Annotated in this window: 47 protein-coding genes, 4 tRNA genes and 1 pseudogene (1 of these 52 only partly in view); 37 read left to right on the top strand and 15 right to left on the bottom strand. The window is 44.5% G+C overall.

The genetic code is table 11. The annotated features are described in order from the left end of the window. The 3 genes from emrA to ilvY all read right to left on the bottom strand — a co-directional run. Nucleotides 1-1,040: the 5' portion of a multidrug efflux MFS transporter periplasmic adaptor subunit EmrA gene (gene emrA / locus Xmir_RS01780; RefSeq protein WP_422646011.1), read on the bottom strand. The gene continues 121 nt to the left of window position 1, outside the view; only the first 1,040 of its 1,161 coding nucleotides appear in the window; the start codon lies at nucleotides 1,038-1,040; its stop codon lies beyond the left edge, outside the window. Between the two features lie 139 nt (nucleotides 1,041-1,179). Then, on the bottom strand, nucleotides 1,180-1,983 hold the full coding sequence (locus Xmir_RS01775; RefSeq protein WP_099112753.1) for an AraC family transcriptional regulator: 804 nt from the start codon (nucleotides 1,981-1,983) through the stop codon (nucleotides 1,180-1,182). A gap of 38 nt (nucleotides 1,984-2,021) precedes the next feature. Further along, complete coding sequence (gene ilvY / locus Xmir_RS01770) at nucleotides 2,022-2,903, bottom strand: HTH-type transcriptional activator IlvY (RefSeq protein ID WP_099112752.1); 882 nt, start codon at nucleotides 2,901-2,903, stop codon at nucleotides 2,022-2,024. A gap of 156 nt (nucleotides 2,904-3,059) precedes the next feature. On the opposite strand from ilvY, the gene ilvC reads away from it, so the two are divergent. Continuing rightward, nucleotides 3,060-4,538 (top strand): ketol-acid reductoisomerase, encoded by a 1,479-nt coding sequence (ilvC, locus tag Xmir_RS01765; RefSeq protein ID WP_099112751.1) that lies wholly within the window; start codon nucleotides 3,060-3,062, stop codon nucleotides 4,536-4,538. Nucleotides 4,539-4,649: 111 nt separating this feature from the next. Here the strand turns inward: ilvC and Xmir_RS01760 are convergent, their stop codons facing one another. After that, the gene (locus Xmir_RS01760) at nucleotides 4,650-5,765 is read right to left on the bottom strand and encodes a class II histone deacetylase (protein ID WP_099112784.1); all 1,116 of its coding nucleotides are present in this window, start codon (nucleotides 5,763-5,765) and stop codon (nucleotides 4,650-4,652) included. Between the two features lie 561 nt (nucleotides 5,766-6,326). On the opposite strand from Xmir_RS01760, the gene rep reads away from it, so the two are divergent. Beyond that, nucleotides 6,327-8,357 (top strand): DNA helicase Rep, encoded by a 2,031-nt coding sequence (gene rep / locus Xmir_RS01755; RefSeq protein WP_099112750.1) that lies wholly within the window; start codon nucleotides 6,327-6,329, stop codon nucleotides 8,355-8,357. A gap of 55 nt (nucleotides 8,358-8,412) precedes the next feature. Here the strand turns inward: rep and gppA are convergent, their stop codons facing one another. Together gppA and rhlB are read right to left on the bottom strand one after the other, a co-directional pair. Further along, complete coding sequence (gene gppA / locus Xmir_RS01750; RefSeq protein ID WP_099112749.1) at nucleotides 8,413-9,924, bottom strand: guanosine-5'-triphosphate,3'-diphosphate diphosphatase; 1,512 nt, start codon at nucleotides 9,922-9,924, stop codon at nucleotides 8,413-8,415. A gap of 58 nt (nucleotides 9,925-9,982) precedes the next feature. After that, nucleotides 9,983-11,266: an ATP-dependent RNA helicase RhlB gene (gene rhlB, locus Xmir_RS01745; protein WP_099112748.1), complete on the bottom strand. Its 1,284-nt coding sequence runs from the start codon at nucleotides 11,264-11,266 to the stop codon at nucleotides 9,983-9,985. 120 nt (nucleotides 11,267-11,386) lie between these two features. Here rhlB and trxA point away from each other — a divergent pair, with 120 nt between their 5' ends. The 19 genes from trxA to Xmir_RS01645 all read left to right on the top strand — a co-directional run bounded on the left by trxA (nucleotide 11,387) and on the right by Xmir_RS01645 (nucleotide 29,351). Continuing rightward, on the top strand, nucleotides 11,387-11,713 hold the full coding sequence (gene trxA, locus Xmir_RS01740) for a thioredoxin TrxA (protein WP_047962840.1): 327 nt from the start codon (nucleotides 11,387-11,389) through the stop codon (nucleotides 11,711-11,713). A gap of 674 nt (nucleotides 11,714-12,387) precedes the next feature. Continuing rightward, nucleotides 12,388-13,647 (top strand): transcription termination factor Rho, encoded by a 1,260-nt coding sequence (gene rho / locus Xmir_RS01730; RefSeq protein ID WP_074020680.1) that lies wholly within the window; start codon nucleotides 12,388-12,390, stop codon nucleotides 13,645-13,647. Nucleotides 13,648-14,002: 355 nt separating this feature from the next. Continuing rightward, nucleotides 14,003-15,091: a UDP-N-acetylglucosamine--undecaprenyl-phosphate N-acetylglucosaminephosphotransferase gene (gene wecA, locus Xmir_RS01725; RefSeq protein ID WP_099112747.1), complete on the top strand. Its 1,089-nt coding sequence runs from the start codon at nucleotides 14,003-14,005 to the stop codon at nucleotides 15,089-15,091. Nucleotides 15,092-15,121: 30 nt separating this feature from the next. Beyond that, entirely contained in the window at nucleotides 15,122-16,201 is a 1,080-nt protein-coding gene (wzzE, locus tag Xmir_RS01720; protein WP_099112746.1) for an ECA polysaccharide chain length modulation protein, read from the top strand. Between the two features lie 146 nt (nucleotides 16,202-16,347). After that, nucleotides 16,348-17,478: a non-hydrolyzing UDP-N-acetylglucosamine 2-epimerase gene (gene wecB, locus Xmir_RS01715; RefSeq protein WP_099112745.1), complete on the top strand. Its 1,131-nt coding sequence runs from the start codon at nucleotides 16,348-16,350 to the stop codon at nucleotides 17,476-17,478. Further along, the gene (wecC, locus tag Xmir_RS01710) at nucleotides 17,475-18,737 is read left to right on the top strand and encodes a UDP-N-acetyl-D-mannosamine dehydrogenase (protein WP_099112744.1); all 1,263 of its coding nucleotides are present in this window, start codon (nucleotides 17,475-17,477) and stop codon (nucleotides 18,735-18,737) included. Before wecB ends, wecC begins: the two co-directional genes overlap by 4 nt. Beyond that, nucleotides 18,734-19,804, top strand: a complete 1,071-nt coding sequence (gene rffG, locus Xmir_RS01705; RefSeq protein WP_099112743.1) for a dTDP-glucose 4,6-dehydratase — start codon at nucleotides 18,734-18,736, stop codon at nucleotides 19,802-19,804. Before wecC ends, rffG begins: the two co-directional genes overlap by 4 nt. An 18-nt stretch (nucleotides 19,805-19,822) precedes the next feature. Then, entirely contained in the window at nucleotides 19,823-20,704 is an 882-nt protein-coding gene (rfbA, locus tag Xmir_RS01700; protein ID WP_099112742.1) for a glucose-1-phosphate thymidylyltransferase RfbA, read from the top strand. Next, nucleotides 20,682-21,395: a dTDP-4-amino-4,6-dideoxy-D-galactose acyltransferase gene (gene rffC / locus Xmir_RS01695; RefSeq protein ID WP_099112741.1), complete on the top strand. Its 714-nt coding sequence runs from the start codon at nucleotides 20,682-20,684 to the stop codon at nucleotides 21,393-21,395. Before rfbA ends, rffC begins: the two co-directional genes overlap by 23 nt. A 1-nt stretch (nucleotide 21,396) precedes the next feature. Continuing rightward, nucleotides 21,397-22,527 carry a dTDP-4-amino-4,6-dideoxygalactose transaminase gene (gene rffA, locus Xmir_RS01690; RefSeq protein WP_099112740.1) on the top strand — a complete coding sequence of 377 codons (1,131 nt, stop codon included), beginning with the start codon at nucleotides 21,397-21,399 and terminating at the stop codon, nucleotides 22,525-22,527. A gap of 1 nt (nucleotide 22,528) precedes the next feature. Continuing rightward, nucleotides 22,529-23,779 (top strand): lipid III flippase WzxE, encoded by a 1,251-nt coding sequence (gene wzxE, locus Xmir_RS01685; protein ID WP_099112739.1) that lies wholly within the window; start codon nucleotides 22,529-22,531, stop codon nucleotides 23,777-23,779. Then, nucleotides 23,776-24,876 (top strand): TDP-N-acetylfucosamine:lipid II N-acetylfucosaminyltransferase, encoded by a 1,101-nt coding sequence (locus Xmir_RS01680; protein WP_099112738.1) that lies wholly within the window; start codon nucleotides 23,776-23,778, stop codon nucleotides 24,874-24,876. Before wzxE ends, Xmir_RS01680 begins: the two co-directional genes overlap by 4 nt. Further along, complete coding sequence (wzyE, locus tag Xmir_RS01675; protein ID WP_099112737.1) at nucleotides 24,873-26,297, top strand: ECA oligosaccharide polymerase; 1,425 nt, start codon at nucleotides 24,873-24,875, stop codon at nucleotides 26,295-26,297. Before Xmir_RS01680 ends, wzyE begins: the two co-directional genes overlap by 4 nt. Continuing rightward, nucleotides 26,284-27,021 carry a lipopolysaccharide N-acetylmannosaminouronosyltransferase gene (gene wecG, locus Xmir_RS01670; RefSeq protein ID WP_099112736.1) on the top strand — a complete coding sequence of 246 codons (738 nt, stop codon included), beginning with the start codon at nucleotides 26,284-26,286 and terminating at the stop codon, nucleotides 27,019-27,021. Before wzyE ends, wecG begins: the two co-directional genes overlap by 14 nt. Before the next feature lie 332 nt (nucleotides 27,022-27,353). Then, nucleotides 27,354-28,730, top strand: a complete 1,377-nt coding sequence (thrP, locus tag Xmir_RS01665) for a bifunctional threonine/serine APC transporter ThrP (protein WP_099112735.1) — start codon at nucleotides 27,354-27,356, stop codon at nucleotides 28,728-28,730. A gap of 161 nt (nucleotides 28,731-28,891) precedes the next feature. After that, nucleotides 28,892-28,968: transfer RNA gene (locus tag Xmir_RS01660), tRNA-Arg, on the top strand. A 105-nt stretch (nucleotides 28,969-29,073) separates the two neighbouring features. Next, nucleotides 29,074-29,149: transfer RNA gene (locus Xmir_RS01655), tRNA-His, on the top strand. 15 nt (nucleotides 29,150-29,164) lie between these two features. Beyond that, nucleotides 29,165-29,251, top strand: a tRNA-Leu gene (locus Xmir_RS01650). A 23-nt stretch (nucleotides 29,252-29,274) separates the two neighbouring features. Further along, nucleotides 29,275-29,351, top strand: a tRNA-Pro gene (locus tag Xmir_RS01645). Between the two features lie 759 nt (nucleotides 29,352-30,110). Here the strand turns inward: Xmir_RS01645 and hemY are convergent. The 4 genes from hemY to hemC are packed head-to-tail and all read right to left on the bottom strand — an operon-like array spanning nucleotide 30,111 to nucleotide 34,232. Then, entirely contained in the window at nucleotides 30,111-31,316 is a 1,206-nt protein-coding gene (gene hemY / locus Xmir_RS01640; protein ID WP_099112734.1) for a protoheme IX biogenesis protein HemY, read from the bottom strand. A gap of 2 nt (nucleotides 31,317-31,318) precedes the next feature. Further along, nucleotides 31,319-32,533: a uroporphyrinogen-III C-methyltransferase gene (hemX, locus tag Xmir_RS01635; RefSeq protein ID WP_099112733.1), complete on the bottom strand. Its 1,215-nt coding sequence runs from the start codon at nucleotides 32,531-32,533 to the stop codon at nucleotides 31,319-31,321. A 20-nt stretch (nucleotides 32,534-32,553) separates the two neighbouring features. Continuing rightward, the gene (gene hemD / locus Xmir_RS01630) at nucleotides 32,554-33,294 is read right to left on the bottom strand and encodes a uroporphyrinogen-III synthase (protein WP_099112732.1); all 741 of its coding nucleotides are present in this window, start codon (nucleotides 33,292-33,294) and stop codon (nucleotides 32,554-32,556) included. Continuing rightward, complete coding sequence (gene hemC, locus Xmir_RS01625; protein ID WP_099112731.1) at nucleotides 33,291-34,232, bottom strand: hydroxymethylbilane synthase; 942 nt, start codon at nucleotides 34,230-34,232, stop codon at nucleotides 33,291-33,293. The genes hemD and hemC overlap by 4 nt, the downstream gene beginning before the upstream one ends. A gap of 630 nt (nucleotides 34,233-34,862) precedes the next feature. Between hemC and Xmir_RS01620 the strand changes: the two genes are divergently transcribed. Next, nucleotides 34,863-37,460 carry a class I adenylate cyclase gene (locus Xmir_RS01620; RefSeq protein ID WP_244170831.1) on the top strand — a complete coding sequence of 866 codons (2,598 nt, stop codon included), beginning with the start codon at nucleotides 34,863-34,865 and terminating at the stop codon, nucleotides 37,458-37,460. Nucleotides 37,461-37,547: 87 nt separating this feature from the next. Here the strand turns inward: Xmir_RS01620 and cyaY are convergent, their stop codons facing one another. Beyond that, nucleotides 37,548-37,868, bottom strand: coding sequence for an iron donor protein CyaY (gene cyaY / locus Xmir_RS01615; RefSeq protein ID WP_099112730.1), 321 nt, complete (start codon nucleotides 37,866-37,868; stop codon nucleotides 37,548-37,550). A 75-nt stretch (nucleotides 37,869-37,943) separates the two neighbouring features. On the opposite strand from cyaY, the gene lptM reads away from it, so the two are divergent. From lptM to Xmir_RS01570, 9 genes are all read left to right on the top strand, one after another. After that, nucleotides 37,944-38,135: an LPS translocon maturation chaperone LptM gene (gene lptM, locus Xmir_RS01610; protein ID WP_422824046.1), complete on the top strand. Its 192-nt coding sequence runs from the start codon at nucleotides 37,944-37,946 to the stop codon at nucleotides 38,133-38,135. A 31-nt stretch (nucleotides 38,136-38,166) separates the two neighbouring features. Further along, a complete protein-coding gene (gene dapF, locus Xmir_RS01605) occupies nucleotides 38,167-38,991 on the top strand; it encodes a diaminopimelate epimerase (RefSeq protein WP_099112729.1) in 825 nt (274 codons plus the stop codon). 48 nt (nucleotides 38,992-39,039) lie between these two features. Next, complete coding sequence (locus tag Xmir_RS01600) at nucleotides 39,040-39,744, top strand: DUF484 domain-containing protein (RefSeq protein ID WP_167385923.1); 705 nt, start codon at nucleotides 39,040-39,042, stop codon at nucleotides 39,742-39,744. Then, complete coding sequence (gene xerC / locus Xmir_RS01595) at nucleotides 39,741-40,655, top strand: tyrosine recombinase XerC (protein WP_099112727.1); 915 nt, start codon at nucleotides 39,741-39,743, stop codon at nucleotides 40,653-40,655. The genes Xmir_RS01600 and xerC overlap by 4 nt, the downstream gene beginning before the upstream one ends. Further along, nucleotides 40,655-41,371: a 5-amino-6-(5-phospho-D-ribitylamino)uracil phosphatase YigB gene (gene yigB / locus Xmir_RS01590; RefSeq protein ID WP_099112726.1), complete on the top strand. Its 717-nt coding sequence runs from the start codon at nucleotides 40,655-40,657 to the stop codon at nucleotides 41,369-41,371. The genes xerC and yigB overlap by 1 nt, the downstream gene beginning before the upstream one ends. A gap of 65 nt (nucleotides 41,372-41,436) precedes the next feature. Then, nucleotides 41,437-43,602 (top strand): DNA helicase II, encoded by a 2,166-nt coding sequence (gene uvrD, locus Xmir_RS01585; RefSeq protein ID WP_479688410.1) that lies wholly within the window; start codon nucleotides 41,437-41,439, stop codon nucleotides 43,600-43,602. A gap of 88 nt (nucleotides 43,603-43,690) precedes the next feature. Next, complete coding sequence (gene corA, locus Xmir_RS01580) at nucleotides 43,691-44,641, top strand: magnesium/cobalt transporter CorA (RefSeq protein WP_099112724.1); 951 nt, start codon at nucleotides 43,691-43,693, stop codon at nucleotides 44,639-44,641. A gap of 207 nt (nucleotides 44,642-44,848) precedes the next feature. Next, a complete protein-coding gene (gene vapB, locus Xmir_RS01575) occupies nucleotides 44,849-45,076 on the top strand; it encodes a type II toxin-antitoxin system VapB family antitoxin (RefSeq protein ID WP_099112723.1) in 228 nt (75 codons plus the stop codon). After that, nucleotides 45,073-45,498 (top strand): type II toxin-antitoxin system VapC family toxin, encoded by a 426-nt coding sequence (locus Xmir_RS01570; protein ID WP_099112722.1) that lies wholly within the window; start codon nucleotides 45,073-45,075, stop codon nucleotides 45,496-45,498. The genes vapB and Xmir_RS01570 overlap by 4 nt, the downstream gene beginning before the upstream one ends. A gap of 83 nt (nucleotides 45,499-45,581) precedes the next feature. Here the strand turns inward: Xmir_RS01570 and rarD are convergent, their stop codons facing one another. The 4 genes and pseudogenes from rarD to Xmir_RS01545 form a co-directional block, all read right to left on the bottom strand. Continuing rightward, nucleotides 45,582-46,472, bottom strand: a complete 891-nt coding sequence (gene rarD, locus Xmir_RS01565) for an EamA family transporter RarD (RefSeq protein WP_099112721.1) — start codon at nucleotides 46,470-46,472, stop codon at nucleotides 45,582-45,584. 361 nt (nucleotides 46,473-46,833) lie between these two features. Then, on the bottom strand, nucleotides 46,834-47,652 hold the full coding sequence (locus Xmir_RS01560) for a hypothetical protein (RefSeq protein WP_099112720.1): 819 nt from the start codon (nucleotides 47,650-47,652) through the stop codon (nucleotides 46,834-46,836). A gap of 929 nt (nucleotides 47,653-48,581) precedes the next feature. After that, nucleotides 48,582-48,704 (bottom strand): annotated as a pseudogene (locus tag Xmir_RS26095) (IS5/IS1182 family transposase); the annotation flags it as partial. 103 nt (nucleotides 48,705-48,807) lie between these two features. Beyond that, entirely contained in the window at nucleotides 48,808-49,311 is a 504-nt protein-coding gene (locus Xmir_RS01545) for a thioesterase family protein (RefSeq protein ID WP_099112718.1), read from the bottom strand. Between the two features lie 221 nt (nucleotides 49,312-49,532). Here Xmir_RS01545 and pldA point away from each other — a divergent pair, with 221 nt between their 5' ends. The 6 genes from pldA to Xmir_RS01515 all read left to right on the top strand — a co-directional run bounded on the left by pldA (nucleotide 49,533) and on the right by Xmir_RS01515 (nucleotide 57,146). Continuing rightward, nucleotides 49,533-50,393 (top strand): phospholipase A, encoded by an 861-nt coding sequence (gene pldA, locus Xmir_RS01540; RefSeq protein WP_099112717.1) that lies wholly within the window; start codon nucleotides 49,533-49,535, stop codon nucleotides 50,391-50,393. A gap of 114 nt (nucleotides 50,394-50,507) precedes the next feature. Next, entirely contained in the window at nucleotides 50,508-52,334 is a 1,827-nt protein-coding gene (gene recQ, locus Xmir_RS01535; RefSeq protein WP_099112716.1) for an ATP-dependent DNA helicase RecQ, read from the top strand. Nucleotides 52,335-52,362: 28 nt separating this feature from the next. Beyond that, entirely contained in the window at nucleotides 52,363-53,361 is a 999-nt protein-coding gene (pldB, locus tag Xmir_RS01530; RefSeq protein WP_099112715.1) for a lysophospholipase L2, read from the top strand. A gap of 21 nt (nucleotides 53,362-53,382) precedes the next feature. Beyond that, the gene (yigL, locus tag Xmir_RS01525) at nucleotides 53,383-54,183 is read left to right on the top strand and encodes a sugar/pyridoxal phosphate phosphatase YigL (RefSeq protein ID WP_099112714.1); all 801 of its coding nucleotides are present in this window, start codon (nucleotides 53,383-53,385) and stop codon (nucleotides 54,181-54,183) included. Nucleotides 54,184-54,709: 526 nt separating this feature from the next. Beyond that, nucleotides 54,710-56,104, top strand: a complete 1,395-nt coding sequence (locus tag Xmir_RS01520; RefSeq protein ID WP_099112713.1) for an MFS transporter — start codon at nucleotides 54,710-54,712, stop codon at nucleotides 56,102-56,104. Nucleotides 56,105-56,135: 31 nt separating this feature from the next. After that, on the top strand, nucleotides 56,136-57,146 hold the full coding sequence (locus tag Xmir_RS01515) for a LacI family DNA-binding transcriptional regulator (RefSeq protein ID WP_099112712.1): 1,011 nt from the start codon (nucleotides 56,136-56,138) through the stop codon (nucleotides 57,144-57,146). Nucleotides 57,147-57,671 lie beyond the last annotated feature (525 nt).

Raw genomic sequence — 57,671 nt, 5'->3', positions numbered from 1 at the left:
ACGCCGTCTTGATTTCTGGTATCAATAGAGGCGTGCATAGATAACCCGATGCGCAATGGGTAATCAATGAGTTGTTGTGATTCCAGAGTAATTCGGACAGGCAGTCGTTGGACAACTTTTACCCAGTTCCCAGTGGCATTTTGAGCCGGCAATAAAGAAAAGGCACTGCCCGTCCCCATATCCAAACCGACAACTTTACCTGTATAAGAAACGTCACTACCGTAAAAATCGCTGGTTAGCGTTACAGGTTGACCGATGCGAACATGGGTAAGCTGGACTTCTTTGAAGTTTGCTTCCACCCAAAGCTGGTCAGCAGGAACGATAACCATGAAAGGAGCCCCATTTTTAATTTGTGATCCTACTTGTACATTGCGACGAGATACATAACCTGTGACGGGGGCGACAATACGGGTGCGCTGTAAGGTTAACCAAGCATCACGGAGCCGGGTTGCCGCCAGTTTAACAGAGGGCTGATGTTTCAGCGGGGTGTCGATAACCATTGCCTTGTTGGCATGATATTGTTGCTGCGCAAAACGCAGTTCAGACTTTGCCATCTGGACATTATTACGAGTATGGATCAGGCTTTCTTTCGCGATGGCACCCGTTACCCCTAAATGTTCACGTCGTTTTAGATCATCTATTGCCTGCTGCAATTTTGTCTGTTTCAGATCGATATTGGCTTGCAATTTCTCATTATCAATCATGACCTGATGAGTTTGCCGGACACTATTGGCAAGTACATTTTTTGCCCGCTCAAAAGCGTGCTCAGCATCAATGGCATTCAAGCTCACCAAAATGTCGCCCTGACGGACAAAATCAGTATTGTCAGCATGAATACTTGTTACGCTGCCTGAAATCTGTGCCATTACCTGCACTTGATTGCCAACAACATAAGCATCTTCGGTTATTTGATAATGGCGCAGCACAGTAAACCAATAAGCGAGATAACCTAAGCCAGCAGAGACAAATAGCAGGGTTGCAAGGAGCAGAGCCAGTTTACGTTTTGATTTTTTGTCTGTAATTACTGACGATTTTGGCATTATTTTTTCCACCATTTTTTATCATCACAATGCGAAAATAGCGTTATTTATGTTTACCTGGTGTTGGCTTTTAAAATGAGCTTAATGGAGAGGTAGATTAGTGGTGGGGGAAATTTTTTAATTGAATAAACTGGCTATCTTATCTTTTTTTCGAAGAAATCTTTCTGAGGCAAATATCAGAAAAAGCCATGCTGGCGTTTTTCAATTCAGAAGGGCTGAATCCATATAACATCATACCTGTTCGGCTAAAATGCGCACTGTCAGAAAATCCGCTATGGGCAGCCAATAGCGTCAATGAATCTGGTGAGTTTATTTTTTCAAGTGCGTGATGGAAGCGTTTCCACAATAAATAACCACGGAAATTTGTTCCCATTTCCTGCCGGAATAAATGCAAAAATCGGCTTTCTGAAAGAAAGAGATGACCTGATAATTTACTGGAAGAGATGCTTTTAACGGGTAATTCAGTAATAAGCGTCGTCGCTTTTATAATTCGGGTATCCTGAGAGCAATGACAATCATCAATATCATTCAAATAATTGTTTAGGGCAAGAATGTTTGGTGGTACGTCTGATTGTAAGCAATGGATGAAATAATCTGCTATTAAACGGGCGGAGTCTGGTTTGAGATAGATAATGTCGGCATTTTTCATTTGATGTAACAGCAAATGATATAAGGAATGAGCGGGATCTATCAGGAAATGGAAACAGGATTTATTTTCAGAATGTAATCTATGTTTAATATTGCCGGCGATAATAAAACCATAGGCTTGCTGTGATCCTTGTTCAGTATCAATTTTCATTTGTGAATAATCATATGAAACACTCAATTGGATACAAGGATGGCGATGCCACTCTGTTTTCATATTATGAGAAAGCACTAGGTATTGTTTGTGATACTCATATAACCTGACTGCTTCAAGATGCCTGTCTATTTTGCGTCTCATATCGAATGACCTATTCCCAGATTACAGCCGTTCGCAGATTACAACAGCTTCCAAAACGCCTTAACTAAAGGGTCGCTTAAACGCTTGCTCAGCGCGCAAACACCCAATTCAAACGGTTCAACCAGAGAAATATTTTCCAGCAGAGAGATGCGGTTACGTACCGTTTCAGAACTATTTTCGACGACAACCGCAGGGATTAATGCAATCCCACAACCTAATGCCACCATAGAAACAATGGCTTCATGACCGGAAACTGTTGCATAAATGACGGGATGCAGGATCTTGTGCCGACGGAACCAAAGCTCAATGCGTTTACGGGAAGGGCCATGCTCAGGCAGGATAAAAGGAATGTTATCCCAATCGGGGGAGGCCTGTGTCGCCAAGGTTCTCACGGTACAAGGAAGGGAGGGCGCAATCAGTACCAACGGTATTTCACCTATTTTAGTAAAACTAACATTATCAGGTAGCTTCTCTGGCTTGCCCGCAATACCCAAATCAGCAGCATCAGATTGGACTTTATCCACGGCATCAGCAGCATCCCCAGTTGTCAGTTTTATTTCCACCAAAGGGTGTTCAGCCCGGAATTTATCTAATACTTGTGGCAAATGGCTATATGCAGCAGTCACTGAACAGAACAGGCGTAACTCTCCTGTTAGTGATGAACTTTGATGGTTTAACGAATGCTGTAGTTGTTTATATTGCAGGAGTGTTTGTTGAGCAAATTGCTTTAACTGTTCGCCGGCTGTGGTCAGTTTTACCGTTCGGTTATCGCGTAGAAAAAGTGGATGCCCCAATAATTCTTCAAGGCGCTGGATCTGGCGTGAAAGCGTGGATGGGCTGACGTGCATAGCCTTGGCAGAGCGTCCAAAGTGACAACTTTCTGCAAGGTGTAAAAACAGTTTTAAATCACGTAGATCCATTGTTTCGCGCCCTTTGCCTAAAGACTTTTTAGTGTAGAGATCACTATTGCATAAATTGCAATATAGTCTTGTTAATATATCAATTTAAGCAATGGCTTTCATGTCATATATTGGCACTATGCAAACAACATCACACCTAATTATAACGGAGTCACCATGGCTAATTATTTTGATACGTTGAACTTGCGCCAGCAATTGGCACAGTTAGGCAAATGTCGTTTTATGGCACGGGAAGAGTTTGCTGACGAGACAGGGTATTTAAAAGACAAGAAAGTGGTGATCGTCGGCTGTGGTGCACAAGGGCTAAACCAAGGTCTTAACATGCGTGATTCGGGTTTGGATATCTCTTATGCTTTGCGTAAAGAAGCCATTGATGAAAAACGTGCGTCATGGCGTAAAGCAACCGAAAATGGCTTCAGGGTTGGCACTTATGAAGAATTAATTCCACAAGCCGATTTGGTTATTAACCTGACACCAGATAAACAACACTCAGCGGTGGTTCAGGCTGTTCAGCCCTTGATGAAAGAAGGAGCAGCACTGGGTTATTCCCACGGTTTTAATATCGTTGAAGTGGGTGAGCAGGTACGCAAGGATATCACGGTTGTGATGGTTGCTCCTAAGTGCCCGGGAACGGAAGTTCGCGAAGAATATAAGCGTGGATTTGGTGTTCCTACCCTGATTGCCGTGCACCCAGAAAATGATGCAAAAGGCGAGGGGATGGCGATTGCGAAAGCGTGGGCAGCCGCAACAGGTGGGCATCGCGCAGGTGTTCTGGAATCTTCGTTCGTAGCAGAAGTTAAATCTGACTTGATGGGTGAACAAACCATTCTGTGTGGCATGTTACAGGTAGGTTCTCTGCTGTGTTATGACCACCTGATTGCTGATGGTGCCGAACCAGGCTATGCAGGTAAATTAATTCAGTTTGGCTGGGAAACCATTACAGAAGCCCTGAAACAAGGGGGGATTACACTGATGATGGATCGCCTTTCCAATCCGGCGAAACTGCGTGCCTATGCCCTTTCTGAGCAGTTAAAAACTATTCTGGCTCCGTTGTTCCAAAAACATATGGATGACATCATTTCTGGTGAATTCTCTTCCACAATGATGGCTGATTGGGCGAATGATGATAAAAACCTGCTGACTTGGCGTGAAGAAACTGGCAAAACGCCATTTGAAAATTACCCTGATTACAATGGCAACATCAGTGAGCAGGAATACTTTGATCATGGTGTGTTGATGATCGCGATGGTCAAGGCTGGCGTAGAGCTGGCATTTGAAACGATGGTTGATTCCGGCATTATTGCAGAATCAGCTTATTACGAATCCCTGCATGAACTGCCGTTAATTGCGAACACCATTGCCCGCAAGCGCCTGTATGAAATGAACGTAGTCATTTCCGATACGGCAGAATATGGCAATTACCTGTTCTCTTACGTTGCGGTTCCGTTGCTGAAAGAAAAATTCATGGCAACTCTGCAAGCGGGAGATTTAGGGAAGGCAGTCGCAGATCGTGGTATCGACAATACCCAACTGCGTGATGTGAATGAAGCGATCCGTAACCATCCGATTGAAACTATCGGTCGTACCCTGCGTGGTTATATGACTGATATGAAACGTATTGCGGTTGGCGGATAATATCAGTCGGCGAAGAAAATAATATATTCCCTGCCCGACGTTATTTCATCGGGCAGGTTGTTCTTTCCATCTTCAGGCAATCATTTGAAATCTACTGGTTATAGGTAATTCTTACAGATTGAATTGCCGTTTCAGCTCATCAATGGCCTGACGCTGAAATGCTTCAAATCGCTCTTTAGGTTGCTGCAATTGAATAGTGTTCAGTGAAGGATCAATGACATCGGTACGAATGCCACTGAGTTCCTCTATGACAGCTAATCCACAGAAAGGGACATAGGCTTCTGAATAACCACCTTCGTGCACCATAACTAATTTGCCATGACACAATTCATCCGCTGCTTGTTGTACCTTGCGGGTCATTTCACGGAAACTGTCACTGTGCAGCTGCATCCGTGCGAGAGGATCAAAGGCATTGGCGTCATAGCCGCAGGCAACGATAATCAGCTCTGGTTGGTAGCGTCGCAGGGCAGGAAGCACAATTTGATCCATGGCATAGAGATAACTATTATGTCCAGCGCCGGCCATCAATGGAATATTGATATTGAAGCCTTCTCCCTTGCCTGCACCGATATCTTCTTCACCACTGTAGCCTTCTGGATAACAACCATCCTGATGCAGTGAAATAGTCAAAACGTCATCACGCTCCCAGAAGATATGTTGTGTGCCATTGCCGTGGTGAACATCCCAGTCAATAACGGCTACCCGGCCTACGCCAAGCTGTTCTTTGGCATGTTCAATGGCAAGGGCGATATTGGCAAGGAAACAGAAGCCCATCGCTTTATCCGGCAGGCAGTGATGTCCGGGAGGGCGGGACAGGCTGTAGGCATTATCTAATTCGCCTTGTAACACGGCTTTTACTGCCGCATAGGTGAGTCCGGCGGACAATTTAGCGATTTCATAGCTGCCTTGTCCTATTGTGGCTTCAGATCCTAACACTCCTCCGCCATTATCACTTACGGATTTAAGACATTGTAAATAATCCTCGGTGTGAACCAGTCTTAACGTTGCGTCATCAAGAGGTTCAGCACTCCGTAATCGCAATGAGTTACTTAAACCCGAAACATCCATCAGGCTTTTCATTCTGCGTTTGGTTTCTGGTGATTCAGCATGTCCCGCACTGCTGGGGGGCTGTACCCATCCACCAACGGGGAGTACGACAACATGTTGTAACCCAGAATTATGCCAGAAACAGTATTCGTCAAAGAAAAAGCCTGTCTTACGTAGCACCATATTATCTCCCTTTTATTGACTTCATGTTAATAACGTAATAATTGTTATAGCACTAATGAAAGTAAACAAATGTTATGTATTTCAATTAATAGAAAATCACCATTTATTCAGATGAATTAATTGAAATCCGCAGTGAAAAATAATCGGGTTAATTTTACCTTACTAATAATCAATTAATACTCATGTAAAAAGGTTTATGATGATATTGATAACGGCTATCCAGCAAGGTAATGAATAATAATGATTTGCCCATCTGCTTCCCTGATATGTCTGGATATAAGTTAAAAATGGATAAATAACAGAGGGATAAGAATAATTTCGGCTAAGGTTATCGGTTGGTGTTTATTCTTGATTTTTCTGTTTTTTATTAATCCATTGAAAAATAAAATGATCGAGAACCTTAATATGAATTGAAAACTTAAAAATGGAATATATTGGCACTTCTTACTCTTTTATCTTGCAATAATTTACTTACGTAAAGAAAACCGCCTCTGAGACTTACTTTCTGCTACAATTCTGTTTCCTGATCTTTCATCCAGATATAATCTTCGAAACAGTATGCGATTAAATCCAAACCAACAACAAGCGGTTGAATTTGTCACAGGGCCTTGTCTGGTTCTGGCAGGTGCAGGTTCCGGTAAAACCCGGGTGATCACCAATAAAATAGCCCATCTGATCCGTACCTGTGGTTATCAAGCGCGCCAGATTGCCGCGGTGACTTTCACCAATAAGGCGGCACGTGAGATGAAAGAGCGTGTCGCGCAGACTTTAGGCCGCAAGGAAACGAAAGGGCTGACGATCTCAACTTTTCATACTTTGGGCTTAGAAATCGTCAAGCGCGAATACAAGGCGCTGGGCATGAAAAGTAATTTTTCACTGTTTGATGATCAAGATCAGATGGCATTGCTGAGAGATCTTACCGCGGATCTGCTGGAAGAAGATAAAGATCTGTTACAAAAACTTATCTCCTGCATTTCCAACTGGAAGAATGACTTAATGTCGCCAGAGCAGGTGATCAGGACAGCCCGTTCGGCACAAGAACATCAATTTGCAGAGTGTTATCGCCGTTATGATTTGCATCTGAACAGTTGTAACGTCCTTGATTTTGATGATCTGATCACCAAACCGACACTGCTGCTCATGCGTGATGAAGAAGTCAGGGAACGTTGGCAGAATAAAATTCGCTATTTGCTGGTGGATGAATACCAAGATACCAATACGAGCCAGTATCAATTGGTGAGGCTATTGGTTGGTAACCGTGCACGTTTTACGGTGGTTGGTGATGATGATCAATCCATTTATTCGTGGCGCGGCGCTCGTCCACAAAATTTGATCCTGCTGAAAGAGGACTTTCCGCAGTTGAATGTCATTAAGCTGGAACAAAATTACCGTTCATCGGGACGGATATTGAAAGCGGCGAACATCCTGATTGCCAACAACCCTCATGTATTTGAGAAAAAACTCTTTTCAGAGTTGAATTATGGTGACCCGCTCAGGGTGATAGAAGCGAATAATGAAGATCATGAAGCTGAGCGTGTGGTAGGAGAATTGATCGCTCATCACTTTATCAATAAAACGGAATATAAAGATTACGCGATCCTTTATCGTGGTAATCACCAGTCCCGGATCTTCGAAAAAATGTTGATGCAAAACCGTATTCCTTATCGCATTTCGGGAGGAACGTCGTTCTTTTCCCGACCTGAAATCAAGGACTTGCTCTCTTACCTGCGTGTTTTAACCAATCCTGAAGATGATAGTGCGTTTCTGCGCATCGTTAATACACCACGGCGAGAAATTGGTGCGGTAACGATCCAGAAATTGGGAGAGTGGGCAAATCAACGTAACAAGAGTCTGTATCAGGCCAGTTTTGACCTTGGCTTGGAACAACATCTGAGCGGGCGTGGTCTGGCTGCATTACAGCGTTTCACTCATTGGATGGATGAAATATCCCGTCAGGCGGAGCATGAGCCATTGCTGGCAGTGAGAGACTTACTTCGTGGTATGGATTACGAAAGCTGGTTATATGAGACTTCGCCCAGCCCAAAAGCGGCTGAAATGAGAATGAAAAACGTCAACCAACTCTTCACCTGGATGAGTGAAATGCTTGAAGGCGATGATTTGAATGATCCCATGACGCTTTCTCAAGTCGTCGCTCGTTTTACATTGCGAGATATGCTGGAACGGGGAGAGGAAGATGAAGAGCTGGATCAGGTTCAGCTAATGACGTTACATGCTTCTAAGGGATTAGAATTTCCTTATGTGTTTCTGGTGGGAATGGAAGAAGGCTTGTTACCGCATCAAAGCAGCATTGATGAAAATAATATAGAGGAAGAGCGCCGTCTGGCTTATGTCGGCATTACCCGTGCGCAGAGAGAGCTTTTTTTCACACTGAGTAAAGAACGTCGCCAGTATGGTGAACTCATTCGTCCTGAACCAAGCAGATTCTTGCTGGAATTGCCACAAGATGACTTGCATTGGCCGCGGGGGAAGCGGGTGATAAGTGCGGAAGAACGAATGAAACAGGGGCAATCACGCCTTGCGGATATTAAATCGCGTTTGGGGCTTGGACAGAAAAATATTGGCAGGTAAGCCACTTGATGAAAACCCTGTATCCGGCATGAATACAGGGTATGGAAATACAGGATCAGCTAGGTCGGGAGTTATTCTGTTCTTCAAGAAGCAGCGGCCATTGGACATAACTTTGCCATTTCATTTCCTGCTGCAATGCTTCAGCCCTGAGTGAGTGTTCCATCTGCCATTGGTAGGGAAGGGTGATCATGAGAGTTTCATTTTCTTCTACCCGTAACCGCAAAGCCGGTAGAGAGTCATCTCGCCGACGGCTGGCGAAAATAATTGCGAGGCGCAATAAACGACATAGCCGTTGTGCCTGCAATGATGGCAGGGCATTCTGCTGGCTGAGTGATGCTAAGTCCACAGGGCCACTTTGATTTTTTAACAGGGTAGCCAGCAAGCGTTTTTGCGCAGGTGTATAACCGGGCAGATCTAAGTGGCTAACCAGATAAGCGGAGTGCGCGGATCCCTGACGAAAATCAATGAACAGGCCGATTTCATAGAGTAAACATGCACTGCTCAATAATTCGCGGCAGCGTTCATTCAACTCCCAGGGCTTGGCGATTTGCTGGCAAAAGTGTTCTGCCAGCTGCCTGACACGTTGTGCTTGTTCTATATCCAGTTGAAAGCGATGCTGCATATTACGCAGGGTTTTTGCGCGAATATCTTGCTCAATTGGCAAATCCAGCATCCCGTAAACCAAACCTTCACGCAATGCGCCACCTGCCAGTGTCATGCTCTCGATTTTCAATGCCTGAAAAATAGCAATTAAGATTGCCAAACCGCTGGGAAAAACCAATGCCCGTTCTAGTGTCAGTCCATCAATTTCCAGTTCTTCCAGCTTGCCGCACTCAATTGCCTGATGTTTAAGTTGCTGAAGCTTAGGCAGGGTAATCAACTCATCCATGCCCTGAGCGATCATGATTTCCTGCAAAGCCTGTACTGTACCGGAAGCGCCCACGCAAATGTGCCATCCCTGCTCAAGCAGAGTTGTGGTGACAGAACTTAGAATGACATGGGCAGCCGATTCCGCTCTTGCGAAATTTTCTTCTGTCAGGCTGCGATCATTGAAATAACGTTCCAGCCAAGTGACGCAGCCCATTTCAAGACTGAATAGCTGACTGGCCTTAGCCCCGGTGCCTGTTACGAGTTCTGTACTGGCACCTCCAATATCCACGACAAGCCGTTGTTCAGGCCCACCTGTGGTGTGGGCAACGCCTTGATAAATCAGGCAAGCCTCTTCTTCACCACTGATGACATTGACAGGACTACTCAATATTGCTGAAGCTTTTCTCACAAACTCATCCGAATTTGCTGCAAGACGCAAGGTCGCTGTAGCAACAACGCGGATCTGCGTGGCAGGAATATCCTGCAAGTATTCGGAAAAAAGGCGGAGGCACTGCCATCCCCGTTCCATTGCCTGCTGTGATAAATGGTTATTTTTATCCAACCCGGCAGCCAGCCTGACTTTGCGCTTGATGCGGGTGACCACTTGAATACTACCGGATATTTCACGGACCACCAGCATGTGGAAACTGTTTGAGCCTAAATCGATAGCGGCATAGAGCGAAGAAGAACTCAGCATAGTATTTTATTCCGGCATGTATTATTTCAGCATAATATTATTTCATCATTGCGTCATTTTAGCTTGGGTGCTTGCGACTGCGCGTTGGGTTGCCACGGCGCGGCATATTGGTGCGGCGTGGGTGTCCCCCTGAACGGGCGCGGTTACGGCGCTTGGGTACGGGTAAATCTTTCAGCAACGCATCGCTGTTGTATTTGCTGACAGGTATCTGGTGCTGAATATACTCTTCAATAGCAGGCAGATTCAGCGCGTACTCTTCACAGGCCAGGCTGATGGAATGACCACTTTCTCCGGCACGACCGGTCCGGCCAATTCGATGGACATAATCTTCACAGTCATCCGGCAGGTCATAGTTAAAGACATGCGTTACTGAGGGGATATGCAGCCCACGGGCGGCAACATCGGTGGCGACCAGAATATCCAGATTGCCCTGACTGAATTCTTCGAGGATCCGCAGGCGCTTTTTCTGTGCAACATCACCTGTCAGCAAACCAACACGATGACCGTCAGCAGCCAAATGAGCCCAGACATCTTCACAACGATGTTTGGTGTTGGCAAAAATGATGCAGCGATCAGGCCACTCTTCTTCCAGCAAGGTCTGTAGCAGACGCATTTTTTCTTCATTGGAAGGATAAAACAGCTCTTCCTGAATGCGATGCCCTGTTTTCTGCAAGGGTTCTACTTCCACATATTCAGGATTATTCATTTGTTCGAAAGCCAGTTCACGCACCCGGTAAGACAGCGTTGCAGAAAACAGCAAATTCATTCTTTCAGTCGCTGCCGGGATCCGGCGGAACAACCAACGGATGTCTTTGATAAAGCCTAAGTCATACATGCGATCAGCTTCATCAAGCACGACAACTTGAATGGCGCCAAGCTGGATATGCCCCTGTTTTGTGTAATCGATCAGGCGACCGGTTGTGCCAATGACGATATCGACGCCAGATTCTAACACTTTAAGTTGCTTATCATAGCCATCGCCACCATAAGCAAGACCCATTTTTAAGCCGGTGACTTCTGCCAGTTCTTCTGCATCAGAATAAATCTGGACAGCCAGTTCGCGGGTAGGAGCCATAATCAGCGCCCTTGGCTGATTGATTTTACGCTCCTTAGCAGCAGGGTTAGTCAGTAAATAGTTGAACGTAGACGTCAGGAATGCCAGCGTCTTGCCTGTTCCGGTTTGTGCTTGTCCCGCAACATCTCGGCCTTCGACAGTAAAAGGCAATGTTAGCGCCTGTATTGGCGTACAGTTTGAAAACCCTTTTTTATCAAGAGCTTCTAAGATTTTGGGGTGCAATGCGAAGTCGGAAAACTTCTTTTCTGTCAAATGTGTTTTGCTCATAGAGTGGTAGAATATCAGTTAACTATTGCTTTAAGAAAGTGTATCCGCTGAAATAAAGACACCCGTATGTTGGTTAATGTACAGTGATACTGTAAAAGATTTTATTTTTGGAGTAAAAAAATGAGTGCGAATATTACCCATCTGACCGATGCTGGTTTTGAAAACGATGTACTGAAAGCAGAAGGTCTGATCCTCGTTGATTTTTGGGCTGAGTGGTGTGGTCCTTGCAAAATGATTGCCCCTATTCTGGATGAAATTTCTGAAGAATATGCAGGCAAACTGACCATCGCCAAGTTGAACGTTGATGATAACCCAAATACAGCACCAAAATACGGTATTCGCGGAATTCCTACACTGATTTTGTTTAAGAATGGCGAAGTCGCGGCGACAAAAGTGGGCGCTTTGTCAAAAACTCAGTTGAAAGAGTTTTTGGAGCAGTACCTCTAATTTAGAGTCTGGTCACAGTAATTACGGGCGTTTAGCGTATAGAGTGATTTATCCTATTGACCGCTAGACGTCCGCTACGAAGCGTGGTAAGTTAGCGGCCACGTGCTTGTATGAAACATGACTTGTATGAAACCTTGCATGAGTGAATTCTTTATTCGATATAAAGGTTTATTGATGTAAAGAGTTGACATTAAGCCTGTTGCATACTAAACAATCTGTAGTGTCTGATAAATCTGTTATTTCTGGATCACCTGAAGTATCTGATAGTATATCGCATTGAGTAAAGTTTCTGAGTCTATATACGGAGCATTCGGTATATAGCTTGGTACGCTGATAGCGTCCTGATGCTGAACATCTTTAAACGGGATGTTTTTATAGTTATAAAAGGGTGTTTTCATAGTTATAAACAGTGCTCACACCGAGATAATGCTTACGCTGAGACAGTTCCGATATTGAAGTTAACCACGTTTCGTTATTATCTCAGTCGTGTTTTGACAGTTTGTCAGCCTTATTTTGAAATCAATCAGAGTACTTCAAACTATTGCCTTGTAATATAATTTAATATGTTAGAAGGATTTATTCGTTTCTGGTACAAATAAACAGGCACCGATAACGCTGCCATACCATTCACGTTCATAGTTCGAGATATACCCCGAGTTAAAGAACCCACCATTATGAATCTTACCGAATTAAAGAATACGCCGGTATCTGAGTTGATTACTCTCGGCGAAAATATGGGGCTGGAAAATCTGGCTCGTATGCGTAAGCAAGACATCATTTTCTCTATTCTCAAACAGCATGCGAAAAGCGGAGAGGATATTTTCGGAGATGGTGTGCTGGAGATATTACAGGATGGATTTGGTTTCCTCCGCTCCGCAGACAGTTCTTACCTTGCAGGTCCTGATGATATCTACGTTTCTCCTAGTCAAATCCGCCGTTTTAACCTCCGTACCGGTGACACCATTTCAGGGAAAATCCGCCCGCCAAAAGAAGGTGAACGTTATTTTGCCTTGCTGAAAGTTAATGAAGTTAACTTTGACAAACCTGAAAACGCCCGCAGTAAAATCTTGTTTGAAAACCTGACACCACTTCATGCCAACAACCGTTTGCGCATGGAACGTGGTAATGGTTCTACTGAGGATTTGACTGCCCGTGTTCTGGATTTGGCAGCGCCGATTGGCCGTGGTCAGCGTGGCCTGATTGTTGCTCCGCCAAAAGCAGGTAAAACCATGCTGCTGCAAAATATTGCAGCTAACATCGCCCACAACTACCCAGACTGTGTTCTGATGGTTCTTCTGATTGATGAACGTCCAGAAGAAGTGACCGAAATGCAACGTCTGGTAAAAGGTGAAGTGATTGCTTCAACCTTTGATGAACCGGCTTCCCGCCACGTGCAAGTGGCTGAAATGGTTATCGAAAAAGCCAAACGTTTGGTTGAGCATAAAAAAGACGTTATTATTCTGCTGGACTCCATTACTCGTCTGGCTCGTGCCTATAACACCGTGGTTCCTGCTTCCGGTAAGGTATTGACCGGTGGTGTGGATGCGAATGCGCTGCATCGTCCAAAACGTTTCTTTGGTGCAGCACGTAATGTTGAAGAAGGTGGTAGTCTGACCATCATCGCAACAGCGCTGGTTGATACCGGTTCTAAGATGGATGAGGTCATTTACGAAGAATTTAAAGGTACAGGTAACATGGAGCTGCACCTGTCCCGTAAGATTGCTGAAAAACGTGTTTTCCCTGCCATTGATTACAACCGTTCTGGAACACGTAAAGAAGAGTTGCTCACTGCACAGGATGAACTACAGAAGATGTGGATCCTACGTAAGATCATTCACCCGATGGGTGAAATCGATGCAATGGAATTCCTTATCAACAAACTGGCTATGACAAAAACAAACGAAGAGTTCTTCGACTTTATGAAACGTTCATAGTTCTGAAATAGTTTTGAATAAAGAAAAGCAGCCATTACACCAAAGCGCCACATTCCTGTGGCGTTTTTTTTATCAGTGACTTACTCTATTGCCCTGAAATGGTACATTTTTTGCATGTTTTTCGAATGATTAAATGAGTATTTCTGAACTTGCGTTTTATAGTGCTTTATAGATAGTTGCTCCGTAGATGATTATCAGTCACGTTCTACTATTTGCATGATCCATTTAATAATTTTTATAAGTTAGTACGCCTTGTTTTGTTGACAGGGAATTTATGGGTTTGGGGTTGAATGGGACATCCATAATTGAATGAAAAATAGATGCCCCATCATTATTTTTACAGAGAGTTGTTATTGTGAATATTCCTAGCATGAGTGCCGAAATTTTTTGCGTATTTATATTCTCATTCGCATTTTTGTTTGTGTCTCGCAAGATAGCAAAAAAGATTGGTCTGGTTGATAAACCAAATTACCGTAAGCGCCACCAAGGCTTAGTTCCTTTGGTTGGTGGGATATCTGTTTTTTTTAGTGTTTGTTTTGCATTCGTTATCACGAAAGAGTTCATTCCTCATAAGTGGCTATACTTGGCTTGTGCAGGAATATTAGTTTTTATCGGTGCATTAGATGACCGTTTTGATATCAGCGTAAAGATTCGGGCAACCATCCAGGCGCTCGTTGGTATCGGCATGATGCATTTTGCCGGCCTTAAGCTTGAAAGCTTGGGTAATACCTTCGGGCCATGGGAAATGACACTAGGCCCATTCAGCTATGTTGTGACTTTATTCGCTGTTTGGGCTGCTATCAACGCTTTCAATATGGTGGATGGTATTGATGGCTTGTTGGGCGGACTCTCTTGTGTCTCGTTCGGCGCATTGGGAATTCTGTTGTATGAAAATGGCAATACCGCACTGGCATTTTGGTGTTTTACGTTTATTGCAGGGGTCTTGCCTTATATATTTCTCAATTTAGGATTAGTCGGAAAACGTTTCAAAGTATTCATGGGGGATGCAGGAAGTACCCTGATTGGTTTTACTATTATTTGGTTACTGACTACAGCGACTCAAGGAGAAAGCGCTTCTATTCGTCCTGTGACAGCACTATGGATCATCGCGATTCCATTGATGGACATGGTTGCGATTATGTACCGTCGATTGCGTAAGGGAATGAGCCCGTTTTCTCCGGATCGCCAACATATCCACCATTTGATCATGCGTGCCGGATTTACTTCTCGTCAGGCATTCATCTTGATTACTTTAGCCGCAGTTTTGTTGGCATCGGTTGGAATTATTGGAGAATGGTTAAGTTTTGTTCCTGAATGGGTGATGTTGGCATTATTTTTGCTTGCTTTTGTGCTATATGGCTATTGCATCAAACGAGCATGGCGGGTAGCCCGTTTTATCAAACGGTGTAAACGTCGTATGCACCGGACAGCAAGTCATCATTAATACATTGACTTATCAAAGAGGTTTTGTGCAGTGATAAACTCAGAAACGCAACCTAAACAGGATCAACAGGCTATAGAGCACGAGCTGGATATTCGTGCGCTGTGTTATGCTCTGTGGCGTGGAAAGATATGGATTATCGCACTGGCAATCATTTTCGCTGCCGTCGCTCTGGGTGCATCTTTTTTGATGCAGCAAAAGTGGAGCGCAACCGCTGTTGTGGATTTACCGACGACCAATAATCTGGGTAGCTATTACTCGCAACAACAATTTTTGCGTAATTTAGATACCCATATCAATGCCTCACCAGAAGCACAATTGCCGACTATTCCCGATGGTGCATACAAAGAATTCATGATACAGGTTGAGGCGTATGATACCCGTCGTGAATTTTGGCTTGATTCTGATTATTACAAACAGCGCAGGAAAGGGACGGCCAAAGCGGATGCTGTGTTGCTGGATGAGTTGATCAACAATATTCAAATCACGCGGAGTGATGACCGAAAAGTACCCAATGACAATATCAAGTTAACAGCAGAAACAGCAGTTGATGCGAACCAACTGCTGCGCAGATATATTGCATTTGCCAATCAACGGGCGAGTACCCATCTGAACAACGAAATTAAAGGTGCGTGGGCGACACGAACCCAGTCAATGAAGGCATTGGTTAAACGTCAGGAGATGGTAGCCAAGGCAATGTACAATCGTGAACTGAATGTCTTGCAGCAGTCACTGAAAGTGGCTGAGAAACAAGGTATTCATCGTAATGAAACAAACATTCCTATCGATGAACTACCTGAATCCAAAATGTTTATGTTGGGTATGCCATTGTTGCAAGCCCAGATTGAAACGTTGGAAGCGACGGGTCCGAATTACAGCATCGATTATGATCAAAACATGGCGATGCTGGCTACATTGAATGTCGGACCAACTTTACAGGATACTTTCCAGACTTACCGTTATCTCAGGACACCCGAGGAACCTGTCAACCGAGACAGCCCTCGCCGTGCTTTCATGATGATTATGTGGGGTGCCGTTGGCATGTTGGTTGGTGCTGGCGTTGCTTTGGCAAGGCGCTCACGCTCCGTCAGTTCATATAATAACTTCATGTAAATAACTCATCAGTTTTTCAGGGTTAATGACTGTTCTCGGTAGCTTGTATCTGCGTGCATCTTGCTCGGAAGTAGGAATGGAAATGGTAATTAACCCTCTGCTTTTGTGGAACCATTTGCAATGATTGACAAAATAAGAGAGCCACTGTGAAAGTGTTGACTGTGTTTGGTACCCGACCGGAAGCCATCAAAATGGCACCGTTGGTACACGCATTGGCCAGGGATACTGCCTTTGACGCAAAAGTGTGTGTCACTGCCCAGCATAGAGAGATGTTGGATCAGGTGTTGCACTTGTTCGGAATAACGCCAGATTTTGATCTCAATATCATGCAAAAAGGGCAGGACCTCACGGATATTACCTGCCGGATCCTGCAAGGTATAAAGCCTGTATTGGAAGAATTTAAACCGGATGTGGTGCTGGTGCATGGCGATACGACTACGACTATGGCGACCAGTCTGGCCGCATTCTATCAGCATATTCCTGTGGGCCATGTCGAAGCAGGGCTGAGAACCGGAGATCTTTATTCTCCCTGGCCGGAAGAAGCCAACCGTAAAATTGCCGGGCACTTGGCGATGTACCACTTTGCGCCAACGGAAAACGCCAGAAATAATCTCTTAAAAGAGTCTGTTGCAGAAGATCGTATTTTTGTTACAGGTAATACGGTTATCGATGCGCTGCTGTCGGTACGTGACCATATCATGAATGACGAAGCCATATATGGTCAGCTTGCTGAACTTTATTCCTTCATTGATCCGAATAAAAAAATGATTCTGGTGACAGGCCATCGTCGTGAGAGCTTTGGTAAGGGATTTGAGCGCATATGTGAAGCGTTAGCCCAGATTGCCAGAGCGCATCCTGAAGTTCAGGTGGTTTATCCGGTTCATTTGAACCCAAATGTCAGTGAGCCCGTTAAGCGTATTTTGCATGACATTGATAACGTTATCCTTATCAAACCTCAGGATTACCTGCCATTCGTCTATTTGATGAATCATGCCTACATGATTCTGACCGATTCAGGGGGCATTCAGGAAGAAGCCCCCTCTTTGGGAAAACCGGTTCTGGTTATGCGCAGCACCACCGAACGACCTGAAGCGATTGGTGCGGGAACGGTGCGATTGGTAGGGACTGATACACAAGCTATTGTTGCAGAAGTGACGCGCTTATTGACGGATGACATTGCTTACCAACAGATGAGCCATGCCCATAACCCTTACGGTGATGGTAAGGCTTGCCAGCGAATTCTTGAAGCATTAAAGAAAAATCAGGTGACATTATGAGTTTTGAAACAATTTCTGTGATCGGGCTTGGTTATATTGGCTTACCCACCGCAGCAGCATTTGCCTCCCGCAAAAAAACCGTCATTGGTGTGGATGTCAATCAACATGCGGTAGAGACGATTAACCGTGGCGCAATTCATATCGTTGAACCTGATTTAGATAAAGTAGTGAAAGTTGCCGTTGAAGGCGGTTATTTGAAAGCCGTAACAGTTCCACAAACTGCGGATGCTTTCTTGATTGCTGTGCCTACGCCTTTCAAAGGCGATCACGAACCGGACATGGCTTATGTGCGCTCTGCTGCGGAATCAATAGCGCCAGTCCTGAAGAAAGGAGACTTGATCATTCTGGAATCTACTTCGCCGGTTGGTGCAACAGAACAGATGGCAGAGTGGTTGGCTGCGGCACGCCCTGATCTTTCATTTCCCCAACAATCGGGTGAAGATTCAGACATTGATATCGCCTATTGTCCAGAACGCGTACTGCCGGGCCAGGTTATGGTGGAATTGATCAAAAACGATCGCGTGGTGGGGGGGATGACAGCCAAATCATCCTCCAGAGCAAGCGAGCTGTACAAAATTTTCCTTGAAGGCGAATGTGTTATCACTAATGCCAAAACGGCAGAAATGTGCAAACTGACGGAAAACAGTTTCCGCGATGTTAATATCGCGTTTGCCAATGAACTTTCTTTGATCTGTGCTGAACAAGGCATTAATGTTTGGGAGCTGATTAGTCTGGCAAATCGTCATCCTCGCGTAAATATCTTGCAGCCCGGCCCGGGTGTTGGCGGGCACTGTATCGCGGTCGATCCGTGGTTTATCGTATCCCAAAATCCTGAACAATCTCGCCTGATTCATACCGCACGCTTAGTTAATGATGGAAAACCGCTTTGGGTGGTTGATCAAGTGAAAGCGGCAGTGGCAAATTGTCTGGCAGAAAGCGGCAAACGGGCAAGTGAAGTTAAAATTGCCTGTTTTGGGCTGGCTTTTAAACCGAACATTGATGATTTGCGCGAAAGCCCGGCGGTTCATATCACTGAAATGGTTGCACAGTGGCATGTAGGGAAAACCGTGGCTGTTGAGCCCAATGTACATGGACTGCCAAAATCATTGAAAGGTTTGGTTGAGTTGATGGACGTGAACCAGGCATTGGAAGAGGCCGACGTTGTATTGATGCTGGTGGATCACTGTCAGTTTAAAGCCATTCATGGCGATGAAATAAAACAAAAATGGGTTGTTGATACAAAAGGAGTTTGGCGTTGAAACGTATTCTCATTACAGGTGGTGCAGGCTTCATCGGCTCTGCGGTTGTTCGCCACATTATCAGCCAGACAGAAGACAGCGTCGTCATCGTCGATAGCCTGACTTATGCCGGTAATCTTGAATCATTGGCTCCGGTGGCTAATCATCCTCGCTACGCGTTTGAACAAGTGGATATCTGCCAGCGTGATGCCTTGGATCGTGTATTCCAGCAATACCAGCCGGATGCGGTTATGCATCTGGCGGCAGAAAGTCATGTTGACCGTTCCATTGATGGGCCAGCCGCCTTTATCGAAACCAACATCATTGGTACTTATACTTTACTGGAAGCGGCGCGGGCGTTTTGGCAGCAATTGGATCAGGAAAAACAGGCCAAATTCCGTTTCCACCATATCTCAACAGATGAGGTTTATGGTGACTTGCACGGTGAAGACGGTTTCTTTACTGAAACAACGCCTTATGCACCGAGCAGCCCATACTCTGCATCTAAGGCTTCCAGCGACCATCTGGTCAGGGCGTGGCGTCGTACTTATGGTTTACCGACAGTGATCACCAATTGTTCCAATAACTATGGCCCTTATCACTTTCCTGAAAAACTGATCCCATTGATGATCCTGAATGCGTTGGCGGGTAAGTCACTGCCGGTTTATGGCAAAGGTGAGCAAATCCGTGACTGGCTGTATGTGGAAGATCATGCACGCGCATTGCATTTGGTGGTGTCCAAGGCACAACCCGGTGAAACCTATAACATCGGTGGACATAATGAGCGCAGAAATATCGATGTGGTGGAAACGATTTGTTCCTTGCTGGAAGAATTCCGCCCCGAAAAACCTGCGGGGGTAGAGCATTATCGTGATCTGATTACCCATGTGACGGATCGTCCGGGGCATGATATGCGTTATGCGATTGATGCAGCGAAAATTGAGCGCGAACTGGGCTGGACGCCACAAGAAACCTTTGAGTCTGGCATCCGCAAAACCGTGCAGTGGTATTTGGCGAATGAAAATTGGTGGCGTAGGGTTCAGGATGGATCTTATGCAGGGGAACGTCTTGGGCTGGGAAACGAATAAGCCCGTCTGGGGGATAGCATGAAAGGAATTATACTGGCGGGGGGGTCTGGCACCCGTTTGTATCCAATAACACGTGGCGTATCAAAACAATTATTGCCTATTTATGACAAGCCGATGATTTATTATCCGCTGTCAGTTTTAATGCTGGCGGGAATACGCGACATCCTGCTTATTTCTACACCCGATGACTTACCCGCTTTTAGGCGACTATTGGGCAATGGTGAGCAATTTGGCATTCGTCTGAGCTATGCTGAACAGCCCTCTCCCGATGGACTGGCTCAAGCGTTTTTGATTGGCGAAGAGTTTATTGGCAATGATACTTGTTGTCTGGTGCTTGGCGATAATATCTTTTTTGGTCAGGCATTTAGCCCAAAACTGCAAAACGTGGTGGCGCGTGAAACAGGGGCTACCGTATTTGGTTATCAAGTGATGGATCCAGATAGATTTGGCGTCGTGGAATTTGATGAGCAATATCGGGTACTTTCCATTGAAGAAAAACCCGTACAGCCTAAATCCAACTGGGCGGTGACAGGACTCTATTTTTACGACAACAAAGTGGTTGATTTTGCTAAACAAGTGAAGCCTTCCGCCCGCGGTGAATTAGAGATTACCAGCATCAACCAAATGTATCTGGAATGCGGCGAATTGAATGTTGAATTACTAGGGCGTGGCTTTGCCTGGCTGGATACGGGCACCCATGACAGTTTAATTGAAGCGAGCACCTTTGTTCAGACCGTTGAAAAACGGCAAGGCTTCAAAATTGCCTGTCTGGAAGAGATAGCATGGCGTAATGGTTGGCTGAGCGTTGAGCAATTAAAAGAGGCTGCGGCGGAGCTGGCTAAAACGGGTTACGGCAAATATCTGATGGATTTGCTCAATGTTTATTCACGCCAACCTTGAACCTTTGATTTGGGATAGCCAATTCTTTGGGTTATCCACTGCGCGTCTGAATTTTTCACCAGAAGCCGCAGCACTAACGACGGCTCAGTTGGATGAGTATGCAGTGGTACAGGCAAAAGTTCCTGCACAGCAAACATCCATTATTGACGGGCTGTCCGCTTTGGGATTTTCTTTGGTGGAAGGCGAGGTGGATTTACTGTTATCGATTGGTGTCGGGGATAATGCTGATATTCATACGGGACAAGAACTCATTTCTGCAAAACGACGAGATATACCCGAATTAACATCAGTAGCGTCTCGTGTGTTTACGGATAGCCGTTTCCGTAAGCCGTGGTATCAGCCGGGTGACAGTAGTCGATTCTATGCGACTTGGGTCGAAAAAGCCGTTTTGGGAACGTTTGACCACGAATGTCTGCTTATCAATGATGAACACGGTAGAATGATGGGATTTGTCACCCTGAGAGATATTGGAAACCATGAAGCACGTATTGGCTTATTGGCGGCTGCACCGGGGAATCATCATCAAGGAATTGGAAAAAAATTAATGTCGGCGGCGCAGCAATGGTGCCAAAACCACCAGATACAACGGCTGAGAGTGGCAACACAAATCAGCAACATCACTGCCTTGCGTCTTTATACACGTCGCGGTGCCATTATTGAGAGCACTGCATATTGGTTATACAGAGGATGAAATGATTCCATTTAACAAACCCCCGGTAGTCGGCACTGAATTGGAATACATGAAACAAGCGATGGCCAGTGGTAAATTGTGCGGCGATGGCGAGTTCACCAAACGTTGTGAAGCCTGGATAGAGCAGCGCTTTGGTTGTCCAAAGGTGTTGTTGACACCATCTTGTACGGCTTCACTGGAAATGGCGGCTATTTTGCTGGATATCCAGCCGGGTGATGAAGTCATCATGCCGAGTTATACCTTTGTTTCTACCTCCAATGCTTTTGTTCTGCGTGGAGCAACCATCGTGTTCGTAGATATTCACCCTGATACTATGAATATTGATGAAACCCAGATTGAAGCGGCCATTACAGAGAAAACCCGCGCCATCGTGCCAGTGCATTATGCGGGTGTTGCTTGTGAAATGGATACCATCATGGCACTGGCAGAAAAATATAACCTGTATGTAGTGGAAGATGCGGCACAGGGGGTCATGTCCACATATAAAGGTCGTGCATTGGGCACAATTGGACATATTGGTTGTTACAGCTTTCATGAAACCAAAAATTATTCGGCGGGTGGTGAGGGTGGTGCGACATTAATCAATGATAAGTCCATGATCGCCCGTGCCGAAATCATTCGTGAGAAAGGCACTAACCGTAGCCAATTTTTCCGTGGGCAAGTAGATAAATATACCTGGCGTGATATTGGTTCCAGTTATCTGTTATCTGATCTGCAAGCCGCTTATCTGTGGGGACAATTAGAGCTTGCTGAAGAAATTAACCAGCGTCGTCTGGCCTTGTGGGACAACTATTATCAGGCCCTGAAGCCATTGGCCGATGCGGGACACTTGACCTTGCCAATCATCCCGGAAGGCATAGAACACAACGCCCATATGTTCTATATCAAGCTGAAAGATGTGGAAGAACGGAGTGAATTCAACCGTTACATGAAAGAGAACAGTATTCTGAGCGTATTTCACTACGTGGCATTGCACACCAGTCCTGCGGGTGAAAAATGTGGCCGTTTCCACGGAGAAGATCGTTTTACGACCCGTGAAAGTGACCGTTTAGTGCGTTTGCCGATGTTTTACAATATCACTGACAAAGAACAGCAAGTTGTTATAAACCGTATCAAGGAATTTTTCGCCTGATATGTCACTTGCTAAAGCTTCTGTTTGGACGGCTGGCTCCACACTGATCAAAATTGGTGCGGGGCTGCTGATTATTAAATTGCTGGCGGTCTCTTTTGGCCCAACAGGTGTGGGGCTGGCCGGTAACTTTCGTCAACTCATTACCGTATTAGGCGTGTTGTCTGGTGCGGGGATTTTTAATGGCGTCACTAAATACGTGGCGGAACATCATCAGCAACCGGAAAAACTCAGGGCCATACTGGGAACCTCATCCTCGATTATTCTCGGTTTTTCGACCCTGCTGGCGGTGATTTTCCTCTTGTTCAGTGATGTCATCAGTATTGGTTTATTTGGTCACAATCATTACAAATCTGTTGTGCAGGCGCTCGCATTTATTCAAATGGGCATCGCTTACGCCAACTATTTTCTGGCTATCTTGAAAGGATTCAGGGATGCTCAGGGAAACTCGCTGGCAATTATTCTGGGCAGTTTGGCGGGCGTGATTGCCTATGGCCTCTGTTATTGGCTGGGTGGCTATGAAGGTGCGTTGGCTGGTTTGGCCTTAGTTCCTGCGTTGGTGGTTTTTCCCGCAGGGTTGATGATCTTGCACCGCAAAGTCATTGAATTTTCCGCCTTGAAACCGATGTGGGATCGGGCGATTGCCAGTCATTTGGGTAAATTTACCCTTATGGCATTGCTGACCTCCATAACGTTGCCCGTTGCTTATGTCATGATGCGAAATTTAATGGCGGCACGTTATAGCTGGGAAGAGGTTGGAATTTGGCAGGGAGTGAGCAGCATTTCTGATGCCTATTTACAATTTATTACGGCTTCTTTCACGGTCTATCTGCTGCCGACTCTTTCTCGTTTAGAGAGTAAGCAGGATATTACCAGCGAAATAGTGAAGGCACTGAAATTTGTTTTACCTGCTGTGGCTGCTGCCAGCTTTTCAGTCTGGTTGTTGCGTGATTTTGTTATTTGGTTGCTGTTTTCAGATAAATTCACCGCGATGCGGGAGTTATTCGCATGGCAGTTAGTGGGTGATGTGTTGAAAGTTGGCGCTTATGTTTTTGGTTATCTGGTGATAGCAAAAGCTGCACTGCGTTTTTATGTTCTGGCTGAGGTCAGCCAGTTCCTTTTGCTGAGCGGTTTCTCTCATTGGCTAATACCGAAAAATGGGGCATTGGGTGCAGCTCAGTCATATATGGCAACTTACATTGTTTATTTCATTCTTTGTTGTAGCGTATTTATCATTTATCGCAGGCGAGCATGACAACCCTAATTCACGTTTTGGGATCGGATATCCCACATCACAATCAAACGTTGCTGCGTTTCTTTAATGACGTCCTGGCTCGAGAAATACCTTTTTCGGCCAAACCGTGTTTTATGGTGGTGTCCAAAGACCACACATGGCTATCGAATTCTAATTATTCTGGTTTGACTATCTCTGTTTATGAGAATAAAGCCGCTCTTTCACAGGCGGTGATTGAAAAGGCAAAGGCAGATAGAGCAACCCGTTTTTTCTTCCACGGGCAGTTTAACGCTGCTTTGTGGTTGGCTTTATTAGTGGGCAAAATTAAACGACATCAATTTTGGTGGCATGCGTGGGGAGCTGATTTATATGAAGAATCCCGTCAACTGAAATTTCGCTTATTCTATCTGCTCCGTCGCTTGGCACAGAAACGAGTAGGGCATATTTTTGCCACGCGCGGTGATCTCCGGTATTTTCTCCGGCACACAGGTCAATCCAAAACGCGAGTGCCATCATCATTGCTCTATTTCCCAACCCGGATGGACCCTACTCTTACGGTAACGGAAAAAACATTTTCACCGGAAGGGATCACCATTCTGCTGGGAAATTCAGGAGATCAATCCAACCTTCATATAGAAGCATTGTATAAGATCCACCATCAATTTGGGGATGAGGCACGGGTGATTATTCCGATGGGTTACCCTGATAATAACCAACCCTATATCCAGCGCGTAAAACAAACTGCATTGTCGCTGTTTCCAGCGCAAAACGTCCGTGTCTTGCAGGATAAAATGGCGTTTGACGAATATTTGTCGCTGCTGCGTCAATGCGATTTGGGCTATTTCATTTTCAATCGCCAACAGGGTATTGGAACACTCTGTTTGCTGATTCAATTTGGTATTCCGTTTGTTTTGAGCCGCCAGAATCCATTCTGGCATGATTTGACGGAGCAGCAGGTGCCTGTTCTGTTTGATGGTGATGAATTGAATAAACACTGGGTGCAGGAAGCACAGCGTCAGATGCTGTCCCTTGATAAAAAGGCGATTGCCTTTTTTGATCCCAATTTTATTGATGGGTGGAAACGCGCCCTATTGGCGGCATCTGGAGAATATCAATGACCTTGACACAATTCGGTGGGCTGTTTGTCGTTTACGTGAGTTCATTGGTCTTTATCCTGACCTTGACGTATCAAGAATTTCGGCGTGTCCGCTTTAATTTTAATGTTTTTTTCTCATTACTGTATCTGCTGACGTTCTATTTTGGCTTCCCGCTGACCAGCATGTTAGTGTTCCAGTTTGATGTACAGGTTGTTCCGGTAGATTCGTTGCTGCATGCAATGTTGGCGTCAGGCTGTTTTTACGCTATTTACTATGTAGCGTATAAAACGCGCCTTAGCTATAAGACACGCAGAAATAATAGGGAACCTGAAACACCATGGGTTGCTTCTGCGCGAAAGCCCTTATTCAATATGAATCGGGTGGAAACTAATCTCACATGGCTGCTGCTTGCTGGCATTGCTGTCGTTACGGTGGGATCGTTCTTTATGCAGAACGGTTTTTTGTTATTTAAGTTACAGTCCTATAGCCAGATATTTTCCAGCCAAGTTTCCGGTGTCGCACTCAAGCGTTTCTTCTATTTCTTCATTCCTGCCATGTTGGTGGTGTTTTTTCTGAATCCGACCAAAATGCGTTGGGTGTGTTTTTTGGTAGGAACTGTCGGATTTGGCATTCTGACTTATGTGATTGTTGGAGGAACACGGGCTAATATTATTATTGCGTTTGCACTGTTCCTGTTTATTGGCATTGTCCGTGGTTGGATCACGTTATGGATGCTATTTGCTGCGGGCATATTTGGAATTATTGGCATGTTTTGGCTGGCGTTAAAGCGTTATGGCCTGGATGTGAGTGGTGCGGAAGCCTTTTATACGTTTCTGTATCTCACGCGGGATACCTTCTCGCCGTGGGAAAATCTGGCTCTGCTGCTGGATAACTACAGCAAAATAGATTTTCAGGGTTTGGCTCCGATCATCCGTGATTTTTATGTCTTTATTCCCAGTTGGCTGTGGCCGGATAGACCCAATCTGGTCTGGAATACAGCCAATTACTTTACATGGGACGTGCTGAATAACCACTCTGGCCTTGCGATTTCACCAACGCTGATTGGTTCGCTCGTGGTAATGGGAGGCGTGTTCTTTATCCCTCTGGGCGCGATTGTTGTCGGTTTGCTTATCAAATGGTTTGATTGGATTTATGAAGCAGGGAAGCAAGAAACTAATCGCTATAAGGCAGCGATTTTGCAAGCTTTCTGTTTTGGTGCCATTTTTAATATGATTGTACTTGCCCGTGAAGGTGTAGATTCTTTTGTTTCTCGGGTCGTGTTCTTCTGCATTGTTTTTGGCCTATGCCTGATCGCGGCGAAATTACTGTACTGGCTGTTTGAAAGTGCAGGGCTGGTTAGAAAGTTTGTAGTCAGTAACTTAGCTACCTCGCGAAAAACATCTGTGATTTTGGATGTAAGGAAGAAAAATGGTGTTGAATAACGTTCCTAAATACCGTATTCGTGGCCTCAATATCTGGGGATTTCGTGGTATGTCGCATTTTCTTGATCATCTTTTCCAGAATGGACAAGTAAAAACCGGTACGCTGGTTGCGATTAATGCAGAGAAAATCCTCACTGCGGAAAAAGATAATGCACTGAACCTGTTGCTGAATGAGGCTGAATATTTATATGCCGATGGCATTAGCATAGTGCGGGCCATTCGTCGTAAATACCCTGATGCAGATGTATCCCGGATTGCGGGAGCTGATTTGTGGGAAGCCTTGATGGAACGGGCCGGCAGTGAAGGAACCCCCGTCTTTTTGGTAGGTGGAAAGCCTGACGTTCTGGCACAGACAGAAAGTAAATTGCGTACCCAATGGAACGTTAATATCGTGGGCAGCCAGGATGGTTATTTTACACCAGAAACGCGTGATGCGGTGTTTGAGCGGATTCATGCCAGCGGTGCAGCGATTATTACTGTCGCAATGGGATCGCCGAAACAGGAGATCTTTATGCGTGACTGCCGAAAAATACATCCAGATGCACTATATATGGGAATTGGCGGAACTTATGATGTTTTTACGGGGCATGTCAAACGAGCACCGAAAATTTGGCAGAATTTAGGCTTGGAATGGCTGTATCGCCTGCTATCTCAGCCAAGCCGCATCCGTAGGCAATTCAAGCTATTGAGGTTCCTTGGCTATTATTACGGGGGCAAGCTCTAACCCGGCAATTCTTTGTTTTAAGCCTGCCACGTGGAAAGTGTGTTGTTCATATGTGGCAGGTTTCCGCTTTGTCTCTCATCTCCGTCCCTTCGCGCTTAGCAAGAACGTGAAATAACTACCTTGTTGTGTGATTAGATAGTAGCCATTGTTGATGCTGTTCTCCCCAACTGCGATGCCAAACAAGATTGGTATTGGTGTAATTTTATAATTTTTTATTTCACTGATTGGCAAAACGTGTTTTGATCCCTGCCTTTTTTACAACGATTGATTATCAATTCCTGTATTTTTTCTGTTTGCAAATATAGACATCATAAAAGTGGATAGGGAGTTTTATGAGTGATTCAAAACAGAGCCTGCAAAGGGGACTTGAGGCACGTCATATTGAACTGATTGCGCTAGGTGGCACAATCGGCGTAGGGCTGTTCATGGGGTCGGCCAGTACTTTGAAATGGGCTGGCCCTTCCGTTTTGCTGGCTTACATTATTGCTGGACTTTTTGTCTTTTTCATCATGCGTTCAATGGGCGAAATGTTGTTCCTTGAACCTGTCACCGGCTCATTCGCGTCTTTTGGGCATAAGTACCTTAGTCCTTATTGGGGCTGTTTGACGGCATGGGGCTATTGGTTCATGTGGGTTTCTGTGGGCATTTCAGAAATCACTGCCATCGGCGTATATGCCGAATTCTGGTTCCCGGAATTGCCTCAGTGGGTTTCTGCGCTGGTAGCGGTCGGGTTAGTGGCTTTGGCGAATTTGGCGGCTGTACGGCTGTATGGTGAACTGGAGTTCTGGTTTGCCATGATCAAAGTCACAACGATTATTGTGATGATTTTGATTGGCATTGGTTTGATTTTTTTTGGTTTAGGCAATGACTGGCAACCTATAGGATTAGATAACCTAACCTCACATGATGGTTTTTTCTCCGGTGGCTGGAAAGGCTTTTTATTTGCTCTGTGTATTGTTGTTGCTTCCTATCAGGGAGTTGAACTGGTTGGTATCACTGCGGGTGAAGCGAAAAATCCACAAGTTACACTTAAGAAAGCGATCAACAATATTCTGTGGCGTATCCTGATCTTCTATGTTGGTGCTATTTTTATTGTTGTGACGCTGTTCCCGTGGACAGAAGTTGGCACGCATGGCAGCCCATTCGTGATGACCTTTGCTAAAGTAGGTATTGCTTCTGCGGCCGCAGTGATTAACTTTGTCGTACTGACCGCGGCACTTTCAGGGTGTAACAGCGGCATGTACAGCGGTGGCAGGATGTTGTATGCCCTGGCTCAAAACCGTCAATTGCCTGCTTCGCTGCTGAAATTGTCGAAGAATGGTGTGCCGGTGAAATGTATCGCCATCACCATTGGTTGTTTGATTGCCGGTTCCAGCCTGAATTACCTGATTCCAAATCCACAGTCGGTATTTGTTTACGTTTATAGTGCTAGTGTATTGCCCGGTATGGTGCCGTGGTTTGTGATTCTGGTAAGCCAACTGCGTTTCCGCAAACATCACGAAGAAGCGCTGAAACAGCATCGGTTTAAATCGATCCTGTTCCCTTATGTCAATTACCTGACCTTGATTTTCCTGAGCTGTGTATTAGTCGGAATGGCGGTTAACCCGGATACGCGTTTCTCACTGATGGTAGGTGGGGCATTTTTGCTGATTGTGTCATGTATTTATTTCTTGGTTAATAGAATTTATTCGCAGAAAAAATCACACTAGTTTGGCAGGTTGATTCTTATACAATAAGACCCCTCGCGGTGGAAAAGTGTTGTCTTTATCAACTAAATGAGTAAAGCGTAAGCAAACGAATCATTTCTTTTAAAAAAGCACTGGACAGTACGACATTAAATCCGTACTATCCTCCACCGCAACGGCGTTAAGCGCCCGTAGCTCAGCTGGATAGAGCGCTGCCCTCCGGAGGCAGAGGTCTCAGGTTCGAATCCTGTCGGGCGCGCCATTTTAAGCGTGCAAGAGCAGTGACAATGAGTTATCGTGGTCGATAGCGCTTCGTTGTAGCAGTAATTTTAAGTAGTAAAACAGTATATAAAAGATAGCTGTTATGGTGGCTATAGCTCAGTTGGTAGAGCCCTGGATTGTGATTCCAGTCGTCGCGAGTTCGAGTCTCGTTAGCCACCCCATCTTTTTTATGACACGCGAGGGTGGCGGAATTGGTAGACGCGCTAGCTTCAGGTGTTAGTGTCCTTACGGACGTGGGGGTTCAAGTCCCCCCCTTCGCACCATAAAAAAGAGAAAAAATATATTTCGGCGAGTAGCGCAGCTTGGTAGCGCAACTGGTTTGGGACCAGTGGGTCGGAGGTTCGAATCCTCTCTCGCCGACCAGATTCTGAGAAATCCCCGCAATAGCGGGGATTTTTCTTTGTATTGCCTTGCCAATCAAAAACTTTCCTACCAATAAAAAACTCTCCCTTGCGGATAAAAACACTTATTTTTTCCCTTTTATTTCTTTTTAATTTCTTTGTCGATTCCCTTGGTGTGGCATTGAATATCATGGTTTTTCTTAACGCATCAACTGATTGTTTTAAAAGTTATTTTTAGATTGATGTTGTATTTCAACGACAAACCATACCATCGGGTGTCTCAGAATAACGACATTTAACTCATTGATTTTTATTGTCTAAATGTGAACGCCTTGAAGCGCGTCTCAAATGGGAGACGGTATTTTTGATTGTTTTTAGCAAAAATCAGGATATCTAATATAGAAAGTCAGTCAAAGCGTGGGTAAGGAAATCTTATCTTGGTTGAAAAAGTTGGCACGTAAAATGCAAATAAGAAATTGTAGATGCTCATCCCACTCCTTATGACAGCACATGACTTCATAAACTCCGGGATGATGTAGAGCTGATTGTCAGTGCCTATGGTCCACGTTATAGATGAGTAAGCATCCCTGTCTTTTCATCACAAACCGGACACAACGTTGAGTGAGGCACTATCCGTCTGTAGACCTGATTGTATTTATACACCTGTCTTTTTGATAGGTGTTTTTTTTGCCTGTAGAAATACGGCGCACCTCAGTTAATGCCTCAATGGTATCCATATCAGTTGTTAACTGAGGTGTGAAATAGCCGGGTTTATGCTTCGTTATTTTTCAAGGTTGTCATTGCGCTTTAAAGTCAGCATAAAACCTTTGCTACGGATTTGGGCGGCTTCTTCGCGTTTTTGCAATCTGTCAAGTGCATCGGCAAGCCATGCGTAATCATGGGCATCCGGTCGCTGTGCAAGCGCTGCTTTAAAGGCCGTTTCAGCGTTAGCCCATTCACCATTGCGTAAAGCAACCTGTCCTATGGTGCTGTTGAGCAGCGGTGTCGCACCGTGTTGCTTTAATTGATGGGTAAGCGTTTTTTGTATGGCTTCGGGATCGCTGGTTTTAAGATGCGGGATCAAGAGCAGGAGACGTTCGTCGTATTGCTGTTTTAATCCATTCAGAATGATTTGCTGGGCTGTATCGTGATCATTGCACTCAATCAAATGTTCGGACATAGCGACTTGTAGCACGATATCATTGCGAATCTTGCGGCTTTGCTCTTTCCACCATGCCTTCAGACCAGAACTGCCTTTTTCTGCCATAATTTGATTCATTAACCCGACATAGGCTTGCTGACGCAGTTTAAGGATTTCTTCCTCACTATGCAGATCAATTTTCATGATTGAAGGCAAGATATCAATCAATGATTGATAAGCACCTGAAAGAGAATAAGCCTGTTCAGCCAGCCGCAACACTTCAGGGTGGCGAGGGGCATAGTTCAGCAGGTTATCCACACCATTGCGTGCGGCATGAATTTCGCCTTGTGCCAATTGGATACGTACACGGGTAATATCGACAGGGAGTTGATCCTTATCTGCAACTTCTGCGGCACGCTCAATATACTGGTTGGTACGGAAATAGTCACCGCGCTGTTGAGCAGCTTCTGCCGCCAACAAATAGTTCACGACAGGATGCTCTGCATGATCAACATTGCGGGTCATTAGACGCTCAACCTGCTTGAAATCTCCTTCAGCCAGTTTGAGCAGGGCCTGTTTGGTTTGTGAACGTGCCCGGCTGCGTTTATATCCACCAAAGATCCAGCTATGGGTGAACGTGCTGGTACGCTTTAACCGACGATAACACCAACCGATAAAAATCAGCAGGAATTGTAACAAGAGAAACATAATCACCATAGCAGTGATGCTGGTGGTGATATTCTTACTGTCTGTTTGGATCAAAACGTACCCTTGATGCCCGGACATCAAGGGGCCAAGTATGATGCCCACAATAAGAATAATGAACAGCAATAATATATTCAGCATACTTAGCTCTCCTCAGAAGATGTATCTGCCTGACCGGATGCTTCTGCTGCTGGAGCCGGTTTTGATTGCGTTTCTGGTTGAATTTCAGGCTTGGTTCCTGATTCGGTTTCTGGTTGGGATGATATGGAATGCGGTAGATTGTAGATCCGCTTACGCACAAGATCTGCCAATATTGGTTGGCTGCTCAATTGCTCAGGAACATCAATAGAAAGAGGACGCTCTTGCAGTGAATCAACTTTATGTAAAAAATTTTCTGTATCTGGAGCAGAGGTATCAAAATAACTTCTTACCCATTCTCCAACGGAACCCAACGCTTTCTTGTAAATTTCACTCTGATGGCGGGGAACTGCCTGTGCAGCGATCAGCAGCTTGGAACGGATGTTTTCGCGTAGGTAAATATCCTGATTAGGCGCCAATAGTGGTTCTTTGTTGCTATCACGAGGAGTAATAGTAATGAAGTTATCCATAAAGCTGTGCCAACTACTGCTCAGGTTTTTACGCCAGTCGGAAAGTGAGGCCGTGATTTCATCATTGTTAGTTTCCATCGGCGCGGCTTGTTCCACTTTGTCAAACAGGGGCAAGTTATTGACTTGGTTTGATAGTTGGTTCAGAGTCAGAATAATACCATCCAAATCAAGCTGATTGATTTTAGTCAGAGATTCAATATCCTCCCTGATAGCTTGGCGGGCATAGATCAGGCTGGGATCATCCATCTCAGCAAGGTTCTGGTCAGCATCTTTCATCAATGCGATGGCTGTTGTGACATCTTGCTCACTCCATATTTTGCGCCCGGCCATTTTAACGAGAGAACTTGCTTGTGCCAGTCGCCAGTTTTCGATATCCGTATTTGAAAGTTCTGAAACACGGGATTGAAGCTCTGCCAGATGATCATCCAGTTGCTGGTTTCGTGCTTTGAATTCTTGTAAGGAAGAATCGAGTTTTTGGAGTTTGGCATCAACATCTTGTTTATCGGCAGAGTGCTGTTGAGTCAGAGAGGCGATTTCTTGCTGAAGAGCGAGATTTTCGGCGCTTAATGCTGCATTCTGCTGTTTACCATGATAATAAATGTAAAGACCACCAACACCGATTGCCAGCGAAATGGCAATTGAGAGCGTATTGCCTACCCATCCATAACGTTTGGGTTTATGGGGAGCCGTTTCAGGCTGCTGAGGGCGTTTTGTCTCAACCGCATCGGTGGACTGCTTTTGTTCCGTCATAATGGACATCCCATATTGGTTTATTCCAGCGCCTGGATTAAGGCGTCATTATCTGCACTCTTGGCTACTTTTATTGTTTGCCAGCCCAATGTTTGGGCAATATTAGCAAGGCGTTCGCTGACTACAACCAGACAGCAACTCAATAACCACGCTTTTCCATCGCTATCAGTTACTAAGTTATATAACAGTTGCAGCATTTCGCCACTTGTAACAACAATGGTTTTTATACCATATTGTTGCCAGTGATAACTGAAATCGGCTGCATGATATTTAACTGGCTGTCGTGAATAACATTCACAGTAATCCACTATTCCTTCCCGCATTCTTAACGTGGAAGCAATGACCTCACGGCCGCCATTACCTCGGAGCAATAAAATCTTTTTATTACTCGTTTTCTGTAGAGCGGGAAGTTTCAGTAGATCTTCACTGGTTTCACCTTGTCTGGACCAAGCGATTTCTAACCCGGTTTGTTGATGAAACATCAGGGAAGTCGATTTACCGATGCCATAGTAAGAGAGCTTATCAGGCCATGACAGGCTCTCTTGAACAAGCTGCTGATTGGCATAATGAACGGCGTTTTTTGATAACAGGAAAACCAGATCCCCCGCAGATAACCATTGCAGTTTTTGTGACAGCAATGGCAAATCGGCTCCCGGACAAATTTCGATGAGTGGTGCACTGAAGGCTATTTTTCCGATAGCCCGCAATCGCCTGACCAATTCCTCTCCTGCGGGAGCAGGGCGGGTGATCAAAATGCTCATTCAGGTGGATTCCTCTGGTATACGCTGGCCAAAATTTGGCGGGCGCCTTTTTCCAATAACTCCTCCGCCAATGCTACTCCAGCCTGACGGGCCTCTTCTGGTAATACTCTTCTTTCGCCGCGTACAATCACTTTCCCATCAGGCGCGCCAACCAGAGCACGTAGCCAGATCTTGTCTTCTTGCCAGATGGCATAACTGCCAATCGGTACCTGGCAACCCCCTTCAAGGCGGGTATTCATAGCTCGTTCAGCAAGAACGCAAGTTTCTGTTCTGGCATGGTTCAAGGGCGCCAGCAGTTCACGGGTCTGCTGATCATCAAGCCGGCACTCAATCCCCACAGCACCTTGACCGACGGCTGGCAGCAGTAACTCTGGTGCCAATGGCGTGCGAATGCGTTCTTCGAGCCCTAGTCTTTTTAGCCCTGCCGTTGCAAGGATAATGGCATCATAGTCGCCATTATCAAGTTTGCTCAGGCGGGTGCCGACATTACCGCGTAAATCACGGACGACAAAATCAGGGTGTAGCTGGCGAATTTGGCACTGACGGCGTAAGCTGGATGTCCCAACAATACTGCCTGCTGGCAAATCATCAAGCGAAGCGTATTTTACTGAAACAAAAGCATCCCGTGGATCATCCCGTTCGCAGATTGTGACCAACCCCAAACCGTCGGGAAATTCGACAGGGACATCTTTCATGGAATGGACAGCAATATCAGCGCGTTTTTCAAGCAATGCCAGTTCTAATTCTTTCACGAACAGGCCCTTGCCTCCCACCTTTGCTAATGGTGTATCAAGGATAATATCGCCACGTGTGACCATTGGAACCAGCTCTACTTTTAATTCTGGATGAAAGTGTTCCAGTTGTTTTTGAACATATTGCGCTTGCCACATAGCCAATGGGCTTTGGCGGGTAGCGATACGAATGATTTTCATTGTCATGGATAAATATATTGGGTATGGCGGCTTTTTAGCCACTAATTAGCCACCAATGAGTGAGAAAATAGCGCCAGTTTTAACATTTCAATGATTTTTTTTCCAGTTACGAAAAGACCAGAAAAAGTAAAATAGTATATGGATATACAGTTTATAAGATAAAAATAATTTTAAATATTAAAATAATGTTTTATTTAAATGGAGAAAATAAACAAAAAGATTGATTTAAAAGCAAATTAACATTTTAAGATGAGTTGGTTAGTAAAAAACGACGAGAGATTATTAACAATTAAAAAATATTATCAGGGGAATATAACTCTGGAAGTCTGATGCTTTACAAGACCTTACATCCTTTATATGAAAAATAATCAACTATAATACTTATTTGAAAAAACATATTTTTGTATCTGTTTTGTGATTAAATTAATATTTTACAAAGAGTTAATTGCTATTTGACTATTGCAGGTGAGGCGAAAGAGTGGTAGCGCATACTTTACGCTTCGACTGCAAGGTGTTAAATTGATCACGTTTCCGACAATAAGTTTGTAAAAATAATTTTAAATAATCTTGTAATACCACGCGTTATCGGAAACAGGGGACTACTTTAGGCACTGGAACTGATATCAGGCGAAACTCTTGTATCTCTATATTGAAACGCTGAAGCAGCGACTGGATGCAATTAACCAACTTAGACTAGAGCGCGCAACTAGCTCAATGAGTGACGCTTTTAAGCAAGTTTATAGTTTAATTCCAGTATTATTACATTATCATCATCCAATGATGCCAGGCTATATCAAAGGCAACGTTCCTCATGGCGTTTGCTTTTTTACGCCTGATGAATCACAGCAGTTTTGGATTAATGATCTGGAAAGCCAGCTTGCTGGTGCCTTGTCGCATACCTCCAATGGTGAATTGCCGATTACGGGAATTTACTCAATGGGCAGTACTTCCTCTATAGGCCAAAGTTGTTCCTCTGACGTGGATATTTGGGTTTGTCATCAATCCTGGCTGGATAGTGATGAGAAAGCGTTACTGGAGCAAAAATGTACCTTGATAGAACAGTGGGCAGCGACGCTGGGAATTGAGGTTACCTTCTTTCTGATTGATGAAAATCGTTTTCGGCATCATGCCAGCGGCAGTCTGGGTGGTGAAGATTGCGGCTCTACCCAACATATTCTCCTGCTTGATGAATTTTATCGCACTGCGGTTTGTATGGCCGGTAAACGCTTGCTGTGGGCGATGGTTCCTGTGGAAGAGGAAGCACATTACGATGAATATGTGCTTTCCCTCTATGCTCAAGGTGTTCTAACGCCAAATGAATGGCTGGATTTGGGCGGTTTGGGTGAGCTGTCTGCGGAAGAATATTTTGGAGCGAGTCTTTGGCAGCTTTATAAAAGTGTGGATTCTCCTTATAAGGCGGTATTGAAAAGTCTGTTGCTGGAAGCTTATTCATGGGAATATCCCAATGGAAAACTACTGGCTATGGAAATGAAACAGTACTTCCATGATGGCGCGATTGTTTCCTTTGGCCTTGATGCTTATAGCATGATGTTGGAACGTGTAACCCGTTATCTGACTGCCACAAACGACCTTACGCGCCTAGATTTGGCGCGTCGTTGTTTTTACCTGAAGGTATGTGAAAAGTCACTGGAAGGCCGTGATGATAAAGGCTGTACAGGATGGCGTCGTCAGGTCATATCCCAGTTGGTGCATGAATGGGATTGGGATGATAACAAACTCGCTATGTTGGATAATCGCAACTCGTGGAAGATTGAGCAGGTGCGTGAGGCACATAATGAATTGCTCGATACCATGATGCAGAGTTATCGCAACCTGATTCGTTTTGCCCGCCGTAACAATTTAAGTGTGAGTGCCAGCCCGCAGGATATCGGGGTATTGACCCGTAAATTGTATGCGGCTTTTGAAGCATTACCCGGTAAAGTGACGCTGGTGAATCCTCAGATATCTCCGGATTTGTCAGAGCAAGATCTGACGTTCATTTATGTTCCGCCGGGGCGTGTCAACCGCAGTGGTTGGTATCTTTACAACTGTGCTCCCACGATAGAATCGATAATTGGGCACCAACCGCTGGAATATAACCGCTATTTGAATAAGTTAGTTTCCTGGACATATTTTAATGGATTACTGACCAAAGGCACCCGGATTCATGTTCATCACGGGAAATCACAGTGCGACAGAAATAAATTGTGTGATTTGGTCAATGATATTGCCACGCATTTTCCGATCCGTCTTCCGGCACCTACGCCAAAAGCCTTGTACAGCCCTTGTGAAATTCGCCATTTAGCGATCATTGTCAACTTGGAAGAAGATCCGACAGCGGCATTTTCCAATCAGTTTGTTCATTTTGATCTGAGAAAACTGAATGTTTTCAGCTTTGGTGAGTTGCAGCAATGTTTGGTGGGCAGCATCGATTTACTTTACCGCAACTCATGGAATGAAGTGAGAACCCTGCATTTCAGTGGAGAACAATCAGTACTGGAAGCATTAAAGACCATATTAGGTAAAATGCATCAGGATGCCGCACCGCCGTCTGACGTTGAAGTCTTCTGTTACAGCAAACATCTGGGCGGGCTTATCTGTACCCGTATTCAGCAACTGGTTTCAGAATGTATAGAGTTGCGTCTTTCCAGTAATCGTCAGGATCCTAATCGCTTTAAGGCGTTACGTATTTCAGGCCAAACCTGGGGTCTCTTTTTTGAACGGTTAAACGTTTCGGTTCAAAAACTGGAAAATGCAGTGGAATTCTATGGTGCAATTTCCAATACCAAACTGCATGGCCTGCCAGTCAAAATTGATACCAAAGAAAAACATTTACCGCCTGTGATCGATGGGTTTGCTTGTGAAGGTATTATCCAGTTTTTTTTCGAAGATATTGAGAAGAAGCAAGGATTCAATATTTATATCCTCGACGAATCAAATCGGGTAGAAATCTATTCGCATTGTGAAGGAAGTAAAGAAGAGTTGGTACGTGATATCAGCCGTTTTTATTCTTCATCACACGATCGCTTTACTTATGGTTCCAGTTTTATCAATTTCAACTTGCCGCAGTTCTATCAAATCGTTAAGAAAGGCGAGCGTACTCATGTGGCGCCTTTTGTGGATGGAACGTTCCCGCTGGATACTATAGAGACCAACGATACAAGACCCTATGATGGCCGCCTTGAGGAATCCTGTGGTGCTCATGATACCTATCGCTCTTTGTATCACTGTTGATATATCCCAATAGGTTTCAAGTATTAAGTAGTCGTCAATAAGGCCGTAACATTAAGCGCCTGTTTTTTAGGCGCTTGTAAAAGGTGGTCACGAAAATTGAAATGCTTCACCGCTCTGCTCTGTAATGGCTTGTGCCAGCATGGAGATAAAATCGTTACCACTGCGATCACAAATCCATTGATTATCACGATAATCAAAATGATACCCCCCATTTTTGGTTGCCAGCCAAATTTGATGGAAAGGTTCCTGGCGGTTAATAATGATTTTGCTGTCGTTTTCAAAACTTAGCGTCATCACACCGCCATTTGTTTCACAGTCAATGTCTGCATCCCCATCGTAATTATCCAGTTGTTCTTCAAGATGAAGCATCAATTGATCGGCTAATTGATGAAATTCGCTATCGTTCATGTTTATTTCCTATTTGCTTTTCAGGGCCTAGCTGCGATTATAGAGAGTATTGGCGCATGAATCACAGGCATTAATATGATGAAAAAACAACTCCGTTGGTCATTGACTATCATAACACTACTCTCTCTGGCTGGTTGCGGTTTGAAAGGCCCTCTTTATTTTCCACCTGCGGAGGCATCTGCAACACAGGCTCCTGTGAAGAAGGTGGATAAAGTGCAGCCAGAAAGCACGTCAGACAGTACGCCAGCGGATGCTCAAAGACAGTGAGTCGGTAATGTGATTTTTCTTGGAGTCGTATATGCAGTTCTCCAAAATGCACGGTCTTGGCAATGATTTTATGGTCGTTGATGCAGTGACCCAAAATGTTTATTTTTCTCCAGAATTAATTTGCCGTCTGTCTGATCGGAATACCGGGATAGGTTTTGATCAGCTTCTGATTGTTGAAGCGCCTTATGATCCTGACTTGGACTTCCACTATCGTATTTTTAATTCAGATGGCAGCGAGGTTTCTCAGTGTGGTAATGGGGCGCGCTGCTTTGCCCGTTTTGTTCGTTTGAAGGGACTGACGAATAAGCGTGATATTAAAGTCAGTACGCGAGCAGGCCGGATGGTATTGAGCATCACAAATGATGATCAAGTCTGTGTCAATATGGGGGAACCAGACTTTGAGCCGCAACGCGTTCCCTTTCGGGCCAATAAAGCGGAGAAAACCTATATTATCCGGGCGATAGAACGCACGGTACTGTGTGGTGTAGTGTCGATGGGTAATCCTCATTGTGTCATACAGGTTGAAGATGTAGACACGGCTGATGTGGAAGTGCTGGGAGCTGTGTTGGAAAATCATGAGCGCTTTCCTGAGCGGGTAAATGTTGGTTTTATGCAGGTTATGAATCGGGGCCGTATTCGGCTGCGGGTCTTTGAGCGTGGGGCGGGCGAAACACGGGCGTGTGGCAGTGGTGCATGTGCAGCCGTGGCGGTAGGTATCCAGCAAGATCTTCTGGATAAGCAGGTTCAGGTTGATCTTCCGGGCGGCTCTTTGCAGATTCGTTGGGAAGGGCCGGGCAAACCTCTCTTTATGACCGGGCCTGCAACCCACGTTTATGACGGCACGATTCATTTGTGACTGATTCAGTGTTTATTGAGTCATTCTTGGAATATGGGGCATTGGAAAATGGGTGAAAAAGACGAACCATTGCGTATCGAAGACAGGCTGAATGATCAAGCGGTAGTGGATTATTTGCTGAATAATCCAGATTTTTTTATCCGCAATGCCAATCTGGTCGATAATATAAGAGTTCCCCATCCGGTGCGGGAGTGCGTTTCTTTGGTGGAATGGCATATGAACCGCCAGAGGAAACGCATCCGTTATTTGGAAGATGATTTAATCCATTTGATGGAGCAGGCAAAACAAAATGAAGTGCTATTTAGCAGTCTGCTGCAATTACTGTCAGATCTCTCTGGTGCCAAAAGCTTGCAGGATTTTCTTTCCCGTTTGAGTTCATGGACAAAAACACTTGGATTAAGTAACAGCTATATTCGGTTGTTCAGTGATAAATGGCATCTTGGGGCACCACTGAATTCACCGGAATTGGCGATATCCCGCCATTCTTTTGAACCTGTCCGCATAAAGCGATTTGGTGACACAAATCATTACCTTGGCATTTTGCACGGCCCGGAAATTTTATTACTGATGCCACAAGCGCGTCATGTCGGTTCTGTGGCGATCTCCCTTTTAGGGTCACAAGGGGATTTGGGTATGGTGATTTTCAATAGCCATGATAAACGGCATTATCATGAAGATATGGGAACTGACCTTCTCGGCCATTTGGCGAAACTGCTGCCGGGGCTATTATCCCGCTGGATTGAACGCGCATGAATCAGCCGATCGATCTGCTGTTGGAGCCTGTCGAAGCCTTTTTACACTATTTGAGGGTTGAACGGCGCTTAAGCCCGGTTACGATAACCAACTATCGACGCCATTTAGCCGTTCTGGCGGAAATGTCACTGGAGATAGGAGTCTGTGAGTGGCAGGCGCTTGATCCGGCAAAAGTCAGAATGTTTGCTTCTCGCAGTCGCCGGGCAGGATTGCAGTCAGCCAGCCTCGCCCTGCGTCTTTCATCCTTACGCACTTTTCTTGACTGGATGATGACACAGGGAAAGTTGGATGCCAATCCTGCTAAAAGTGTCAGTGTGCCCCGTAAAAAAAGACACTTACCGAAAAACATGGATGTGGATGAAGTTAATCAATTACTCAACATCAATTTGAATGATCCTCTGTCAGTGCGTGACAGAACCATGCTGGAAGTGATGTATGGCGCGGGCCTGCGTCTGTCTGAGTTGGTTGGCCTTGATTGTCGCCATTTGGATCTGGAGGGTGGCGAAGTCTGGGTACATGGCAAAGGCAGCAAAGAGCGTAAAGTGCCGTTCGGCCATATGGCGCAGGAATGGCTTCAGCGTTGGCTGGAAATGCGGGAGCTGTTTGAGCCGGAAGATAATGCGCTTTTTATTTCCACCAAGAGTGGAAAACGGATCTCTGCCCGTAACGTACAAAAACGATTTGAGCAATGGGGTATCCGGCAAGGCGTAAATAGCCATATCAACCCCCATAAATTGCGCCACTCTTTTGCTACACATATTTTGGAATCCAGTGGTGATCTGCGTGCTGTACAGGAATTGCTTGGTCATGCCAACCTGTCAACGACTCAGATCTATACGCATCTGGATTTCCAGCATTTAACCAAAGTCTATGATGTCGCCCACCCCAGAGCTAAACGAGGGAAATCATAATGCGTTTTTATCGGCCTCTCGCACCGTTTGCTGCGATGACATTCGATCTGGACGATACTCTTTACGATAACCATCCTGTGATCGATAAAACCGAAAAAGAAGTGTTGTGTTTTATCAGGCAGTACGATGCCAAATTTCGCTACTTTGAGCGTGAAGATCTGTATTTATATCGTCAGGCTGTCCTTGAGCAAGAGCCTGAAATCTATCACGACGTTACATCATGGCGTCGGCAATCCGCCGAGCTGATGTTTAACCATCACGGTTTTAACTATGAGGAAACGATACGTGGCACGGATGAGATTATGTCTTGCTTTAGGTACTGGCGTAATAAAATCACCGTTCCGGAATCGACTCATAAGACCTTATCCGCGTTGTCGGAAAAAATTCCGTTGGTCGCGATCACCAATGGGAATGCTGAACCTGAGGCATGTGGGCTTGCCCCTTATTTCGAGTTTGTGCTGAAAGCCGGATTGGATGGGCGTTCCAAGCCTTATCCGGATATGTACCATCTGGCGGCTGAACGGTTGAATCTGCCGATAAATCAGATCCTGCATGTGGGGGATAACTTAAATACAGATGTCGAAGGTGCCCTGTACAGTGGAATGCAGGCGTGTTGGATTAACATTGAGAATAAAGATCTGATGCAGGAACCCGAAGGGCGCTTGGTTCCACATGTTGAGATTTCTGATTTGGCTTCTTTGATAGCACTGATATAATTTCAGATTGTAATCTGTATAAAAAAACAGTGATACTGAGTCATTGCAAATAACTGATGGTAATTATGGACGTTTCTTATCTGCTCGAAAGCCTGAATGATAAACAACGCGAAGCGGTCGCGGCATCTCGTACTAATATGTTGGTGCTGGCGGGGGCTGGTAGTGGTAAAACGCGCGTATTGGTTCACCGGATCGCCTGGTTACTGTCAGTTGAAAATGCCTCACCGTTTTCCATCATGGCGGTCACGTTTACCAATAAAGCCGCCGCGGAGATGCGCCATAGAATTGAAAGCCTGATTGGCACCAGTCAGGGTGGAATGTGGATCGGTACATTCCATGGCCTTGCCCACCGCTTGCTGCGAGCCCATCATCTTGATGCCAACCTGCCGCAGGATTTTCAGATCCTTGATAGTGAAGATCAGCATCGCTTAATCAAGCGTATCATCAAGGCAATGAATCTGGATGACAAACAGTGGCCGGCTCGTCAGGGCATGTGGTACATCAATGGTAAAAAAGATGAAGGCTTGCGTCCGCAACATATCGAAAGCTACGGCAATCCGGTGGAAGCAACTTGGCTGAAAATCTATCAGGCCTATCAGGAAGCGTGTGATCGCGCCGGATTGGTCGATTTTGCTGAGTTGCTGTTACGTGCCCATGAACTGTGGCTGAATAAGCCGCAGATTCTGCAACATTATCGGGAACGTTTTACTAATATTCTGGTAGACGAATTTCAGGATACCAACAGTATTCAATACGCTTGGATTCATCTACTGGCTGGCGATAGCGGCAAGGTAATGATTGTCGGGGACGACGACCAGTCCATTTACGGTTGGCGTGGTGCGCAGGTGGAAAATATCCAGCGTTTCCTTAAAGATTTTCCGGGCGCGGAAACTATCCGTCTGGAACAGAATTACCGTTCGACCAGTAATATTCTTAAGGCTGCCAATGCCTTGATCGCGCATAACAGCGATCGTTTGGGCAAAAATTTGTGGACAGAAGGAAGTGAAGGCGAGCCTATTTCATTGTATTGCGCCTTCAATGAGCTGGATGAATCCCGTTATGTTGTTGGCCGAATCAAGCATTGGTTGGATAATGGCGGGGCATTGAAAGAGTGTGCGATTCTGTATCGCAGTAACGCCCAGTCCCGAGTGCTGGAAGAAGCCTTGTTACAAGCTTCCATGCCTTACCGCATTTATGGTGGTCAGCGCTTCTTCGAGCGTCAGGAAATCAAAGACGCCTTATCTTACTTGCGTTTGGTGGCAAACCGTCATGATGACGCAGCTTTTGAACGTGTGGTGAATACACCGACACGCGGCATTGGTGACAGAACGCTTGATGTTGTGCGCCAAGTGGCGCGTGATCAGCAAAAAACCTTATGGGAAAGCAGCTTGTCGCTGATTCAGGAGAAAGTGCTGGCAGGACGGGCTGCATCGGCATTGCAGCGTTTCATCGAATTAATTGAAGCGCTGGAAACAGAAACACAGGAAATGCCGCTGCATGTCCAAACTGATCGTATTATCCGCGATTCTGGTTTGTGGGCAATGTATCAGCAAGAAAAAGGTGAAAAAGCGCAGGCGCGTATCGAAAACCTTGAAGAATTGGTGACGGCAACTCGTCAATTCAGTTATCAGGATGAAGACGAGGATCTACTGCCATTGCAAGCCTTTCTTTCTCATGCGGCGCTTGAATCTGGGGAAAGCCAGGCAGACGCTTATCAGGATGCTGTACAATTGATGACTTTGCACTCGGCAAAGGGTCTGGAATTTCCGCAAGTCTTTATTGTGGGCATGGAAGAGGGTATGTTCCCGAGCCAGATGTCCATTGAAGAGGGCGGACGATTGGAAGAAGAGCGTCGTTTGGCCTATGTGGGTGTCACAAGGGCGATGCAAAAACTAACGTTGACCTATGCTGAAAGTCGTCGCTTATATGGTAAAGAAGTGTACCACCGTCCATCTCGTTTTATTGGTGAATTGCCGACAGAATGTGTAACAGAAGTTCGTTTGCGAGCTACAGTATCCCGTCCGGTCAGTCACAAACGGCTGGGTACGCCGATCAGTGCCAGCGATAGTGGTTATGCACTGGGTCAACGCGTACACCATCCCAAATTTGGTGAAGGGACAATTATCAATATAGAAGGCAGTGGGGAGCATTGCCGCTTGCAAATCGCGTTTCAGGGTGAAGGTATTAAGTGGCTGGTGGCTGCTTATGCCAGACTCGAAACGGGCCAATAATCCGGTCGAATGTTGACAGGCTTTTTCTTCTAAGCGTAACATTCGCGCCTTACGATAAACGTAGGGAGTATAAGGAGACTTATGGTACATGCTGAACGCATTTAAATTAGAGAATAATCGCCTGCTCCGTCTTGAACTTGAAGAAGGTGATCAGTTATCTGACTCCATGTGGGTAGATTTAGTGGGATTGGGTGATGATGATCGTCTCCGCGTCCAGAATGAGCTGGGACAAGTCTTGGCGACCCGCACAGAATTGGATGACATTGAGGCGTCGGCCCGTTTTTTTGAAGATGAAGATGGCATGCACGTCCACTCATTCTTCTATTTTGAAGACGCCGAAGACCATGCCGGCAACTCGACAGTCGCATTTACTATTCGTGACGGTCGTCTCTACACATTGCGAGAGCGTGAACTCCCTGCATTTCGATTGTACCGAATGCGTGCCCGTAATCAGACAATGGTTGACGGGAATGCCTATGAACTGCTGATGGACTTGTTCGAAACCAAAATCGAACAATTGGCGGATGTCATTGAAAATATCTACAGCGTGCTGGAATCCCTGAGCCGGGTCATTATGGAAGGCAAACAGGGGGATGAATTTGATTCGGCTCTGTCTAACCTTGCAGAGCAGGAAGACATTGGCTGGAAAGTTCGTCTGTGTCTGATGGATAGCCAACGCGCCCTGAACTTCCTTGTGCGCCGTGCCCGTTTGCCTGCCAATCAATTGGAGCAGGCTCGTGAAATTCTGCGGGATATTGAATCCCTGTTGCCGCACAACGAATCGTTGTTTCAGAAAGTTAACTTCCTGATGCAGGCGGCGATGGGCTTTATCAACATCGAACAGAGCCGGATTATCAAAATCTTCTCCGTTGTTTCCGTGGTCTTCCTGCCACCAACGCTGGTGGCTTCCAGCTATGGAATGAACTTCGAATTTATGCCGGAGTTACACTGGACATTCGGTTACCCCGGCGCGATTGGTTTGATGATTGCCGCGGGGCTGGCACCTTATCTCTACTTTAAGCGGAAAAATTGGCTGTAATAATTCCGGCTTTCGTTCTTAAGTAGCTGCTTTGTTGGCGACTGCTACCGACCCCAGTGACATAGTCAGCTATGTTTCTGGGGACTGTCTCTCGTTATACTGCAACCTGAAAAATACATATTTTTTGTACTCAAATTTGTTCATATATTGATCTGTCATGGATGTTAGCATATGCTATACATATGCTTTTAATGCAGGAGGTTTCACATGAGAACTGTAGCTGTTTTTAAAAATGGTAATAATCGTGCTATCCGTTTACCCAAGGATCTTGATTTTGAGGGCGTTAATGAATTGGAAATTATCCGAGAAGGAGAAGCCATTATATTGCGCCCAGTAAAACCAAGTTGGAATTCACTTTTAGATCAGGATAAAGCGGACGCAGATTTTCTATCTGAACGCCCGGATATTATTGAGGAAGGGCGTGTTCAGTTATGAAAAAAATTTATATGCTGGATACTAACATCTGTTCATTTATTATGCGTGAACAGCCCATTGCGGTGATTAATCAATTACAGAAATGTGTAATGAACAATTATTCAATAGTGGTATCTGCTATTACGTATTCGGAAATGCGTTTTGGGGCGGTTGGGAAGAAAGCTTCTCCGAAGCATGCGGTGTTGGTGGATGAATTTTGCAAGCGATTGGATGGCGTTTTACCGTGGGATAAATCTGCGGTAGACGTAACAACTAAAATAAAAATCGCTTTGGCTGCTGCTGGCACGCCAATCGGGAATAATGATACTGCTATTGCGGGACATGCGTTATCTGTGGGAGCGATATTGGTAACAAATAATACCCGTGAATTTTCGCGTGTAATTGGGTTGCCATTAGAGGATTGGGCTAAAATATATCAGTAACGTCATGAATAAACTAATCAGAACGCTGACCCAAATTCTCGATAAAGTATTGGGTCAGTTCTGAAATTATTAAAGATAATTGACTATTTCCGCAAGCGACGCTGCGTATAAAGCGCATCCAGTGTAAACAGAATCAACGCAGCCCAGATAAAGCCAAAAGTGATCAAACGATCTGGACCAATCTTTTCACCATAAACCAGCGTTGCTAACAAGAACATCATGGTTGGGCCAAGATACTGGAAGAAACCCAGCGTGGACAAACGCAGATGTGCCGCCGCCGCGGTGAAGAACAACAGTGGCACAGTCGTAATAATACCGGCAGCAATCAGCATCAGGTTCAAGGAGTATGTATTCTCCAACATATTGCTGGTCGGGCTATTGGTGAAGAACAACAGGTAACTCAGCGCGACAGGAAATACCCAAACTGTCTCAACCAACATACCCGTTTGTGCATCCACCCCTAGTTTTTTGCGGATCAACCCATAGACGGCAAATGTCGTCGCTAAGTACAAGCCAATCACGGGAACAGAGCCGAATTGCACTATCTGGATGAGTACGCCTGTAAATGCCAATACTACGGCAATCCACTGCATACGGCGGAAACGCTCACCAAGGAACAACATACCAAACAACACACTCACCAGAGGGTTAATAAAATACCCCAGACTTGCTTCAAGAAGATGGTTATTGTTGACCGCCCAAATATAAGTTAGCCAGTTACTGGTAATCGTGAAGGCGGTAAAACCCAATAGCAGCAAGGTCTTTGGTTGACGGGCAATCGCCCAGACCTGACGCCAGTGACGAGTGACTGTCAGCATCAGCACCATAAAAAATACAGACCATATAACACGGTGCGATACGATCTCATCGGGGGGAACATATTGTATGCTCTTGAAGTAAATGGGAGCCAGCCCCCAAATAAAATAGGCTCCTAAGGCATACAAGATACCTTTGGCAGTCTGTTGGTTGCTCATAATATCCTTGAATGTTTAGAGAATTAAGAAGAGGTGTGAGGGTATCAGCCCATAACCAATACAATGTGGCATCGGGATGAATGATTTACAAGGTATTAATGGCCTAATGAACTAATAAAATTTAATCGTCTGTTTTATTAGCATATTATGCTGATTTTATTGATTGTTTGCAGTGAAATGATCTTTTTTGGTGCCTTGAGCTTCTCTTTTTTTCTAAGATAACTACGTGTGATGACATTAAGCAATATCTCTTAAATGAATGATAGTCAGCATGAGATTGGCTTATTTCCCTGATGGATAGTGATGCAGGGAGCTAAAGGGATCAGGTCAGGGATCAATATTGGCGAGGTGATAAATATATTTATCTAAAACCCAGTAACGCCCTGAATGGTGCTTTCAGCTTATCTGGACAATCCAGTCCTCTTACTTTTACTGCCATATCATGATCTCTTAGTTTATTACACCACAGTGCAATATCTTTAGGTGTTCGACATTGGCCCATGGAATAGCCAGCGCCTAATAAATCTTCTACTCCACCTGCTTTTAATATTCTGGCAACCATTGTTGAGCAATTTTTATTGATGGGGTTATAACTATGGCTCATCTGGAGATTGCCATACATTTTTCCATTATAGATTTTATTCTTTTCGTGTTGCATTTTTACAACATCTAAGCCAATCAGATAATATTCCAAATGAGGGGGGACGGCAAAATCCTCCTGAAGATTATTAAAGACACCTGCACATGATAAAATTCCTCGCGGTATATTTGGATCAGCAAGGAAACTGACATAATTATCATCTGTCGGACGCCATGGATTGTTTGCGGATGTTGATGGCCAATCTCCTTCTGCTACGGTATAGGGAGTAACAGGGGGGGCACCTCTTGAAAAGAGGGAACTCATTGAATGAGCACCTGTAATTCTTGAAAAAATGGAAACTGTGGAACCCTTTCTTTCGTTTGGTGTTATTGGTTCGTGTGGCGATATAGGTTGCCTTTCATTGTCTTTAGGTATTGGGCTATAGGAAAAATCATCAGACCAAGGATATTTCGGCACCCCACCGATATAAATAGAGGCATGTCCCGCAAAAAATCTGTGGCAGGGATACCAGATATAGACAACGGCAGAGACGGGGGTTCCTGCGAGGATTTCTTCTTCTGCTTTGGTTCTTGGGTTCATGGCTTGTTCTCTGGTTGGTTTATTGGTGGGAATTTCAATAAATAACTTTTTAAGACAATTTGTTGCGATTTTCTGGTATTGCCTGAGTGGATAGTTGTTAAGGTAGGTGCTGTATAACGGTTGATGCAGCGTAGCTTGTTATAAGTAGGAGTATCATATACCCAGAGTGGCGGCCTGTTAATAGATGTTTTGGGTTGTTTCGTGATCTGTAAGTAGCTGTCACGGATGGGATACGTGCCGCAAAATTGGTACTCTAACCTACTACCCGCGATGCACTTTGAAGTTTCGGGTATCGATACAGCAAAATATACTGATAGTAAAGGAATGATAGCTTGGTGCTGATAGCCGTTTGGATCTCCTGAGAGCAATCTGAGCCTGATGGCTGACAGTGGTGAGGTATAGGAACTGTACGAGGCGTTTTATCAGACAAAATAGCCGATACTGAACCAAAATTAGTTAATAACCACGTTTGTAGGGCGTGGTTTTTGATATTAAATATTTTTACAATATTATCAGTTATCAGCAAAAAAATTTGAAAGTGCAATTTTTCCGAACGTATGTTCTCCCCTGCTACCTTTGTTTTATAAACCACACCATAAAAAAGACAATTAAGCATTCACATACTATGAAGAGAAAAAACAGTAACCGCTATTTTTTGCCACCATCTATGATATTAGAACTAGCACCTTCAGTTAGATCACTAATATAACAACCATGAAAGATGACATCATTCAATTTTCCTAGAAACTTACATTTCTCAAATGAACTTGCTTTGAAATCAACGCCCTTAATTTTACAACCATAGAACAAACACTTTACTATTTCCGGCCTGTAAAATTCCCCTTTTGTGAAGTCACAATTTTTAAATACACAATTATTATAAATTCCACCTTATGAGCCAATAGTTGCAGTTCTCAGATCAATCTTAATATTCGATAAAGGATCCCTTCAAAAGTCAGGTAATGCTCTTTTTTATGGTAAATACAACCACTTTGCTGCATCAATACAGCTAGCTTGTTCCATAAAGATGTTGATAACATGGTTCTTGGCATGATGGGCTGGGGTAACAGTTTTTTCGCGAAGACAATGATACCAGATCATCATGCTGTTCAAATTCCCCTCACAAAACGTCAACACGCCCTAGTAATAAAAATATCAGCCAACTAAATAAGTCCCTGTTGCACTGGCAATATGTACTTTTTGTTCATTGTGCAGTTCTATTCTGGCGACGGAAACTTTATTGCCAGCGCGGATAATATTGCTACTGGCGGTAAACACTTCACCACGTCCGGGGCGCAGGTAATCCACGCGTAAATCAATCGTACCGACAGTCGGCAGACGTTTCTGCATCTCTGCAATTGTGAGTGTGTCCAATGTAGTCAGGGCACTGCCTGCACAAACCAGCCCCCCGGCAACATCCAGTATGGAAGCGATGGCTCCACCATGCAGAATTTTCTGAACCATATTTCCGACCAATTTTTCTTGATTGCAAAATTGTAATTCTGCGTAATCTTGCTCAAAGCGGAGCAGCTCAAGTCCCAGAAGTTGGTTGAATGGCATGTGATAAACAAACAATTCGCCGATAAATTTACGGGCTTCTTCTGGTGTTAATGTTTCTTCTGATGTTAATGCTCTGTCTGCTCGCTGTATATTTTCCATAGGTGGGTTTCCTGATAATAAGAAGTAAATCCACTGATATTTTAATGGTTATTTTGGTTAATAACTTGTTAAGTTTATGCTTTTATTATCGACCTTGCCAGTCTGTGAAGCGCTTCGAAAAACGATTTATTAAAAAAAAACGGACTACAAAAAATAACCATGCTGCGTGTAGAATAAGCGAAAATTTTTATTTTGAAATTATTACAATAGGAAAACCAGAAATGCGTTTGTTATGGAAGATACTGGTTATTACCTGCTTATTATCACCATTGGCTCACGCAGCAGAAAAGCAGGTTGATGAAGTGAGAGGGAGTGTGCTTTCGACGATGTTAGGTAAGCAAGAATCTCCTTTAATACTTTACCCTTATGATACGAATTACATTGTTTATACTTATGGCGGCAGGATTAATAAGCCGGGAATTAATAGCTACTATTGGGCAGATCACGCCCGCAAGGATGAAGTCAGTTTTCAAATAAGTTTTGGCTTCCGACTGTGGCGAAATATTGTAGGTGAAGACTCGTTGCTTGGCGCTTCCTATACCCAGCGCTCATGGTGGCAGCTCAGTAATAAGAAAGAGTCATCACCATTCCGTGAAACAAATTATGAACCACAACTTTTTCTGGCATGGTTGACTGATTATGAATTTGCTGGCTGGCATCTGCGGGAAGTTGAGATGGGATTTAACCATCAATCAAATGGACGTCCAGAAGCCACTTCTCGTAGCTGGAACCGCCTCTATGCACGTTTTATGGCGCAAAACGGTAATTGGCAGGTGGATTTGAAACCGTGGTATCGTCTGCCAGAAAGTTCCCACCGTGATGATAACCCAGACATGAGTCGCTACATGGGATATTACCGCCTGAAGGTAGGATATATCTGGGGAGACAGTGTCTTTACCGCTCAAGGGCGTTATAACTGGAATAGCGGTTATGGTGGCGGAGAGTTGGGTTGGAGTTATCCAATATCGAAGCATGTTCGTTTTTATACGCAGCTCTTCTGCGGTTATGGCGAATCAATGATTGATTATAATTTCAAGCAGACCCGTTTTGGTATCGGTGTCATGCTGAATGATATGCTGTAATTGCTATGGCTCATTGCTACGACAGTGAGATAGCGTAATATGCTGGCGCTTAGATTGCGTCTGTATTTTTTACAGCCTGTTTTTAGGCTTTTTTAGTAACGATTGAGGAAAAGCGTGTCTACCGCAGAACTCATCAGCACGGCATCGCTGGCTGAACAAGCATTACGAAAAACATTCGGATACCAGCAATTTCGCCCGGGACAGCAACAGGTTATTGACGCCGTTCTTGATGGGCGCGACTGTCTGGTGATTATGCCAACGGGAGGCGGTAAATCGTTGTGTTATCAAATCCCGGCATTGGTAAAAAATGGGCTGACGCTGATCGTATCACCATTAATTTCGTTGATGAAAGATCAAGTTGACCAATTGCGGGCAAATGGCGTAGAAGCGGAATGTCTGAATTCAACGCAAAGCCGTGAACAGCAGTTTGATATTATTCAACGCTGTCGTCAGGGAGTCATTAAACTACTCTATATTGCCCCTGAGCGCTTGGTAACAGATAACTTTCTCGAACAGCTCCAAGACTGGCAGCCCGTTTTATTGGCTGTCGATGAAGCCCACTGTATTTCCCAGTGGGGACATGACTTTCGCCCGGAATATCGGGCACTGGGTCAGCTTCGCCATCGGTTCCCTGCTCTTCCTGTGATTGCACTGACGGCAACAGCGGATAAAACCACTCGTCAGGATATTGTGCGTTTATTGGAATTACACGAACCGATTATCCATATCAGTAGTTTTGATCGCCCCAATATTCGCTATACGTTGGTAGAAAAATATAAACCGCTCGATCAACTCTGGTCATTTGTGCATGCTCAGCAGGGAAAAAGCGGAATTATTTACTGCAATAGCCGTACTAAAGTGGAAGAAACGGCAGAGCGTTTGCAAAAGCGTGGATTAAGCGTTGCACCTTATCATGCAGGGTTGGAAAACAATCAACGTGCATGGGTGCAGGATGCTTTCCAGCGTGATGATTTGCAGGTAGTTGTGGCAACCGTTGCATTTGGTATGGGGATTAACAAACCCAACGTGCGTTTTGTCGTGCATTTTGATATTCCCCGTAATATCGAGTCTTATTATCAGGAAACGGGTCGTGCGGGGCGAGATGGTTTACCTGCTGAAGCTGTGCTGTTTTACGATCCTGCGGATATGGCGTGGTTGCGCCGTTGTCTGGAAGAAAAGCCGGCTGGTGAACAACAAGATATTGAGCGACATAAACTCAATGCCATGGGGGCATTTGCGGAAGCACAGACTTGCCGACGCTTGGTTTTGCTGAACTACTTTGGTGAAAGCCGCCAGACAGCCTGTGGCAACTGTGATATTTGCCTTGACCCACCTAAGCGTTATGACGGGCTGGTGGAAGCGCAGAAAGCATTATCTTGCATCTATCGTGTTGGACAACGTTTTGGGATTGGCTATATTGTAGAAGTATTACGTGGTGCGAATAATCAACGCATTAGAGATTTTGGGCATGACAAATTGCCCGTGTATGGCATCGGTAAAGAGCAAAGCCAGGAACATTGGATGAGCGTCTTGCGTCAGCTTATTCACTTGGGACTGATTAGCCAAAACATCGCCAATTATTCTGCGTTGCAATTGACAGAGGCTTCACGGCCTGTATTACGGAGCGAAGTACCTTTACAACTTGCCGTACCGCGTATCCAAAACCTGAAAAGCCGTAATCAGCAAAACAAATCATACAGTGGCAATTATGATCGTAAATTATTTGCGAAATTGCGCAAACTGCGTAAATCCATTGCTGATGAAAATAACATTCCGCCTTTTGTCGTCTTCAACGATGTCACGTTAATTGAGATGGCAGAACAGTGCCCGATTACGCCTGATGAGCTTTTGCTAATCAATGGGGTTGGGCAGAGAAAACTGGAGCGTTTTGGCGATGCGTTTATGACGCTTATCCGCGAACATTTTGAGGGGTTTGAATAACCGAAGGGTACTTAACCGAGGAAGATAAATGGCACCTGAGACATTGAAAGAAAGCTGGTTAAACCGCGAACCTCAGTTCTCTGCCTTTACGAATGGATTATTACTGGATTTTTGGCGAACGAGGGAAGAGCGGCAATTTATGGGAGTTGATGATATTCCCATCCATTATGTCTCCTTTTGTTCACCCCATCATGACAAAACACTCGTGATTTTGCCCGGTCGCAGTGAAAGTTACGTGAAATACCCTGAAGTAGCCTATGATTTTTACCATCTAGGCTACGATATTTTTATCATTGATCATCGTGGACAAGGGCGTTCAGGGCGAATGTTGGATGATGGACAAAAAGGCCATGTGGAAGCGTTTGAACATTACGTGGATGACCTTGCGAAATTCATCGAGCTGGAAGTGACGTCCCGTCCGTCTCATCATTACTATGCGTTGGCGCATTCAATGGGAGGGGCTATCTTGAGCCGTTTCCTGCAACGTCACCAAGAACCTGTTTTTCGTGCAGTGGCATTATGTGCGCCGATGTTTGGTATCAACTTACCCATGCCCCGCTGGTTGGCGAATTTTCTGGTTAATCAGGCAGAACCCAATGCCAGGAGACGCAATGCTTATGCCTTATCGACGGGGCAATGGCAACCTTTGCCTTATTTCATTAATTTATTAACGCACAGTTATGCACGTTATCAGCGTTATTTACGCTATTATGTTGATTATCCTGAATTGCGCCTTGGTGGACCGACTTACCATTGGATGCGTGAAAGTATGCTAATGGGCGATAGTCTGGTTGAAAATGCGGGTAAAATTCAGACTCCACTCATTGTGTTACAGGCGAGTGAAGATAAGGTAGTGAATAATCGGGAGCTACTGGCTTTTTGCGAATCACGCCAAAAAGCGGGAACAGGAAAAGAAGAACAAAAGCCTCTGGTTATCCAAGGGGCTCATCACGAAATCCTGTTCGAAAAAGATGTATTGCGGGCGCAGGCCCTTAATGCAATTTGTGATTTTTTTGACCAGAACTGATTTAGTTTAGGAACTATAACTATGTATCATGTTGTTGCTTCAGATTTAGATGGCACGTTGTTGTCTCCCGACCATAAATTAACGCCATATACCAAGGAAACGTTGAACCTGCTGACAGATCAAGGGATTCATTTTATTTTTGCGACAGGGCGTCATCATATCGATGTGGGGCAGATCCGTGATGGATTGGGCATTGATGCTTATATGATCACTTCTAATGGCGCAAGAGTTCACAATACGCAAGATGAATTGGTATTCAGCCACAACTTAGATCCTGAAATTGCTTATGATTTATGCCTATTGGAATTCGATAATCCCAATGTGCTGACTAACTACTTCAATAATGACGATTGGTTAATGAACCGTGAAGCTCCTGAACAGGAAGAATTTTTTCAGGAGTCAGTTTTCCATTACCAGCTTTTTCAGCAGGATAATTTTCCCCTAGATGGTGTGTGCAAGGTTTATTACACCAGTGACGATCATGATTATTTGGTGGATTTGGAAGAGAGAATCAAGGCGCGCTGGGGAGAAAAAGTCAATGTTAGTTTTTCACTGAGAAATTGTTTGGAAGTGATGGCTGGTGGTGTTTCCAAAGGTCATGCGCTGGAGCAGGTTTGTCAATCCATCGGGTATCAGTTGAGCGACTGCATTGCTTTTGGTGATGGTATGAATGACCGTGAAATGTTGAGTGTGGCAGGCAAGGGTTGCATTATGCAGGGCGCACATCAGCGTTTGAAAGACATTTTACCGGAGATGGAAGTTATAGGCTCCAATTCTGATGACGCAGTTTCTTGTTATTTGCGGAAAATGTATCAAGTTTGATGCTAATAATCTGAATTATTGAGAGAAAACAGCCTCCTATTGGGGGGGCTGTTTTTTGCTTTTAATATTAACCATGATAATTAATAGTATTACTTATTTTTAACTTTTGTATGAGTGTGCTTTTTGTTTTTTATTCTAAATAAATAGAAGGCAATTATTTTTCAAGTGAAATTATTTTAATTTGAATTGGTTTTGTTATGGTGTGAATGTTTTTTTGTTAATATATTCGCATGGATTTATCTTTTTAATCTGGCTGTGATATTGAAAAGTTTAATGGGTAAATTCTGTGATTATATTGTTGTGAAATAAATTTTAATATCTTCCTTTAAAAATTTATTAATTACAAAGCTTAATTTTTCCCTAATATTTGTGACTGGCATTAGATTATTGGTTTCTTCTATTTGAATATTCTACGCGAGTAGATAAGTTTATGTATAAATATCATTAATGAATAACAATAATATTTTTAGATATACCTCGTTGGAATTAAAGTTTTACTGTTCCAACATTCAGGGAATATATTGCAATGCCGTATGAAAATACGGCATTAGCTGCCATTCAGATACAGCATGCTTCTGAAACGTGTCTATCAACAAAAGAAGGGCGCAAGGGGTTTCGGCGTGCCATTTTTTCCTGTTGGTTGGGAACGACAATGGAATATGCTGATTTTGCTCTATATGGATTAGCGGCGGGTATTATTTTTGGGGATATTTTTTTCCCCGATATGACGCCCACCATCGCCCTCTTTGCCAGTTTTGCAACCTATTCAGTTGGATTTATCGCTCGTCCCATTGGTGCTCTTGTGTTTGGATGGTTAGGTGATCGCAAAGGGCGAAAGATCGTCATGATAATGACGATTATTTTGATGGGGATCTCAACCACGTTAATTGGATTGATTCCAAGTTATGCTCATATCGGAGCTTGGGCACCTGCTTGTTTGGTCATATTGCGATTTATACAGGGATTAGGGGCAGGTGCAGCACTCTCTGGCGGCACGGTTATACTTGGGGAGTTTGCACCACCCGCAAAACGGGGCTTGGTTTCTTCTGTCATTGCCTTGGGTTCAAATAGTGGAACTCTGCTGGCATCGCTGGTTTGGTTGCTGGTATTGACAATGGATAAAGAAGATTTACTCGATTGGGGGTGGCGTATTCCATTTTTGTCCAGTGCCTTGATTGCGATAGTTGCACTTTATATTCACCGATATATGAATGAGACACCTGTTTTTGAACGTTACAAGACAGAGTTGGCAGAGCAACGTTTGCAATCGGCTGCAAGTGAGAAGCAACGAGTGGCTTATGAAAATCGGAGTTTTTGGCAACGTACTAAGGCTTTTTGGATCATGGTTGGCTTACGTATTGGCGAAAATGGCCCTTCGTATCTGGCTCAGGGATTCATCATCGGTTATGTTGCCAATGCACTGATGCTGGACAAATTTATTCCCACAATTGCGGTATCTATCGCATCCATTTTGGGTTTTTTGATCATACCATTGTCAGGCTATCTGTCAGATTGCTTTGGGCGCCGTATTACCTATCGCTGGTTTTGCTTATTACTTATGCTTTACGCATTTCCTGTTTTTATCTTACTGGAAAGCCGCGAACCTATGATTGTCATCCCAACTATTGTTGTAGGCATGGGGTTGGCTTCTTTGGGGATCTTTGGTGCTCAGGCTGCGTGGGGGGTAGAGCTTTTTGGCGTGGCGAATCGTTATACTAAGATGGCTTTCGCGAAAGAGTTGGGAGCCATGTTATCGGGTGGCATTGCACCATTAATTGCGTCAGCATTATTATCTTTTACAGGGCATTGGTGGCCTATTGCCTGTTATTTTGCGTTGATGGCAGGTATTGGTTTTATTACGACATTCTTTGCACCAGAAACACGTGGTCGGGATCTCAATTTACTTGAGGACGCGATTTAGAATCGATCTTAACCTGCGGGCGACATATATCATGAATTCACACTTGAAAAGAGTGACGCGTAGTGATGTTGCAAAAGAGGCTGGAACTTCAGTAGCGGTTGTCAGTTATGTCATCAATGATGGCCCCCGACCTGTTGCAGAAGCGACTCGCCAGCGTGTATTAGCAGCGATTCAGAAAACGGGATACCGACCTAATAGTATTGCAAAGGCATTGGTTTCTGGGACGACACATGCTTACGGGCTTATTTTGCCAAATATTGCCAATCCTTTTCTTTCTTCTGTTGCTCATGCCTTGCAGCAGGAAGCGTTCAAACACGGGCAAGTTTTGCTGCCAGGGGATTCCGGGGATAATCGTACCCGTGAAAAAGAGTTGCTCAACAACTTATTGAATCGTCAAATTGATGGTCTGCTGTATACGAGTGTTGATCGCCATCCATATATTGATTTGGTTCAGGCCAGTGGCACACCTTGCGTGATGTTAGACTGGGTCAATGCGGGATCAAATGTCAGTGCAGTTCGTGTCAATGAACGGATCGCCGCATTCAAGGTGACCCAACATCTTACTCAGCATGGTTATCGGGATATTGCCATTATTTGTGGCCCTCTTGATATGTTGAATACACAAGATCGGCTGTCAGGTTGGCGTGATGCTTTGATGCAGGCAAATTTGGTGGTACGTGATGAGTGGATTTTTTCCACGGAATATACCCGTCAGGGAGGCTACGAAGTCACTTTACAAATGTTAAAAGGAAAGCGGCCTCGTGCTCTGTTTGCTACCAATGAATTACAGGCATTTGGATGCCTGCGTGCGTTGGCTGAGCATGAAATTGCTGTACCTGATGATATTGCATTAGTTTGTTTTAATGCCACGCAACAATCACAGTTTAATGTACCGTCTTTAACGGCAGTGTGTCAGCCAATTGACAAAATGGCGCAAACAGCCATTGAAATATTGAGAACCTGGGATGGGAAAGCTCAGGAACGCGAGTTTGAGTTTGAATTACAAATTGGTGAATCTTGTGGTTGTAAATCTGGTTTATAGATTTGAATGATAAATTGATGTCATGACCCCATATAACAAAACAGGTCGGTTTTTAAAAATGAAGGAGGAAGAATGGGTTGTAAATATTGATGAGCGAGTTTTTGATGATGGATTTCTGTTAAAATTATGTAAATAAATTCGTGGTTGTCGCAGCATTTTTTGATTTTTTGCTCTTGGGTAGTGAAATAAAGTATTTTTATGTCGATATTAGTTATTTTATATATATAACATGATTAACTATCATCATTGAAAATAAACCAACCTCTAACGAGTGTTAATAATAAATTTATTGGCTTTATTTTTTGGATAGTTTTGTGTGTAACTTTGATATGTGCCAGAGATATTTATATTGGATTTATTTAGAATTTGGCATTGGGAAGAATTTTTTAATTCATTATCTAATAATGATATAAATAATACAGTATTACTCTGGGAATAATAAAACATAGACTTTAAAAGGTAAATAAGTGTAAAGTTAATCATCCTTTATAGTTTGTCTGCTTTTTATTTATATAATCTAATTTC

It is taken from the genome of Xenorhabdus miraniensis, assembly GCF_002632615.1.
Note: the sequence above shows the minus strand (reverse complement) of the source record. Positions and strands in the feature narration are given on the sequence as shown.

Bases quoted from the DNA above. Each gene is read 5' to 3' on its own strand.
- uvrD (WP_479688410.1), top strand. From the start codon at position 41,437: ATGGACGTTTCTTATCTGCTCGAAAGCCTGAATGATAAACAACGCGAA.
- pldB (WP_099112715.1), top strand. From the start codon at position 52,363: ATGGCACCTGAGACATTGAAAGAAAGCTGGTTAAACCGCGAACCTCAG.
- rffC (WP_099112741.1), top strand. From the start codon at position 20,682: ATGTTTATTCACGCCAACCTTGAACCTTTGATTTGGGATAGCCAATTC.
- trxA (WP_047962840.1), top strand. From the start codon at position 11,387: ATGAGTGCGAATATTACCCATCTGACCGATGCTGGTTTTGAAAACGAT.
- Xmir_RS01775 (WP_099112753.1), bottom strand. From the start codon at position 1,983: ATGAGACGCAAAATAGACAGGCATCTTGAAGCAGTCAGGTTATATGAG.
- rfbA (WP_099112742.1), top strand. From the start codon at position 19,823: ATGAAAGGAATTATACTGGCGGGGGGGTCTGGCACCCGTTTGTATCCA.
- hemC (WP_099112731.1), bottom strand. From the start codon at position 34,232: ATGACAATGAAAATCATTCGTATCGCTACCCGCCAAAGCCCATTGGCT.
- cyaY (WP_099112730.1), bottom strand. From the start codon at position 37,868: ATGAACGATAGCGAATTTCATCAATTAGCCGATCAATTGATGCTTCAT.
- yigL (WP_099112714.1), top strand. From the start codon at position 53,383: ATGTATCATGTTGTTGCTTCAGATTTAGATGGCACGTTGTTGTCTCCC.
- wecG (WP_099112736.1), top strand. From the start codon at position 26,284: ATGGTGTTGAATAACGTTCCTAAATACCGTATTCGTGGCCTCAATATC.
- rho (WP_074020680.1), top strand. From the start codon at position 12,388: ATGAATCTTACCGAATTAAAGAATACGCCGGTATCTGAGTTGATTACT.
- Xmir_RS01515 (WP_099112712.1), top strand. From the start codon at position 56,136: ATGAATTCACACTTGAAAAGAGTGACGCGTAGTGATGTTGCAAAAGAG.
- xerC (WP_099112727.1), top strand. From the start codon at position 39,741: ATGAATCAGCCGATCGATCTGCTGTTGGAGCCTGTCGAAGCCTTTTTA.
- vapB (WP_099112723.1), top strand. From the start codon at position 44,849: ATGAGAACTGTAGCTGTTTTTAAAAATGGTAATAATCGTGCTATCCGT.
- hemD (WP_099112732.1), bottom strand. From the start codon at position 33,294: ATGAGCATTTTGATCACCCGCCCTGCTCCCGCAGGAGAGGAATTGGTC.
- lptM (WP_422824046.1), top strand. From the start codon at position 37,944: ATGATGAAAAAACAACTCCGTTGGTCATTGACTATCATAACACTACTC.
- Xmir_RS01560 (WP_099112720.1), bottom strand. From the start codon at position 47,652: ATGAACCCAAGAACCAAAGCAGAAGAAGAAATCCTCGCAGGAACCCCC.
- hemY (WP_099112734.1), bottom strand. From the start codon at position 31,316: ATGCTGAATATATTATTGCTGTTCATTATTCTTATTGTGGGCATCATA.
- ilvC (WP_099112751.1), top strand. From the start codon at position 3,060: ATGGCTAATTATTTTGATACGTTGAACTTGCGCCAGCAATTGGCACAG.
- gppA (WP_099112749.1), bottom strand. From the start codon at position 9,924: ATGCTGAGTTCTTCTTCGCTCTATGCCGCTATCGATTTAGGCTCAAAC.
- rffA (WP_099112740.1), top strand. From the start codon at position 21,397: ATGATTCCATTTAACAAACCCCCGGTAGTCGGCACTGAATTGGAATAC.
- dapF (WP_099112729.1), top strand. From the start codon at position 38,167: ATGCAGTTCTCCAAAATGCACGGTCTTGGCAATGATTTTATGGTCGTT.
- ilvY (WP_099112752.1), bottom strand. From the start codon at position 2,903: ATGGATCTACGTGATTTAAAACTGTTTTTACACCTTGCAGAAAGTTGT.
- Xmir_RS01600 (WP_167385923.1), top strand. From the start codon at position 39,040: ATGGGTGAAAAAGACGAACCATTGCGTATCGAAGACAGGCTGAATGAT.
- wzxE (WP_099112739.1), top strand. From the start codon at position 22,529: ATGTCACTTGCTAAAGCTTCTGTTTGGACGGCTGGCTCCACACTGATC.
- Xmir_RS01545 (WP_099112718.1), bottom strand. From the start codon at position 49,311: ATGGAAAATATACAGCGAGCAGACAGAGCATTAACATCAGAAGAAACA.
- thrP (WP_099112735.1), top strand. From the start codon at position 27,354: ATGAGTGATTCAAAACAGAGCCTGCAAAGGGGACTTGAGGCACGTCAT.
- rep (WP_099112750.1), top strand. From the start codon at position 6,327: ATGCGATTAAATCCAAACCAACAACAAGCGGTTGAATTTGTCACAGGG.
- wecC (WP_099112744.1), top strand. From the start codon at position 17,475: ATGAGTTTTGAAACAATTTCTGTGATCGGGCTTGGTTATATTGGCTTA.
- Xmir_RS01680 (WP_099112738.1), top strand. From the start codon at position 23,776: ATGACAACCCTAATTCACGTTTTGGGATCGGATATCCCACATCACAAT.
- corA (WP_099112724.1), top strand. From the start codon at position 43,691: ATGCTGAACGCATTTAAATTAGAGAATAATCGCCTGCTCCGTCTTGAA.
- hemX (WP_099112733.1), bottom strand. From the start codon at position 32,533: ATGACGGAACAAAAGCAGTCCACCGATGCGGTTGAGACAAAACGCCCT.
- Xmir_RS01520 (WP_099112713.1), top strand. From the start codon at position 54,710: ATGCCGTATGAAAATACGGCATTAGCTGCCATTCAGATACAGCATGCT.
- wzyE (WP_099112737.1), top strand. From the start codon at position 24,873: ATGACCTTGACACAATTCGGTGGGCTGTTTGTCGTTTACGTGAGTTCA.
- pldA (WP_099112717.1), top strand. From the start codon at position 49,533: ATGCGTTTGTTATGGAAGATACTGGTTATTACCTGCTTATTATCACCA.
- yigB (WP_099112726.1), top strand. From the start codon at position 40,655: ATGCGTTTTTATCGGCCTCTCGCACCGTTTGCTGCGATGACATTCGAT.
- rarD (WP_099112721.1), bottom strand. From the start codon at position 46,472: ATGAGCAACCAACAGACTGCCAAAGGTATCTTGTATGCCTTAGGAGCC.
- rhlB (WP_099112748.1), bottom strand. From the start codon at position 11,266: ATGAGCAAAACACATTTGACAGAAAAGAAGTTTTCCGACTTCGCATTG.
- Xmir_RS01570 (WP_099112722.1), top strand. From the start codon at position 45,073: ATGAAAAAAATTTATATGCTGGATACTAACATCTGTTCATTTATTATG.